The sequence below is a fragment of the Nannocystis sp. genome (genome assembly GCF_016714285.1).
GTDB lineage: Bacteria > Myxococcota_A > Polyangia > Nannocystales > Nannocystaceae > Nannocystis.
Window position 1 is genome coordinate 1 of the sequence record NZ_JADJNN010000001.1, and the last position, 57,671, is coordinate 57,671.

General features: G+C 70.6%; 45 protein-coding genes and 13 pseudogenes (1 of these 58 running past the window's edge). 18 read left to right on the forward strand and 40 right to left on the reverse strand.

The genetic code is table 11. The features are described 5' to 3' along the window. The 3 genes and pseudogenes from IPJ59_RS00005 to IPJ59_RS00015 form a co-directional block, all read right to left on the reverse strand. A pseudogene (locus IPJ59_RS00005) lies at positions 1-406 on the reverse strand (hypothetical protein); the annotation flags it as partial. A 207-nt stretch (positions 407-613) separates the two neighbouring features. Then, on the reverse strand, positions 614-928 hold the full coding sequence (locus IPJ59_RS00010; RefSeq protein ID WP_293269181.1) for a hypothetical protein: 315 nt from the start codon (positions 926-928) through the stop codon (positions 614-616). Continuing rightward, on the reverse strand, positions 925-1,830 hold the full coding sequence (locus tag IPJ59_RS00015) for a metallophosphoesterase family protein (RefSeq protein ID WP_293269182.1): 906 nt from the start codon (positions 1,828-1,830) through the stop codon (positions 925-927). The genes IPJ59_RS00010 and IPJ59_RS00015 overlap by 4 nt, the downstream gene beginning before the upstream one ends. A gap of 419 nt (positions 1,831-2,249) precedes the next feature. On the opposite strand from IPJ59_RS00015, the pseudogene IPJ59_RS37365 reads away from it, so the two are divergent. Next, positions 2,250-2,513: pseudogene (locus tag IPJ59_RS37365) on the forward strand (sigma 54-interacting transcriptional regulator); the annotation flags it as partial. Positions 2,514-2,544: 31 nt separating this feature from the next. Continuing rightward, positions 2,545-3,504 carry a sigma 54-interacting transcriptional regulator gene (locus IPJ59_RS00025; protein WP_293269184.1) on the forward strand — a complete coding sequence of 320 codons (960 nt, stop codon included), beginning with the start codon at positions 2,545-2,547 and terminating at the stop codon, positions 3,502-3,504. A gap of 8 nt (positions 3,505-3,512) precedes the next feature. Here the strand turns inward: IPJ59_RS00025 and IPJ59_RS00030 are convergent, their stop codons facing one another. Further along, a complete protein-coding gene (locus tag IPJ59_RS00030; RefSeq protein ID WP_366524529.1) occupies positions 3,513-3,851 on the reverse strand; it encodes a sigma factor-like helix-turn-helix DNA-binding protein in 339 nt (112 codons plus the stop codon). A 2-nt stretch (positions 3,852-3,853) separates the two neighbouring features. After that, positions 3,854-4,078, reverse strand: a pseudogene (locus tag IPJ59_RS37370) (hypothetical protein); the annotation flags it as partial. Between the two features lie 203 nt (positions 4,079-4,281). Here IPJ59_RS37370 and IPJ59_RS00040 point away from each other — a divergent pair. From IPJ59_RS00040 to IPJ59_RS00105, 16 genes and pseudogenes are all read left to right on the forward strand, one after another. Continuing rightward, positions 4,282-4,947: a serine/threonine-protein kinase gene (locus IPJ59_RS00040; protein ID WP_293269187.1), complete on the forward strand. Its 666-nt coding sequence runs from the start codon at positions 4,282-4,284 to the stop codon at positions 4,945-4,947. 79 nt (positions 4,948-5,026) lie between these two features. Next, positions 5,027-5,911, forward strand: coding sequence for a serine/threonine-protein kinase (locus IPJ59_RS00045; protein ID WP_293269188.1), 885 nt, complete (start codon positions 5,027-5,029; stop codon positions 5,909-5,911). Positions 5,912-6,287: 376 nt separating this feature from the next. Then, positions 6,288-6,683: pseudogene (locus tag IPJ59_RS00050) on the forward strand (tetratricopeptide repeat protein); the annotation flags it as partial. Between the two features lie 195 nt (positions 6,684-6,878). Next, entirely contained in the window at positions 6,879-7,733 is an 855-nt protein-coding gene (locus IPJ59_RS00055) for a hypothetical protein (RefSeq protein WP_293269189.1), read from the forward strand. Between the two features lie 415 nt (positions 7,734-8,148). Continuing rightward, complete coding sequence (locus IPJ59_RS00060; RefSeq protein ID WP_293269190.1) at positions 8,149-9,765, forward strand: CHAT domain-containing protein; 1,617 nt, start codon at positions 8,149-8,151, stop codon at positions 9,763-9,765. Continuing rightward, positions 9,762-11,531: an nSTAND1 domain-containing NTPase gene (locus tag IPJ59_RS00065; RefSeq protein ID WP_293269191.1), complete on the forward strand. Its 1,770-nt coding sequence runs from the start codon at positions 9,762-9,764 to the stop codon at positions 11,529-11,531. Before IPJ59_RS00060 ends, IPJ59_RS00065 begins: the two co-directional genes overlap by 4 nt. After that, a pseudogene (locus IPJ59_RS37375) lies at positions 11,528-11,770 on the forward strand (WD40 repeat domain-containing protein); the annotation flags it as partial. The gene IPJ59_RS00065 and the pseudogene IPJ59_RS37375, both read left to right, overlap by 4 nt. A 41-nt stretch (positions 11,771-11,811) precedes the next feature. Next, positions 11,812-11,928 (forward strand): annotated as a pseudogene (locus tag IPJ59_RS37380) (WD40 repeat domain-containing protein); the annotation flags it as partial. Between the two features lie 38 nt (positions 11,929-11,966). After that, a pseudogene (locus IPJ59_RS37385) lies at positions 11,967-12,317 on the forward strand (WD40 repeat domain-containing protein); the annotation flags it as partial. Positions 12,318-12,402: 85 nt separating this feature from the next. Then, positions 12,403-13,599, forward strand: a pseudogene (locus IPJ59_RS00075) (WD40 repeat domain-containing protein); the annotation flags it as partial. Between the two features lie 80 nt (positions 13,600-13,679). Beyond that, complete coding sequence (locus tag IPJ59_RS00080; protein WP_293269194.1) at positions 13,680-16,280, forward strand: hypothetical protein; 2,601 nt, start codon at positions 13,680-13,682, stop codon at positions 16,278-16,280. A gap of 31 nt (positions 16,281-16,311) precedes the next feature. Next, a complete protein-coding gene (locus tag IPJ59_RS00085) occupies positions 16,312-17,070 on the forward strand; it encodes a DUF2589 domain-containing protein (RefSeq protein WP_293269195.1) in 759 nt (252 codons plus the stop codon). Continuing rightward, the gene (locus IPJ59_RS00090) at positions 17,067-17,765 is read left to right on the forward strand and encodes a hypothetical protein (protein WP_293269196.1); all 699 of its coding nucleotides are present in this window, start codon (positions 17,067-17,069) and stop codon (positions 17,763-17,765) included. Before IPJ59_RS00085 ends, IPJ59_RS00090 begins: the two co-directional genes overlap by 4 nt. After that, entirely contained in the window at positions 17,759-18,001 is a 243-nt protein-coding gene (locus tag IPJ59_RS00095; protein ID WP_293269197.1) for a hypothetical protein, read from the forward strand. Before IPJ59_RS00090 ends, IPJ59_RS00095 begins: the two co-directional genes overlap by 7 nt. Before the next feature lie 4 nt (positions 18,002-18,005). Continuing rightward, positions 18,006-18,383 carry a hypothetical protein gene (locus IPJ59_RS00100; RefSeq protein WP_293269198.1) on the forward strand — a complete coding sequence of 126 codons (378 nt, stop codon included), beginning with the start codon at positions 18,006-18,008 and terminating at the stop codon, positions 18,381-18,383. Continuing rightward, a complete protein-coding gene (locus IPJ59_RS00105; protein WP_293269199.1) occupies positions 18,380-18,604 on the forward strand; it encodes a hypothetical protein in 225 nt (74 codons plus the stop codon). The genes IPJ59_RS00100 and IPJ59_RS00105 overlap by 4 nt, the downstream gene beginning before the upstream one ends. A 727-nt stretch (positions 18,605-19,331) precedes the next feature. Here IPJ59_RS00105 and IPJ59_RS37390 read toward each other — a convergent pair. The 35 genes and pseudogenes from IPJ59_RS37390 to IPJ59_RS00265 form a co-directional block, all read right to left on the reverse strand. Further along, the gene (locus tag IPJ59_RS37390) at positions 19,332-19,739 is read right to left on the reverse strand and encodes an SET domain-containing protein (protein ID WP_366524511.1); all 408 of its coding nucleotides are present in this window, start codon (positions 19,737-19,739) and stop codon (positions 19,332-19,334) included. Positions 19,740-20,436: 697 nt separating this feature from the next. Continuing rightward, on the reverse strand, positions 20,437-21,525 hold the full coding sequence (locus IPJ59_RS00115; RefSeq protein WP_366524530.1) for an RCC1 domain-containing protein: 1,089 nt from the start codon (positions 21,523-21,525) through the stop codon (positions 20,437-20,439). Then, a complete protein-coding gene (locus tag IPJ59_RS00120) occupies positions 21,450-23,147 on the reverse strand; it encodes a DUF4215 domain-containing protein (RefSeq protein ID WP_293269202.1) in 1,698 nt (565 codons plus the stop codon). The genes IPJ59_RS00115 and IPJ59_RS00120 overlap by 76 nt, the downstream gene beginning before the upstream one ends. Beyond that, positions 23,068-23,373 carry a hypothetical protein gene (locus IPJ59_RS00125; protein WP_293269203.1) on the reverse strand — a complete coding sequence of 102 codons (306 nt, stop codon included), beginning with the start codon at positions 23,371-23,373 and terminating at the stop codon, positions 23,068-23,070. The genes IPJ59_RS00120 and IPJ59_RS00125 overlap by 80 nt, the downstream gene beginning before the upstream one ends. Before the next feature lie 41 nt (positions 23,374-23,414). Next, the gene (locus IPJ59_RS00130) at positions 23,415-23,606 is read right to left on the reverse strand and encodes an RCC1 domain-containing protein (RefSeq protein WP_293269204.1); all 192 of its coding nucleotides are present in this window, start codon (positions 23,604-23,606) and stop codon (positions 23,415-23,417) included. Between the two features lie 55 nt (positions 23,607-23,661). After that, a pseudogene (locus IPJ59_RS37395) lies at positions 23,662-23,724 on the reverse strand (hypothetical protein); the annotation flags it as partial. A 148-nt stretch (positions 23,725-23,872) separates the two neighbouring features. Further along, positions 23,873-23,980: pseudogene (locus IPJ59_RS37400) on the reverse strand (hypothetical protein); the annotation flags it as partial. 44 nt (positions 23,981-24,024) lie between these two features. Beyond that, positions 24,025-26,427 (reverse strand): annotated as a pseudogene (locus IPJ59_RS00135) (RCC1 domain-containing protein); the annotation flags it as partial. Positions 26,428-26,812: 385 nt separating this feature from the next. Further along, positions 26,813-28,201: a tyrosine-type recombinase/integrase gene (locus tag IPJ59_RS00140; protein ID WP_293269206.1), complete on the reverse strand. Its 1,389-nt coding sequence runs from the start codon at positions 28,199-28,201 to the stop codon at positions 26,813-26,815. 537 nt (positions 28,202-28,738) lie between these two features. After that, positions 28,739-29,026, reverse strand: a complete 288-nt coding sequence (locus IPJ59_RS00145) for a hypothetical protein (RefSeq protein WP_293269207.1) — start codon at positions 29,024-29,026, stop codon at positions 28,739-28,741. Between the two features lie 148 nt (positions 29,027-29,174). Further along, positions 29,175-30,347 (reverse strand): nitrilase-related carbon-nitrogen hydrolase, encoded by a 1,173-nt coding sequence (locus IPJ59_RS00150; protein WP_293269208.1) that lies wholly within the window; start codon positions 30,345-30,347, stop codon positions 29,175-29,177. Further along, positions 30,344-30,610 (reverse strand): hypothetical protein, encoded by a 267-nt coding sequence (locus tag IPJ59_RS00155; protein ID WP_293269209.1) that lies wholly within the window; start codon positions 30,608-30,610, stop codon positions 30,344-30,346. The genes IPJ59_RS00150 and IPJ59_RS00155 overlap by 4 nt, the downstream gene beginning before the upstream one ends. A 16-nt stretch (positions 30,611-30,626) precedes the next feature. Then, on the reverse strand, positions 30,627-31,322 hold the full coding sequence (locus IPJ59_RS00160) for a hypothetical protein (RefSeq protein WP_293269210.1): 696 nt from the start codon (positions 31,320-31,322) through the stop codon (positions 30,627-30,629). Positions 31,323-32,963: 1,641 nt separating this feature from the next. Beyond that, positions 32,964-33,881 (reverse strand): hypothetical protein, encoded by a 918-nt coding sequence (locus tag IPJ59_RS00165; protein ID WP_293269211.1) that lies wholly within the window; start codon positions 33,879-33,881, stop codon positions 32,964-32,966. A gap of 309 nt (positions 33,882-34,190) precedes the next feature. Then, the gene (locus tag IPJ59_RS00170; RefSeq protein WP_293269212.1) at positions 34,191-35,441 is read right to left on the reverse strand and encodes a hypothetical protein; all 1,251 of its coding nucleotides are present in this window, start codon (positions 35,439-35,441) and stop codon (positions 34,191-34,193) included. Between the two features lie 162 nt (positions 35,442-35,603). Continuing rightward, positions 35,604-36,389 (reverse strand): hypothetical protein, encoded by a 786-nt coding sequence (locus IPJ59_RS00175; RefSeq protein ID WP_366524545.1) that lies wholly within the window; start codon positions 36,387-36,389, stop codon positions 35,604-35,606. A gap of 39 nt (positions 36,390-36,428) precedes the next feature. Continuing rightward, positions 36,429-36,730 (reverse strand): annotated as a pseudogene (locus IPJ59_RS37405) (eCIS core domain-containing protein); the annotation flags it as partial. A 419-nt stretch (positions 36,731-37,149) separates the two neighbouring features. Next, the gene (locus IPJ59_RS00180; RefSeq protein ID WP_293269213.1) at positions 37,150-37,311 is read right to left on the reverse strand and encodes an N-acetylmuramidase domain-containing protein; all 162 of its coding nucleotides are present in this window, start codon (positions 37,309-37,311) and stop codon (positions 37,150-37,152) included. Between the two features lie 79 nt (positions 37,312-37,390). Further along, positions 37,391-37,699: pseudogene (locus IPJ59_RS37410) on the reverse strand (N-acetylmuramidase domain-containing protein); the annotation flags it as partial. 64 nt (positions 37,700-37,763) lie between these two features. Then, entirely contained in the window at positions 37,764-40,970 is a 3,207-nt protein-coding gene (locus IPJ59_RS00190; protein WP_293269215.1) for a chromosomal replication initiator protein DnaA, read from the reverse strand. Positions 40,971-40,972: 2 nt separating this feature from the next. Continuing rightward, positions 40,973-42,487 carry a hypothetical protein gene (locus IPJ59_RS00195; RefSeq protein WP_293269216.1) on the reverse strand — a complete coding sequence of 505 codons (1,515 nt, stop codon included), beginning with the start codon at positions 42,485-42,487 and terminating at the stop codon, positions 40,973-40,975. Beyond that, the gene (locus IPJ59_RS00200; protein ID WP_293256659.1) at positions 42,480-44,426 is read right to left on the reverse strand and encodes an ATP-binding protein; all 1,947 of its coding nucleotides are present in this window, start codon (positions 44,424-44,426) and stop codon (positions 42,480-42,482) included. Before IPJ59_RS00200 ends, IPJ59_RS00195 begins: the two co-directional genes overlap by 8 nt. Further along, a complete protein-coding gene (locus IPJ59_RS00205) occupies positions 44,419-45,786 on the reverse strand; it encodes a hypothetical protein (RefSeq protein WP_293269217.1) in 1,368 nt (455 codons plus the stop codon). The genes IPJ59_RS00200 and IPJ59_RS00205 overlap by 8 nt, the downstream gene beginning before the upstream one ends. A gap of 6 nt (positions 45,787-45,792) precedes the next feature. After that, entirely contained in the window at positions 45,793-47,913 is a 2,121-nt protein-coding gene (locus IPJ59_RS00210; RefSeq protein ID WP_293269218.1) for a phage tail protein, read from the reverse strand. Between the two features lie 3 nt (positions 47,914-47,916). Next, the gene (locus IPJ59_RS00215) at positions 47,917-50,091 is read right to left on the reverse strand and encodes a putative baseplate assembly protein (RefSeq protein WP_293269219.1); all 2,175 of its coding nucleotides are present in this window, start codon (positions 50,089-50,091) and stop codon (positions 47,917-47,919) included. A gap of 6 nt (positions 50,092-50,097) precedes the next feature. After that, positions 50,098-50,487: a GPW/gp25 family protein gene (locus IPJ59_RS00220; protein ID WP_293256647.1), complete on the reverse strand. Its 390-nt coding sequence runs from the start codon at positions 50,485-50,487 to the stop codon at positions 50,098-50,100. Continuing rightward, the gene (locus tag IPJ59_RS00225; protein ID WP_293269220.1) at positions 50,484-51,419 is read right to left on the reverse strand and encodes a hypothetical protein; all 936 of its coding nucleotides are present in this window, start codon (positions 51,417-51,419) and stop codon (positions 50,484-50,486) included. The genes IPJ59_RS00220 and IPJ59_RS00225 overlap by 4 nt, the downstream gene beginning before the upstream one ends. Next, entirely contained in the window at positions 51,416-52,096 is a 681-nt protein-coding gene (locus tag IPJ59_RS00230) for a phage baseplate assembly protein V (protein WP_293269221.1), read from the reverse strand. Before IPJ59_RS00230 ends, IPJ59_RS00225 begins: the two co-directional genes overlap by 4 nt. Then, positions 52,093-53,166: a phage late control D family protein gene (locus IPJ59_RS00235; protein WP_293256638.1), complete on the reverse strand. Its 1,074-nt coding sequence runs from the start codon at positions 53,164-53,166 to the stop codon at positions 52,093-52,095. The genes IPJ59_RS00230 and IPJ59_RS00235 overlap by 4 nt, the downstream gene beginning before the upstream one ends. After that, entirely contained in the window at positions 53,159-53,335 is a 177-nt protein-coding gene (locus tag IPJ59_RS00240) for a hypothetical protein (protein WP_293256635.1), read from the reverse strand. Before IPJ59_RS00240 ends, IPJ59_RS00235 begins: the two co-directional genes overlap by 8 nt. Further along, positions 53,335-54,486: a CIS tube protein gene (locus IPJ59_RS00245; RefSeq protein WP_293269222.1), complete on the reverse strand. Its 1,152-nt coding sequence runs from the start codon at positions 54,484-54,486 to the stop codon at positions 53,335-53,337. The genes IPJ59_RS00240 and IPJ59_RS00245 overlap by 1 nt, the downstream gene beginning before the upstream one ends. 8 nt (positions 54,487-54,494) lie before the next feature. Then, positions 54,495-55,049 carry a phage tail protein gene (locus IPJ59_RS00250; RefSeq protein WP_293256630.1) on the reverse strand — a complete coding sequence of 185 codons (555 nt, stop codon included), beginning with the start codon at positions 55,047-55,049 and terminating at the stop codon, positions 54,495-54,497. A 2-nt stretch (positions 55,050-55,051) separates the two neighbouring features. Next, positions 55,052-57,019, reverse strand: a complete 1,968-nt coding sequence (locus IPJ59_RS00255) for a phage tail sheath family protein (protein WP_293269223.1) — start codon at positions 57,017-57,019, stop codon at positions 55,052-55,054. A 6-nt stretch (positions 57,020-57,025) separates the two neighbouring features. After that, on the reverse strand, positions 57,026-57,487 hold the full coding sequence (locus IPJ59_RS00260) for a phage tail protein (protein WP_293256624.1): 462 nt from the start codon (positions 57,485-57,487) through the stop codon (positions 57,026-57,028). 16 nt (positions 57,488-57,503) lie between these two features. After that, positions 57,504-57,671: the end of a phage tail sheath family protein gene (locus IPJ59_RS00265; RefSeq protein ID WP_293269224.1), read on the reverse strand. It continues 1,737 nt past the right edge of the window; 168 of the gene's 1,905 nt are visible here — the last part of the coding sequence; its start codon lies beyond the right edge, outside the window; its stop codon occupies positions 57,504-57,506.

Sequence of the window (57,671 nt, forward strand, 5' to 3'; positions counted from 1 at the left end):
CGTCGGCGGGCACGTCCTCGGCGCGCAGGACGTCGTGCTTCCAGCGCAGCGACGTGGCGACGTCCATCCCATCCGGGACGCGGAAGATCGCCGGGTCGGCGCCCTGCTGATCGCGCCGGTGCTCGATGAGTGCGCGGACCGCCGCGATCGCGGCGTCGCCGACCTCGCCCTCGGGTGCGATCACCGCCCAGCGCTGGGCCTGGAGGTCGTTCGGGTCGCGGTCGAGGGCCTCGAGGTGGAGCGAGTCCTTGCCGGGCGGGCCGCGCTCCGGCGCCGGCACGCCGAGCAGGGCCGACTCCGGCAGGCCGCTGGCGAGCACGGGGGCGCGTTCGTCCGCGTCACACAGCAGGAGGCCGAGGTCCGTGGGATCGGTGGTGGTCATCACGACGACGCGCACGGCACACACGCCGCACCCGGACCAGGACCGGGTGCGCCGCAGATCGTTAAGCCGCGGTGGTGCGCTCGTCGTCGGCTTCACCGGGAGGCCCCGACCGCGGCAGCTTCAAGCCGGCGCCGCATCGCGGGCCGCAGCGCCGCGACTTGGCGATGCGACGGCACCGGCGCCTCGTGCGTGAGCGAGGTTCCATGCAGTCAACGAAGGGCAGCGCCGTCATCAGGTCGCAGACACTGGCAGCCAGCACTCCCGTAGGCAGGCGAGGCCGTCCGCATGCCACTCGACGAGCGCGAGCCGGGCTCCTCCGCTCCGTCGCGGCTCGAGCAGCGCGGCGGTCCATCGCCGGTGCAGCGGCTCGCCCGGGGCCCCGCCGATCCGCACGGCGCGCTGCCAGGTCGCTAGCGTGGCCCGCCAGACCGCGTCCCCGCTGCCCCGCGCCGGCGGATCGACCAGCCAGGTCCACGTGCCGATGTCGACCGCGGTCAGTGCAGCCTCGCTGCGCCAGCCGACGGCGCGCGAGTGGCCGACGATCACCGCGCTGGCCTGGAAGCGTCGGCCAGGCGACGCGCGGCGGCCCACTCGGCGCCGGCGAGGCGGCGCGGGCCCTCGTCCGTCAGGGCGCCGCGGTCGAGCACGTGGCGGAGCAGCCTGACGCGGGCCTGCTCGAGGATCTCGCAGTCCTCGGGGCTCATGCTGGTGACGATCGTGGGATCGAGGGCGCTGGCCAGGACCTCTCGCTCGCGCGCCGACAGGCCCGCCCGGTCGAACACCAGCGACCGCCGCAAGAGGTCGTCGAGGTCCGATTCAGGCGCATGCCCGTCGACGAGGCGAAACACGAGCTTCGCGGCGGTCGGGTTGACCGCGAGCGCGGCGACCACGGCGTCCGTGTAGCGCGGCCGGAGCAGGTCCGCGTAGCCGACGCCGTACTGTCGGCGGAGCGGGTTGAGGAGGCGGATAGCGAGCTGGCGGGTCGCCGCGTCGTCGCGGTTCTGGACATCGTGGGTGACGATCACCCGCACGCCGCCGATCGAGAGCAGGGTCGGGCCGCGACCCGCGGCGAAGCTGATCTGCGTCGCGTTCGCGTCGCTCCGGGAGATCGCACGCACGAGGACCGCCTGCACGTCGCGGTCGGCGAGCGCGAGGTCGTGCTCGCCGCGACGGAAGACCAGCGCGCCGCCTCGCTCGAGGACGCGGCCGAGGGCTGTGAGCAGGGCGCCGTTCGTCGGGTCCTCCGTGAACATGTGCATCACCTGTTCGTGGCTGGCCCCGAGCGGCGCGTCGTGGGCGAGGAAGTCGAAGGTGTCGCCGTTGAGCACGACGCGGGTCGGCAGCGCGGCCACGTCCGCGAGCAGCGCCTCGAAGGCGCGCGCCCCCGAGAAGATGTTCGGACACGCACCGCAACCGAGGTGCATGTCACCGATGACGAGAGTGCGCATGCTGTCCTGCAAGCAAGACCCCGCAGTCCCGTCTCCGTGAAAGTCGTATCCTCGAGTGACACGTGCGCCGGCCATGGCGCCACGTGCCGCGATGAAGCCCCGGATAGTCTTCCCGGACACCACACAGCCGCCGCCCGCGTCCGGCATCGCCGCGTCGCGTCCGCCGCTGCCGGCCTTGACGATCGCCGCGCACCCGCTGCTGCGCCGGGTCGGCGAGCACTGCAGGCTCGTCGACCTCACGGAGGGTCTGTCGGTCGACCTCTCGCGGCTCGGGCCCGACTTTCGCACCTGCGACGGCCGACTCGTCGGCCCGATCGACGAGCCTCATGTCAGCCGCACGCCGCTCCGCCTGGTCCCACACGGCGGCGGCGAGGTCATGCTCGTGCCGCCGGACAGGAAGGGCGCGCCCGTGTTCGTCGATGGCGCCCCGCTGCGTGCCCCGCACGCCTGCGGGCAGGAGGCGCTGCGCCGCGGCGTCGTCATCGAGCTGTCCGGGGCGCGTCGTCGTCCTGCTCCACACCGCCGCGGCCATCGACGAGACGCTGCCGAAGTACGGCCTCGTCGGCGAGAGCGCCGCGATCCACAAGGTCCGCGTCGAGATCCTGCGGGCCGCTGCGCTGGCGAGCGCTGTGCTGATCCGCGGCGAGTCCGGCACCGGTAAGGAACTGGTCGCCCGGGCGATCCATGCCGCCTCTCCGCGGGCGGCCCGGCCGTATGTCGCGCTCAACATGGCGGCGCTCAACCCCATACCGCGGTCGCCGAGCTGTTCGGGCACGCCCGCGGGGCGTTCACGGTGCGGTCCAGGAGCGCGAGGGCTACTTCCGCGAGGCCGACGGCGGCACGCTCTTCCTCGACGAGATCGGCGAGGCGCCGATCGAGGTCCAGGTCATGCTGCTGCGGGCGCTCGAGACCGGCGAGGTCCAGCCGGTCGGCGGTCGACCGGGCCGGCGGGTCGACGTCCGGCTGCTCGCGGCCACCGACGCCAACCTCGAGAGGGCCGTCCTGCAGGGCGACTTCCGCGTGTCGCTGCTCCACCGACTCGGCGCCTACGAGCTCCGCGTGCCGCCGCTGCGCGAGCGTCGCGACGACATCCCTCGCCTGTTGGTCCACTTCCTCGAGCACGAGTTGCACCGCGCGGGCCAGGCGTCTCGCCTCGTCGAGCTCGGCGCCGACACCTCGGTGTGGCTGCCGACGCGGTTGATGGCGGCGCTGCTGCACCACGACTGGCCCGGCAACGTGCGCCAGCTCAGCAACACGGCGCGGCGCATGGTCGGGATGCTGCTCACCGGCCAGCCACTGAGCGAGCTCGCGGCGCAATTGAGTACGGATGACGGGCCCGTGGCGAGTGCGGCGTCAGCAGCTGTCTCGGAGCAATCCCAGGGTCGAGCCAGCCACCCGGCGAACGACCTCTCGGAAGACGCCTTGCTTGCGGCGATGGAGGCGCACGGCTGGCAGATCAGCGCGACCGCCCGCGCCCTCGGCGTGTCGCGCAAGGTGCTCTACGCCCGCATCGCCCAGAGCGAGCACGTCCACAAGGCGCGGGACCTGGCCCCCGAGGCGCTGGCCGCCGCGCTCGCGCGTGAGGGCGGCGACCTCGGCAGGGTCGCGGGCGCGTTGCAGGTGTCGGTGCGGGCGCTGCAGCTGCGTCTCCGCGAGCTCAAGCTGAGGCCGTGACGTCGACCTCAGGTGAAGCGGCTCAGCCGCGATCGCAGGTGACGGCGGGCTTGCTGGATCCGCTGACGCGCGTTGACCGGCGAGATCTTGAACTGCTGGCAGACGTCCGGGTACGGCACCTCGTCGATGATCCGCATGCAGAAGACCGAGTGCAGCCACGCGGGCAGGCTGGCCACGGCATCGTCGAGAGCGCCGCGGAGCTCGTGGCTGTATACCGCCCGGTCGGGGCCCGTGGCGGGCAGGCGAGCGTGGGCTCGTCCTCCTCGTCCCCACCCGGAAACGCGGTGAGCCGATCCTGCGCCTCGCGGATGTCGGCGCACAGGTTCTGCAGCAGCCGCAGCATCCACGGGCGGAAGCTCTCGATCTTGCCCGGGTGGCGGCGGTGGTAGTCGAGCGCGCGCAGCGTGCCGCGGCTGATCGCGTCCTCGGCGTCGTGGCGGTTCCCGCCGAGCCAGCGCGCGCACATCTTGAAGAACAGATCGCGGTGGACGAAGAAACCGCGCCAGAACGCAGCATCACCGTCCGTACCTGACGTCGCGAGAGGATTCACGGAAGCAGGGCAGCCATCAGACATCACAGCTGCCCCTGAGCAATCGCCGTACCAGACGGCGGATCGCAGGCGCAGGGCCTGGCGCTCCGTCAGACTACTCGGCCGCGGCGCGGCCACGAACCGCGTCGTCACGCCGCCGGACTGCTCCGGAGACTGTGCCGTGCCCGCCGGTACTGTTCCCTTCGTGACACCGGGACAGGTGACGAGTAATCTGCCACCATGACGCGATGGCCGAACTCGCGGTGGGTCACGCTGAGACCGTGGAGGTCCCGGATCTGGCGTCTTGCCCCACCCTCGTGCCCGCGGCGCCGAACATCGCCGCCGCGCCGGACGCCCCCGCGGGTGAGCTCCTCGGCGGCGGCGCGACCCGCCTCGGCCACTACGCGCTGCTGCACGAGCTCGGCCGCGGCGGGATGAGCGTGGTGTACGCGGCGTACGACGAGAAGCTCGACCGCAAGGTCGCCATCAAGGTGCTGCACGCCCGCGGCGATCCGTGGGCCCAGCGCCGACTGCTGCGCGAGGCCCAGGCGCTCGCGCAGCTGTCACACTCGAACGTGGTCCAGATCTACGAGATCGGCGACCTCGACGGGCAGGCGTTCCTCGCCATGGAATTCATCGACGGGATCACGCTGCGACGCTGGTGCAGCGAGCAGCCGCGCTCGCGCGCCGAGCTCCTCGCGGTGTTCACCGCGGCGGGTCGCGGGCTGGCCGCTGCGCACGTCAAGGGTCTGATTCACCGCGACTTCAAGCCCGACAACGTGATGATCCACCGCGACGGGCGGGTGCTCGTCACTGACTTCGGCCTGGTCCGCGGCGCCGGGCCGAACGAGTCGCTTCGCATCTCGGCGTCCTCCGGGGTCCTGCAGATGGCCTCACCCAGATCGGCGCGGTGATGGGCACCCCGGGCCACATGCCCCCGAGCAGTTCGCGGGGCGAGAGACCGACGCGCGTAGCGACCAGTTCAGCTTCTGCGTGTCGCTGTGGGAGGCGCTTCACGCCGAGCGCCCGTTCATCGGCCGGGACTCGGCCGCGGTCGAGGCCGCGATCCTCGCCGGCAGGTTCACCGTCTCGGTGCGCCGCGAGGTCCCGACCTGGCTGCGCCTCGTCCTCGTCCGCGGCCTCGCGTGCGAGCCGTGCGACCGCTGGCCGACGATGACCGCGCTGCTGGCCGCCCTCGCCCGCGATCCGGCCCCGAGGCGACGCACCGCGCTGGTGGTCGGGGGCGGCGTCCTGATCGCGCTGGCGGTCGGCGGCGGCGTCCTGCTCGAACGCGGCCGTGTGCACGACGCGGCGGTCGCCGGCTGCGAGGCCACCGGCGCGGCGATCGAGGCCGACTGGGACGACGGCGTCGCCGCCACGCTCGAGCGTCGCTTCCTCGCCACCGGCCGCAGCCACGCCGCGGCCGACTGGTCGCACACCCGCCCGTGGATGGACGGCTACGCCCGCGAGTGGTCGGCGCTCGCGCTTCGCGTGTGCATGGAGGCTCGCGTCGAAGGCAGCCGCGACGCGGCCGTCTACACGTCGATCGCCGCGTGCCTCGACGAGGGCCGGGCCGTGTTCGCCGGCCTGCTCGACGCTTGGAACTTGGTCGACGAGCGGACCCTGCCGATGGCGTCGACGGCCGCCGCCGGGCTGCCGCGGCCTTCGCTGTGCCTCGACGACGTGGTGCTCGCCCGCCAGGCGCGCGTGCCAGCGGAGCTGCGCGCCCGGGTCGCCGACGTGCAGCTGCGCCTCGGCGGGGTCGTCTCGCGGCGCCTCGCGGGCGCGCCGAGGAGGCGCGCTGGCCCAGGCGCTGGCGCTGCTGGTGGATGCGCAGGCGATCGGGTGGCTGCCGACGATCGCACAGGTTCGCCTTGAGATCGGTTTCCGGACAGGCCGAGCGCGGCGACTACGCGCTGGCCCGCGCGACGCTCGAGCAGTCGTACATCGACGCGACAACCGCCGGCGACGAGCTCGGGATGCTGGGCGCGGCCGCCAAGCTGAGCCACCTGTTCGGCCAGGCGCTCGGCCGACCCGAGGAGGGCCACGTCTGGGGCAGGATCGGCGTCGCCCTGATCACCCGCCTCGACATGCACGGGACGGTGCGCGAGGCCTCGCTGCTCAACTCGATCGGGTCCATCCACCTCAAGCAGGCCGCCTACCCGCAGGCCCTCGACCACTACCGCCGCGCGCTCGCCATCTATGAGCCCGCGCTCGGCGAGGACGACCCCCACGATCGCCGACCACGCTCAACAACATCGCCACCGTGCTGCGCAACCAGGGCGATCACGCGGCGGCGCTGGAGCCGTACCAGCGGGCGCTGCTCATCCGCGAGGCCGCGCAGGGGCCCGAGCACCCGGCGCTCGGGTACCACCTGCACGGGCTCGGACTGTCACACCTCGCGCTCGGGGACCTCGCCGCCGCGCGCGTCGAGCTCGAGCGGGCCGTCGCGCTGCGCGAGCGGACCGGCGAACCCGCCAAGCTGGCGGGCAGCCAGTTCGGGCTGGCGAAGGTGCTGTGGGCCGACGGCGAGCGCGCCCGGGCGCTCGAGCTTGCCATGGTCGCCCGCGACAGATTTCGCGGCGCCGGGCCCGGCAGCGCGAACGACCTCGCGCGGGTCGAGGCGTGGCTGCAGCAGCACGCTCCCTGACCGCGACGTCCGGCTCGGCAAGGCGGCTCCGTCCAGTCCGCAGCGCCGCCGTGGATGACGATCTCGACAACGGCCGGGCGCTCCCGAACGTGATCGCCACGGTCTGACTTAACGCAGCGGCGCTCCGGGGGTCCAGTCCACAGAGGCGCCGTGAGACACACTGCCATCGGATCGAAGCGGCGCGGAGGAGGAGCGATGCTCCTCGCGCTGCTCCTCGGGGTCGCCCGGCCAACGGCGGCCAGCCCCGCGACCGACATGGACGCCGCGAGCGTGACCCTCGCCGAGGCCGAGCGCCGGCTCGCCGACGGCGACACGGACGGAGCGATCGCCCGCTTCGAGGCCGCGCTCGCGCAGATCCCCGTGGACCCCGGCTATGCACCCGCGCGCGCCGAGGTGCTGCTCACCATCGTCGACGCCCACGAGGCGGGCTTCGCCCGCGACGGCGACCTCGAGCGCCTGCGCCGCGCCAAGGGCCTGCTCGACCGCTACCTCGGGCCGCTCGAGCTGCTCGACGAGCAGGGCCGGGCCGCCGCCGAGGAGCGGCGGGTCCTCGTGATCAACGCGATCATCACCGTCGAGGAGAAGATGCGGGCCGAGGATGCGGCCCGGGCCGCCACAGCCCGGCGCGAGCGCGCCGCCAGAGCGCGCCGCCAGAGCCGGGCGTTCACCACCTCCGGCGCGGTGCTGACGGGCTTCGGCGTCGCCGGGGTCGCGCTCATGGGCGCAGGGCTCGGGCTCGGGCGGGCCGCCGACGGCGGGATCGCGGCGCTCAAGGCGAACAAGCTGGCGGAGGGCGACGACTGGAGCCTCCCGTGCCTCGACGATGCATGCCGCGAGTCCAGGCGAGGCGAGCTGGACCCGCTGCTCGCTCGGGGTAACGCGGGCAACGCTCTGGTGATCGCCGGTGCGGTGACCGGCGGGACGATGCTGGTGACCGGCGCGGTCCTGCTGGCGCTCGGCCGCAAGAAGCAGCGAGAGGCGAGGCAAGTGGAGCTGGTGCCGACCGCGTCGCGGACCGGCTTCGGCCTGACGCTCCTGGGCCGGTTCTAGCGAGGAATTGTGAACGACATGCTGTGGATGGAACTCGAGATACGCACGCAAGGCGACGCGGTCCGCGTGTCGGCCCGCGGCTGCCGCGGCGAGCGGGCCCGCGAGCAGGAGCTCGGCGGCGGGTTCACAGCGGCGAAGCTGATGTCGTTTCGCGTCAACGTCGGCAACGCGATCGCCCGCGTCCAGTCGCTCGAGGATGAGGCGCTCGCGCAGGCGCAGGGCCTGCACGAGGCGCTGTTCGCCGGCGAGATCCGCGACCTCTACGTCCGCCTCGCCGGGGTCGCGGCCGACCAGAAGCAGCGCCTGCTCGTGCGCCTGATGATCGAGGACGCGAACCTGCAGGCGGTCCCGTGGGAGGCGATGTGCCGCCCGCAGTCGAGCCACGGCTTCCTCGCCGGCGCCGCCGACGTTCTGCTTGCCCGCGGCGTCAACTCGGTCGACCCGTGGCAGCCACGCGAGCTGCGGCGCTCGCTCGTCGTCCTGCCGGTCCTGGCGATCCCCGACCGCGCGGCCCTCGAGGGCCTCGGAGGCGGTGCTCGCGGAGCACGTCGCGTCGGGCGCAGTCACGCTGCTGGCGGCGATCGCCGGCGACGCGGCGCGCAACCCGGTGCTGTTCGAGCGCCTGCGATCGGGGCCGAGCCCGCACGTGCTGCATTTCCTCGGCCATGGCGGCTTCGACGCCCAGCGCAACCCGGTCATCCGCCTCGCCGACGACGCCGACGGCGAGAAGACCTTGCTGCCGATCGAGGTGTTCGCCGAGGAGCTGCGCGCGTGCTTCGACACCCTGCGGATCGTGTACCTGCAGGCATGTTCGGGCGCGCGGCCCGGGGTGTTCGCCAGCGCGGCCGAGCTGCTCGCGCGCTCGGGCGTCGACGCGGTCGTGGCTCACCTGTGGCCTGTCCGCGCCGAGGTCGCCCGCGCCGCGGCCCAGGACTTCTACACCCACCTGATCGGCGCGCGCGTCGGCGGCGGCGACGTCGGCGCGAGCATGCAGGCGTCGCGGCGCACGCTGCTGGCGAGCAGCGCCGACGGCTTCTCGCCGGTGTTGTATCTGCGCGGCCCGGACGCGCGGCTCTTCGACCTCGAGGAGCGCCGCCTGAAGCCGCCGAAGGTCAGCGCCCGCGGCTCGCGGGCGACGGGGGAGCTGCCCGCGGCCCTGCGCACGCTGCTGCAGGGGCCGTTCTCGCTGATCCTCGGAGAGGCCTGGGACGACGAGGCCACGGTCGAGATCCGCGCGCGGCTGCGCGAGGCCCTGCTCGAGGCGCTCAAGATCAACGAGCCGGCCGAGGCCCACACGCCGCTGTTCTCGCTGGCCCAGCGCTACGCGCTGCAGGGCGGGCGGCTGAAGCTCGACCGCCTGTTTCAGAAGATCCTGCTCGCGGTCCACAGCCGCCACGACGCCCCGGCGATCATCGACGCCCTCGCCCCGCACCTGCGGCCCGGCGTGCACACGACGCTGCTGTGGCTGCCCTTGCTCGAGCACGCGATCGCCCGCCACCACCCAGGCAAACCGCTCTACGTGATCCAGCCCGGACCGCCGGGACACGAGGACCGCCGCCTGATCATGGTGCGGACCACGGGCAGCGACGACTGGGAGGAGGTCGAGTCGCTGCCGCGCCTCAAGCTCGAGGAGGCCTTCGTGGTCCTGCGGCTGTACGGCGGCTACTCGCCGGAGTCGCAGCCGATGCTGATGAGCCCCCAGCTGACCGAGGACGACCACATCCAGGGTCTGTTCGAGCTGCGCTACATCGTGCCACCCGAGTGGGAGAACATGATCATGGGCTGGCTGCGCACGCGGCCGGTGCTGTGCGTCGGCGTGTCGGCGCTCGACTGGCGCCACCGCATGCTGCTGCGCTGGCTCTTCGACCAGCGGCCGCCGCCGGTCGGCAGTCTCGCCGTGCTGGCGGACGGCCAGAGCGAGGACGAGATCTGGGAGAAGCGCGGCGCAGGCCTGCCGGGGACCGGGCACTTCGCCGTCGTCCACGAGCCGGCCGAGGCGCTGGTCGCGGCGCTGCGAGGAGACCGGCCATGAGCGACGAGACCGGCGCGAGCATCAACCCGTTCCCGGGCCCGCAGCCGTACCGCACGAGCGACCGGGCCCGCTTCTACGGCCGCGAGGCGGTCGGCCATGAGCTCGCCAGCACGATCCTGGCCCACCGCTGCGTCGCCCTGTTCGGACCGTCGGGCGCGGGCAAGTCGTCGGTCATGCAGGCCGCGGTGATCCCCGAGCTCGACGAGAACTACGACTTTCGCCACGTGGCGATCGACGGCTGGCCCGCCGACGAGGACCCGGTCGCGTGGCTGCTGTACACCCTGCACGCGCAGCTCAAGCTGGCCGCGCCGGACCCCTCGCTCGGCCTCTACGAGTCGGTCGAGTGGACGGTGCGCCAGGCGTTTCGCCGCTCGGATCGGCCGATCCTGATCTACCTCGATCAGATCGAGCAGCTGCTGCTGCCGCACCGCGATACCGCCAGCGTCGAGGCCTTCCTCGACTGGCTCGACCGCTTCGCCGAGCGGCCGCTGCGCGGGCTGCACCTGGTGCTGGCGATGCGCGAGGACTACCTCGGCCGCTTCCGCGATCGCGCCCGCGGCCGCCATCGCCTGCTCGAGAACGGCTTTCGCCTCGGGCCGCTGACGGTCGGCGAGATCGTCGGCGCCGTCTGCCACGCCGCCGCCGACGGAGTCCCGCCGCAGGTCTGGTCCGGCGCGGCGATGCGGACGCTCATGCTGCAGGTGCGGGTGCCCGGGCAGAGCGAGAGCGACGACGCCGAGGTCCAGACCGCCTTCGCCCAGATCGTCTGCCGCGCGCTGTTCGTCGAGCGCGCCGGCCAGGACGCGGCCACCCGCGTCGACCTGCCGGTGCAGGCCGAGCCGATCCTGTTCGGTTACCTCGAGAACACGCTCGCCGCCCTCGGCCCGCTCCGCGGCCCCGCCGAGCGCCTGCTCGAGGACCACCTGATCGCCGCCGACGGCACGCGCACGCTGCTGACCGAGGAGGCCGCGCGCGCCTCGGGCCTCGTCTCGAGCGCCGAGCTCGACACGATCCTCACCAACCTCGAGCGCGCCGCGATTCTTCGCGCCGAGCAGCACCGCGGGACCCGCTACTTCGAGCTCGGCCACGACTGGCTGGCGAAGAAGGTCCATGACCGCAAGCAGGAGCGGCTCGCCCGCGTGGCCGAGCTGACCCGGGAGCGCGAGCGTGCGGCCCAGCAGCGGGCCGCCCAGGAGCAGCTGCTGGCCGCGCAGGCCGAGACCCGGCGCGCCCGGAAGGTCGTCGCGGTCGTCGCAGCCTTCGGCGTCCTGGCGGCGGGGCTCGGGGTGTTCGCGTGGACGCAGCAGCAGGTCGCGCGCAGCGAGGCCGAGCGGGCCCTGCAGGCCGAGGGCGAGGCGCGCCAGGCCGAGGACGCCGCGCGTGCCGAACGCGACCGGGCCAACGACGCGAGCCGCGAGGCGATCGCCGCCAAACAGCGCGCCGAGGAATCGCTGGCCGCCGAGCAGGCCGCCAAGGCCGCCGCCGACGCCGCCGCGCAGGAGGCCCTCGAGCAGAAGACGATCGCCGAGACGCAGCGACGCGCCGCCGTCGCCGCCGAGGAAAAGCCACCGCCGCGCTCGTCGGCCAGCGCCGGGCCACCCGCGACGCCGAGCACCAGCGCAGCAACGCCGAGAAGAACATGCGCCGCGCCGAGGACGAGGCGCGTCGGGCCCGCGACGCCAACCACCTCGCCGTCGCCCTCTCGGTCCTGGCCAGCGACCCGACCGCCGCGCTCGCGCTGCTGCTCGAGGTCGAGGACCCGGTGAACACCCGCGGCTGGACCCCGGCCACGGTCGAGGCGCTGCAGCGTCCGGCCAGCCAGGCGGTCGTCCGTGGCCACGATGGTTACGTCGTCGGGGCCGCGTTCAGCCCGGACGGCTCGCTGGTCGCCACCGCCTCGCACGACCACAGCGCCCGCCTGACGCGCATCGACGGCGCCGCGCCGCCGACGGTGCTCACCGGCCACGCCGACGAGGTCACCGGCGTGGTGTTTAGCCCGGACGGCACCCGCGTCGCCACTTCCTCGACCGACGGCACGGTGCGCGTGTGGTCGACGAGCGGCGCCGGGACGCCGCGCACGCTCGGCAGGGCCCCGGGCCGGTCGTCGCGCTCGCGTTCAGCCCCGACGGCAAGCGGATCGCCAGCGCCGCGCAGGACGGCAGCGCCCGGGTGTTCGCCGTCCGACGGCGCGACCGCCGCGGGTGCTCGCGGGTCACCAGGCGGCCGCGCGGTCGATCGCCTTCAGCCCAGACGGCGCCCGGGTCGTCACCGCCTCGGACGACGGCACCGCCCGCGTCTGGGCGCTCGCACAGGCCGATCCGCCGCCCCTGCTCCTCCGTGGCCACGACGGCACGGTCTACACCGCCGCGTTCAGCGCCGACGGCGAGCGGGTCGTCACCGCCGGCGACGACCGCACGGCCCGCGTGTACCGCGTCACCGGCCCCGCGCAGCCCGGCAGCGAGCTCGTGCTGCGCGGCCACACCGACGCGGTCTACGCCGCCGAGTTCTCGCCGACCGGCGACCGCGTGGTCACGGCCTCGCGCGACCGCACCGCCCGCGTCTGGACCCTCACCCCCGGCACCGAGGCCAAGTTCAAGGTCCTGCGCGGCCACACCGACAAGATCTACGTCGCCCGCTTGGAGCCCCGGCGGCAAGCTCGTGGCGACCGTCTCACGCGATGGCACTGCCCGGCTGTGGCCCGCGGGCGGCGCAGGGACCCCGCGGGTCCTCCGCGGCCACACCGCGCCGGTCGTCGACGTCCAGTTCTCACGCGACGGCCGGCGCATCGTCACCGCCGCCGAGGATGGCACGGCCCGCGTGTGGGACACGGAGGACGCGCACGGAGAGCTCGTCCTCCGCGGTCACACCGGCGCGGTCCGCAGCGCCCGCTTCGCCGCCGACGGCCGTCGCATCATCACCGCCTCGAGCGACCGCAGCGCGCGCGTCTGGGACCTCGGCAGGCGGCCAGGCGCGCCCCGTCGTCGCCCTCAGGACCACGGCGACGAGGTCCTACTCGCCGCGCCCACCGGCGACGGCCAGCGCATCATCACCGGCGCCCGCGACGGCAAGCCCGGACCTGGCGCCTCGAGCCCGCGCTCGAAAGACCCTCGATCTGCGCCTCACCGGCCGGCCGGAGTTCGTCGCCGTCGCCGCCGCCGCGCGCTGACCACCGCCACCGACGACCGCCGTCCTGCTCGCCCTCGACGGCGGCGCCCGCGTCCGCTGCGCGGCCACACCGGAAAGGTCCTCCACGGCGCGCTCAGCCCGGACGGCGCCCGCGTCGTCACCGTCGCGGACGATCGCACCGCTCGGACCTGGAAGGCCGACGGCAAGGCCGTGGCGGTGCTTCGCGGCCACGAGGGCTCGCTGTACTTCGCGGCCTTCAGCGCCGACGGCAGCCAGATCGTGACCGCCTCCTGGGACCGCACCGCCAGGGTCTGGAGCGCCGACGGCCGGGCGCTCGCGGTGCTCGCCGGCCACGCCAAGATCGTGCGCTCGGCCGAGTTCAGCGCCGACGGCCAGCGCGTCATCACCGGCTCCGACGACGGCACCGCCAAGATCTGGCGCAGCGACGGCACCGGCGACGTCGTGACGCTCTACGGCCACGAGGGCCCGGTCCTCCACGCCTCGTTCGCCCCGGACGGCCGCCGCGTCGTCACCGCCTCGAACGACCGCACAGTGCGCGTGTGGGCGGCCGACTTCGACAACCCCGCCCTGCTGCGCACGAACATCACGGAGACCACGACCGTGTGCCTGGTCCCGGAGCAGCGCGCCGCCCTGCTCGTGGACGCCGAGTCGCGGCACCGCGAGTGCGAGACGCAGTTCGGCCGGTGAACGACTACCTGACCGCATCGGCGCGGTCCCCTGATTAACGCGGACGGACTTCGCCGGGGTCGTGCGCCGGTCATGAGCCCGTGACGCACCACGCCCCCGACTTGAACCTCCTCATGGTCCACGCCGACGATCACGCCCCCGTGCTCGCCGACGGCCTGCCCGACGCCGCCGCGCCCCACCGCCGCGACGACGACACCCCCGCCGCCGAGGCGGGCCACTTCTGGGACGAGGGCGGCGACCCGAACGACCTCGCAGCCCAGCGCTGGGGCGTCATCGCCCCGCAGGGCCCCGAGGGCGACCGCCTGCTCGCCCTGGTCCGTCCGCTCATCGACCACCGCCAGGCCCAGCAGGGCGACGCCGTCAAGATCTACCGCGTCCCCGCGGGCATGTCGCTGGACGCCGCGCTGCGCTGGAAGAAGCGGGAGTTCGACGCCGGCGCCGACCTCAACATCGAGGTCCCGCGCTACCAGCTGATCCTCGGCGACCTCGATCAGGTCTCGCTCGAGGTCCAGCAGATCCAGGCCAGCGACGGCTACGTCGGCCGCCTCGCGCTCGCCAGCGACGACGACTACGCGGCCTACGTCGACAAGCTGCTGCGCTGGGAGCGGATGTCCGAAGGGACAGGCAAGCCCGACTCGCTGTTCTTCACCGTCCACGACGGGACCGCCGCGACCGCCGTCGGTCACCGCGCGCTCGTCGGCCCGGGCGTCGAGGTCGTGCGCCGGCGCCAGGCCAGCGGCCAGTACCCGGCGCGCGAGATCGTCGAGTTCGGCGACCGCATGACGCCCTCGCCCGACGAGCTGCTCGCGCGGGTCGGCGGCGGCGACCCGAGCGTGTTGTTCACCCTGAGTCACGGCGAGGGCGCCCCGCGTGGCGGCTGGAAGTCGCACGACGAGCAGCGCCGCCGCCAGGGCGCGATGAGCTTCGGCCACGAGGGCAAGCTGACCGGCGACGACCTCCGCACCCGCCCGTTCCTGCCCGGCGGCGTGTGGTTCATGCTCGCGTGCTACGGCGCCGGCACTCCGAACACCAGCGCCTACAAACACTGGCTCGCCCAGCTCGCCGCCGCCGGACAGTTCCGCGGTCGGCCCGAGGCCGTCCTCGCCGGGCTGCCGGGGCCGCACGACCGGCCATTCGTCGCCGCGCTGCCGCAGGCGGTGCTCGCCAACCCGGACGGCCCGCTCGCCTTCATGGGCCACATCGACCTCGCCTGGACCTACGGCTTCCAGGAGCTCGACGACGGCGCCACCAACCGCCCCGCCCGCTACATGGCGATCACCCGCTCGCTGCTCAAGCGCGACCGCGCCGGCGTGTCGATGCGCGAGCTGCTTCGCTTCTGCGATCAGACCAACCTCGAGCTGACCAGCCTCCACGACCAGGAGGCGCGGCCCGATCTGCGCGCCAGCCCAGCCAGCGCTCGACCGCCCGCATGGGCCACCTGTGGATGCTGCGTCAGGACCTCGCCGCCTACGTGCTGCTCGGCGACCCCGCCGTCCGTCTGCCGCACGGCCCCGGCGACGCGGCCCACACCGCCGCGCCGCGCAGTCGGTCGTCGCGCGTCGGGGCGCACGCAGCGAGCGCGCCCCCGCACACGCGACGACCTCGACCGCGACCTGCGACCACCGCGACCACCGCGACCTCGACCCCGGCACCGCGACCACCGCGACCTGCGACCTTGCGACCGCGACCCCGCGACCACCGCGCGCCCGCGCGACCACCGACCTGCGCGGACTCGTTCGCCGCATCGCCGGCCGACCGCAGCCGCGCTCGAGCCGAGGCGGTCCTTCAGGCGCTCGTCGCTGGCCTGTCGATCGAGGCCGCCGCCGCCCGCGTCGGTATCTCCCGCGCCGAGCTCGAGCGCCTCGCCGCCCATTACCGCAAGACCGGCCGCGCGGCCTCGGACCGCGGCAGAGGCACCCATGGGCACCCACGACCTCTACGACAGCACCCTGCGCGGCGCGCTCGGCTGCCGCGCGGTCTGGCCGCCGGTGCTCACCGCGGTCCAGCTCGGCGACTACGGCATCGTCGACGGCGGCGTGTTCCGCCGACTCGGCAACGTCGCCGACTTCGGGCTCGCGTTTCGCTACCGAGCGTGGTCTGCCGTCGCGGCTCGATCTCTCCTCCGCGGACGTCCGGCTCACGCGCTTCGCCAGCGGCGTCAGGTCCCCGCCGTCCCCGGGCCTCGGCGACGTCTCGGCCCGCGTGCGATCGAGTTCGGTCGCGGCGACGGCTTCGTCCTCAAGTGCGCCCGGGTCGAGCTCGACGGATCGCCGACCTCGGCGGACTCCCTGGCGCGCCGGCTGCTCGCCGCCCGCGCCCCCGACGGCCAGCGCTGGCGGCCGTTCGCGTGGCGCATCGTGTGGCAGCGCTTCAGTGGGCACGGCGTCTTCTTCTTCGCTGCGCGCAGCGCCGGCTCGCACGTCGAGCTCGACGGCAGCGCCGAGCTCCTGCACGGGATCGACGCGGCCGCCGGCTCGGCCGGGCTGTCCAGGCACCGCGCCGCCGGGCTCGGCCTCGGGATCGTCGGCGACTCGGGCCCGATCGGCCTCGGCCTCGCGCGGGTCAAGCTGATCGGCGGCGTGAAGTTCTTCTCGGACGACCCGGACGGCACCAAAGACGAGGAGTTCGTCGAGCGACTGCCCGCCGGCGCGGACGACGTCCCGGACGCGGACGAACCGTGAATGCACACAGTTGAAATCTCGGAGGTGATCAATGTCAGTCGATGGACGTGAGATCTCGAGCCTCGATTTTGCCAGCTTGATCGGCGCGCCGTTGAACGCGATCGTCGAGGCCCAGGCGAAGTCGGCGATCGCCACCGCGAATTTCATCCGCGAGGTCGCCTTCGACAAGGAGGGCCGCGCCGTGATCAGCGAGTTTCGCTACAACCGCGTCGGCGAGGACGGGCGGGCGCAGGAGGTCAGCCTCTGCGTCCCCTTCATCACCATGCTGCCGATCCCCTACGTGGCGATCGAGCACGCGGAGATCGAGTTCAACGCCAAGATCACGTCGACGCGCGAGAGCTCCTCGTCGTCGAGCTTCGGCGGCGAGCTGGGGGCCGGGATCGATGGCGCGTGGTTCAAGGGCGCCAGCGTCTCGACCAAGATGTCGTACCAGAAGCAGTCCAGCAGCCAGGAGAAGGAGCAGCGCTCGTTCGATATGCGTGTCCTGGTCCGCCTGCGCAGCGCCGAGATGCCGCCCGGCACCGAGCGCCTGCTCAGCGCGCTCGAGAGCTCCGTCGAGGAGCGCCGCGGCGGCGTCCGGGCGCTCACCGGCACGATCTCCCGCATCGGCGACGACCGATCGTCGTTCAACGTGTCCAACCTGTCCGGCGTCACCGCCCAGTGGAAGATGACGATCGCCGGCGCGACCTACACGGTCACGCGGGTCGAGCGCGACACGGGCCGCGTCACGATCGACGCCCCGCTCGACCTCACGATCGCCGACGGCGACGCCTTCGAGGCCCGACCGTGACCCGCGAGGAGGACCGCGAGGACGGCGACGACCTCGGCCGTGCCCGCCTCAGCGACGTCCTCGGCGCCCTGGTCGCTGGCGTCGCGCACGCCCGCGGCATCGCCGACTCCGAGGTGATGAGCATCGCCCGCCGCTACCGCCGCCACGAGTACCTGCGCGGCCTCAGCGTCCCGCGGCTGCGCATCAGCAAGGTCGTCGTCGAATTGCCGGTCCTCCTCGACGGCGTGGTCCCCAGCCAGAAGGCCCGGCCCGCGGGGCCCGAGACGATCGCCCTCGCCGTGCGCTCGCCCTCGCTCGCGGCCGTCGACGACCTCGCCCGTTACGCCGAGGCCCACCGCCACAAGATGAAGCCCGCGGTGCTCGAGCAGTCGACCGCCCTGATCGAGGAGTTGCGCCGCAAGGACGGCCAGGACCGCCTCGATGAGGCGATCCGCCAGCTCCTGCGCAGCCTCGAGCGCGAGCTCGAGAAGTCCGCCCCCGGCCGCGTGGCGCTGTCCGACGTGGTCGTCCGCGACGAGCTCGGCAACGCGGTCGAGCGGCTGATGCGCGACCACCTCGCCCAACTGCTCGCCGAGCGGGCCAGACGCACGCGCGGCCGACGAGCGCCGGCCCGATGGCCTTCGCCGAGGACCTCGACGCGCCGTCGAAGTGGACCTCCGCGCAGCAGGCCGAGGCGATCACCGAGGCGATGCTGACCGACGCGATCACCGAGCTCGTCGAGTCGGTGCGCGCCGCCGCCGAGGAGGCGGCGATCCTGCAGGGGGCCCAGCCCGCCGACTTCTTCGTGCGCGTCGACTCCGAGGCGATCAAGACCGCCGGCAGCCCCGGCGCCGTCACCCGCATCTGCCTGACATTGACCGAGGAGGGCCTCGAGTGGAGCGAGGACAGCGGCGCGGACGGCAAGCCGCGCTGGCGCCTCACGCCCGAGTGAGATCATGCTGCTCGCCACCCGCATCGAGGGCATCGGCGAGCGCCTGCGTGGCCTCGGCAGCGTGGTCGACCGCTACGAGCGCGGCGACCCAGAATTCCCCGAGGCCGCGATCGCCTGGCTCCGCGGCTGCGAGCAGCTCCTGCTCGGGCTGCGCGTCCACGAGGGCGCCGAGATCGCGGCCCTGCGCGGGGCGATCGCCCGGGCCGGTGATCGCCCCGCGGCCGACGACGGAGAGCACACGTCGCGCCGCACCGCGGTCCGTCGCGCCCGCGCCGTCGCGGCCGCCGATGCGCTCGAGCGGGCCAACGCGGTCCTTCAGCAGACCGCCGCGGACGCCGAGGCCGGCTCCGTCACTTCGAAACCAAGCTCACCGAGGCGATGACCGCCGCGGTGCTGGTCGGCCTCGTCGAGCCGCCGACGGACGAGCCGCGCGAGCGCTGGCTCGGACGGCTGTGGCACCGCCTCGCAACCCACCAGGCGACCCGCCCGACCGCGGTCTACCTCGCCGCCGCGCTCCACGCCCCGGACCGAATGTACCTGCTCGACCGTGTGCTCGCCCGCCTTGCCGAGCCCGAACTCGGCGTGCTCGCGCCGGGCGGCTGACCGCGGCGCGGCCCGTCGCGCGCGCACCGGTCACCGCGGTCGCAGGCGCGCTAGCTTTTGGGCCGACCCAGGCGTGGGCGTGGGCGAGGCGTTCAGGTCGGCGGCGCCAGGCTGCGAACCAGCCGGGCTTGGACCGGCCGGGGGGTGCCGCCCGAGCTAGACCAGCCGGTGGCGGGGCGCCGCCCGGCCTTGGACCAGCCGGTGGCGGGGTGCCGCCCGAGCTTGGACCAAGATTCGGGCTAGGCCGACCAGGCGTGGGCGAGGGCGAGGTGTTCGGGTCGGCGGCGCCAGGCTGCGAACCAGCCGGGCTTGGACCGGCCGGTGGCGGGGTGCCGCCCGAGCTTGGACCAGCCGGCGGCGCGGTGCCGCCCGGGCGCGACTGAGAACCTGTTTTGTCTGTTGCCATGATTGTACTCCTCCATCGGTCTACGAGTGTTCGTTGGGCGCGTCCTCGCGTCATGGCGATTCATGCGCCGCGGCGACAGGACCGACTCAACCGTAGGTTGTGAATGGACTCATTTGGTCTCGATGAAGAAAGTCGCATGACCGACACCGAGCAACGTGGCGATCCTCGAGGGGGCCCAGCCCGCCGACTTCTTCGTGCGCGTCGACTCCGAGGCGATCAAGACCGCCGGCAGCCCCGGCGCCGTCACCGGCGGATAGTCGCGCGCGTGCAGCGTGCCTGCCCGGGGCGGTCGGACTCGTGATCAACGCGCAGTGCGGCGCCTCAGGGGCGGATCCGGTAGCGGTCAACCCGGCGCACACAGTTGGGTGCGCCGCAGTAGCAGTCGAATGACCAGCGTTCGTCCCAAAAATAGCACTCGGGCGCGCGCCGCCACTCCGCGATCGTGAGGGCGTCGTAACTGAACGTGAGCTGCTCGCCCGTTGCGACGGGGCGCAGCGTTCGGAGCGTGAAGGTGGTGTCCAGGGCACAGTTGGGTGCACAGGAATGGTTGATGAAGCGCGCGCTGGAACGCGGGATCATCCACCCATCGTCTCTCACCTGAATCACGTAGCACACCTCCGCAAGCGGAACCTCGCTCCATGGGACGACCGGGCCCTCGAAACGACCGACTACCGTACCCGCCGCCAGATCTGCCGTTGCTAAGACCCCGCGGCTGTGATCGGGCAGCAAGGCGACGCGGCTAGGGAATAAGGACGGGAGGTCATGATCTCGCCTCGTGCGGACCGCATTCGTGGTGGACCGGCGGTCGAATGGCTACGGCGACGGCGCGAAGAGCAGCTCCCCGAGCGCGGCGGACGCTCGGGTCCAGCACGCACATCCTGGCGTGGATCCCCGGATACAGGCTGTAGGGCAGCTCCGAGCCCGGGACGAGCAGATCTCGGTCTGCCTCGACGGGTGAGGACAAAGGGAGAGGCGGACCCTTTCGCATCAGCGCGACACCCAGAGTCGAGGTGAAGCCCCGCAACGGCTGCGTCAGCAGGGAGAATGGCCCGAAGGCACCCGTAGAGCTCGACGATCAAGTTTCCACCCAAACCACCGATCACGCCATCCACCATATACGCGGAGCCTCCAGAGAACTGTGCCACGATTGTGCCACATCGTCGAGGAAGAGTCGTCGGCCATCATGTGGTCCTCGCGGGGCGGCATCGCCCCGATACGGCGCGGAGCGGCGCGTCGGCGTCGTCGTGCGGTTAAGCTCGCAGTCAAAAAAGTTCCAGGCGGGAATTCAGGCGGTAGGCCGAGTACCAGCGGGGCGATGGTCGACGGACGCGGGCCGTTTGGTGAAGCTGGAGCGCGACTCGGAGCGCCGCAGTACGGCAGATAACGACACACAAGCGCGGAGCGGTGCACTGCCAGTACATCGAACTCACGGGTTCGCGTAGAGGATCGCGTCCTGGGGCGGCATCTCGCCCGGCGCGTCGCCGATGTCGGCGGTGAATCCCGTGCCGTGCTGGCCGAGGCCCCCGGTCCCCCAGCAGCGCACGGCGCCGCCGTCGACCAGCACGCAGGTGCGAAAGTTGCCGAGGACGAGCTCCCGGACCTCGGCGCCCGTGGCGATGAGGGGCGCGGTCTCTCCGGGCGCGTCGCCAACATAGCCCTCGTTGCCGTTGCCCAGCGCCCCGTCGATCCCGTTGCCCCAACAGCGCACCGTGCCGCCTGCGATCAGGACACACGCGTGAAGGCCACCGAGGACGACCTTGAGCACGGTCTCCTGCGGCTGGAGCACCTTCAGGTCACCTGCGGAGGCCGGGGTCTCATTGTCGCCGATATCCTTGGTGTTCTGGTAACCGAGTTGCCCATATTCGTTATTGCCCCAACAGCGCACTTTGCCGCTCGCCAGGAGGGCGCAGGTGGAGTACCTGCCCGCGGCGACCTGGACCGCAGTCCCGCCGATGTCCACGGGCGGGACGCTGCTCGGGACCTCGTCGTCCCCGAGGTCCGCGGTGCTGACGATGCCGAGCCGCCCGTATTGGTTGTATCCCCAGCACCGCACAGACCCGCCCAGGAGGAGTGCACAGGCGTGCCACCCGCCGACCGAGATCTGGAGCGCCTTGGCGCCAAGGGACACGTCGCCGGCGCTGGCGACGGTCTCATTATCGCCGAGATATGCGTAGCCCGGGTGTCCGGTCTGGCCGTGATGGTTCTGGCCCCAACAGCGCACCCCGCCGGTGGCCATCAGGGCGCAGGAGAAGTCGTGACCGCTCTGCACGTCCACCGCGATCCCGCCGAGGGTGGCCGGGGGTGTCGGTAGTTCGCCGGGAATGTCGCCGAGGTTGTTCTGGCTCGTCGTCCCGAGCCCGAGCTGATAATAGAATGAGTTGCCCCAGCAGCGCACATTGCCGTTGTCGAAGAGGGCACAGGTGTGATTCACACCGGGGCTCACCCGGGTGACCATCTCGCCAGGCGCGCCCGCCAGGATATCGACGAGCGGGAGATCGATCGGCTCATCGCCCAGGTTGGCCTCGTTGCCGTAGCCGAGCTTGCCATAGTAGCCGTCGCCCCAGCAGCGGGCCGCCCCGCGCGGACGACACAGCTGTGGTCGGCGTTCGGGGCACCCGCGCCCAGCGCGACCGCCCCCAACCTACAATTGTTGGCGCAGCCGTCGTTGTTGTTTGCGTTCTGATCGTCGCAGCCCTCCTTGGTCGCGTCGACGAAGCCGTCGCCGCAGACGTTCGGCACACAGGTGCTCAGGCAGGGATCCGCGTCGCTGAGATTGCCATCATCACAGACCTCCTGTCCGGCCCACAGGTGCCCGTCGCCGCAGGTCGCGGCCTTGCAATTCGAGATGCACCCGTCGGTCTCCACGAAGTTGCCGTCGTCGCACGCCTCCACGCCGGCGCGGACCTTGCCGTCGCCGCAGACCGCCAGGGTGCAGTCCGAGAGGCAGGCGTCGGTGTCGATGTCGTCACCGTCGTCGCACTCCTCGTGCTTTTGCCAGGTCACGCCGTCGCCGCATGTGGCATCTTTGCAAGAGACGCAATCGTCGGTGTTCTCGCCGTTCTTGTCGTCGCACTCCTCGACGCCGACCTCGATCGCCCCGTCGCCGCACTTCGCGGGCTTGCAGGTGGGCAGGCAGGCGTCGCTGTCGTCCGCGTTGCCGTCATCGCAGGTCTCGACGCCGGTCTGGACCGCCCCGTCCCCGCACTTGGCCGGCTTGCACTGCACGCAGGCGTCAGTGTTGTCCGCGTTGCCGTCGTCACAATCTTCGACCTGGGCCCACAGCTGGCCGTCGCCGCAATTGGCCTTTACGCAGGTCGCCAGGCAGTCGTCGGTGTCGTCGTCGTTGCCGTCGTCGCAGGCCTCGAGCTCCTGCTTGAGCCCGTCGCCGCAGCTCGGGAGCCCGCAGATGTTGGTACACGCGTCGGCGTCGACCTTATTGCCGTCGTCGCAGGCCTCCTTGTTGGCGTCCACGAAGCCGTCGCCGCAACTCGGGAGCTCGCAGGCGCCCACGCAGGCGTCGTGGTTGTCGGCGTTGCCGTCGTCGCAGGCCTCACCCTCGTGAACGATGCCGTCGCCGCATGTTGCGTTCAGGCAAGTTTGAAGGCACGCATCGGTGTCGTCAGCGTCGCCGTCGTCGCACTCCTCGGGCGCCTGAACGTTGCCGTCGCCGCAGCTCGGGAACCGGCAGGCGCTGGTGCATTCATCGTCCTCGATGTCGTTGGCGTCGTCGCAGGCCTCGCCTGGGCCGACGTGACCGTCGCCGCACTCCTGAGCCTTGCAATCGATGCACGTGTCGCCGTCCTCCTTGTTGGCGTCGTCGCACTCCTCGGAGCCCCACACGACGCCGTCGCCGCACGCCGCGTCGAGGCAGGTATTGAGGCAGGTGTCATCGTCGATGGCGTTGCCGTCGTCGCACTCCTCGGGCGCCTGGACCTCGCCGTCCCCGCAGCTCGGGTACGCACAAGCGTTGGTGCAGGCGTCGTCGTCGGACTTGTTGCCGTCGTCGCAGGCCTCGCCCGGACCGACGAAGCCGTCGCCGCACAGGGCCTGCTCGCAGTTAGGGGAGGTAGCGGCACTCGATCGCGGAGCACTCCCCAGACTGCATCCCGCGGTCGCTCTTGATGTTGTCGGGGCCAAGGTCGCACTCCTCGATCTCGTCGACGATCCCGTCGCCACAGCGCGCGTTGTATCCACAGACGTTATGCACACACCGGAGCGTTTGCCCGAGGACGTCGGCCCGCGGGTTGCAGTCGTCGTCGCTCCGGCACGGCTGGTCGACCAGGCCGTCGCCGGTGAAGCAGGTCGTCGCGGTCAGCGCGAGCAGCAGCAGCGCGAACCGTGGGCCTCGATTGCGGACGTTCATGGGTGCACTGCTCCTTGCTTCCGTCCGCGGTCTCGGTGCGCTCACGGGTTCGCGTAGAGGATCGCGTCCTCGGGCGGCATCTCGCCGGGGCCGTCGCCGATGGATGCGGTGTGATTGACGCCGAGCTGGCCGGACAGGTTCCTCCCCCAACAACGCACCGCGCCGCCGTCCAGCAGCGCGCAGGTGGAGAACTGGGTGAGCACGAGGTCGAGGACCGGACCGCCGACGTTCACGAGCGCCGGGGTGACGTTCGATCCCGATCGAACTCGTGCTGCCGTACCCGAGCTGCCCAGAGTTCCCATTGCCCCAGCAGCGCACATGATTGCCCGCGAGCAATGCGCAGGTATGGATGTGGCGAGACCACCTTGATGACCGTGTCGCCGGGTTGCAGCATCTTCACGTCACCCGCGGAGGCCGGGGTCTCATTGTCGCCGATGTCGTTGGTGTTCTTGTAGCCCAGCTGCCCATAGGTCCCAGAGCCCCAGCAGCGCAGCTTCCCGGTGTCGAGCAACGCGCACGTGGAATCGCCCCCCGCGTCCACCTGCACCGCGGCGCCGCCGATGTCCACGGGCGGCATGGACGCCGGCGTCTCGTCGTCGCCGACCATGTCAACCCCTGGATAGCCGATCTGCCCCTCATCATTCCTCCCCAGCACCGGACCGCACCGCCGACCAGCAGCGCGCAGGTGTGATAGGTACCGGCGGCGATCTGGCTCACGGGCCCGCCGACAGCGATGTCTCCCATGCTGGCCGGGGTCTTCCCCCCGGGTTGACCCGGCTGGCCGAGGATACCAAAAGGGTTCTGCCCCCAACAACGGACCGCGCCGTTGACGAGACGCGCACAGACGTGTACGTAGCCGGCGTCGATGTCCGCGACGGCCCCACCGACGAGGGCGGTGGGCGTCGGCAGCTCGCCGGGATCGTCGCCGTAGTTCTTGTTCAGGCCGCCGAACCCCAGAAAGCCGGTGGTGTTCGAACCCCAGCAGCGGACCGCCTGGGTGTCGAGCAGCGTGCAGGTGAAGCTCTGCGCGCCGACCACCTTGGTGATCAGGCCGGGGCCGGAGTCGATGTCGGACGCCGGTAGCTCATTGGCCTCGTCGCCGAGGCTCGCGGCATTTCCGTAGCCCAGCTGGCCCGCCACATTCTCGCCCCAGCAGCGAACAGCGCCGCTCCGGACTGCGCACATATGCAGGGCGTCCCCGCCCGATCCGATCGACACGGCCCCCAGCTTACAATTGTTGGCGCAGCCGTCGTTGTTGTCGGCGTTCTGATCGTCGCAGCCCTCCGAGGTCGCGTCGATGAAGCCGTCGCCGCAGACGTTGAGCACACAGGTGCTCAGGCAGGGATCCGCGTCGCTGACATTGCCATCATCACAGTCCTCCTGTCCGGCCCAGAGGTGCCCGTCGCCGCAGGTCGCGGCCTGGCAATTCGAGATGCACCCGTCGGTCTCCACGTCGTTGCCGTCGTCGCACTCCTCCACGCCGGCGCGGACAAAGCCATCGCCGCAAGAGGCCTCCTCGCAGCTGTTCAGGCACCCGTCGGTCTGCTGCAGGTTGCCGTCATCGCACGCCTCGTGGCCCTGCCAGGTCACGCCGTCGCCGCAGGTAGCGTCCTGGCAAGCCACGCAATCGTCGGTATTCTCGCCGTTCTTGTCGTCGCACTCCTCGACCCCGACCTCGATCGCCCCGTCGCCGCATTTCGCGGGCTTGCAGGTGGGCAGGCAGGCGTCGCTGTCGTCCGCGTTGCCGTCATCGCAGGTCTCGACGCCGGTCTGGACCGCCCCGTCCCCGCACTTGGCCGGCTTGCACTGGACGCAGGCGTCGGCGTTGTCCTGGTTGCCGTCGTCGCAATCCTCGAGCTGCGCCCACACCTGGCCATCACCGCATTCCGCCTTCACACAGGTGTTCAGGCAGTCGTCGGTGTTGTCGACATTCAGGTCGTCGCACTCCTCCTGCTCCTGCTTGATCCCGTCGCCGCAGCTCTGGAGCGCGCAGACGTTCGTGCACGCGTCCGCATCGACCTTGTTGCCGTCGTCGCACGCCTCACCCGCGTGGACGAAGCCGTCGCCGCACGTCCACGCCGCGCACTTGTTCGTGCAATCGTCGAGGTCGTCGGTGTTGCCGTCGTCGCAGGCCTCGCCCTCGTGGAGGATCCCGTCGCCGCACTTCGCCTTCAGGCAGGTCTGCAGGCACCCGTCGGCGTCGTCCAGGTTGCCGTCGTCGCATTCCTCGAGGCCCTGCTTGACCCCGTCTCCGCAGCCCGGGAACCGGCACGCGCTGGTGCATTCGTCGTCCTCGATGTCGTTCGCGTCGTCGCAGGCCTCGGCCGGACCGATGTAGCCGTCGCCGCACGCCTTCTTGATGCAACCCGCGACGCAGTTATCGGTGTTGTCCGCGTTGGCGTCGTCGCACGCCTCGCCGATGTTCACCACACCATCTCCGCAGCGGGCGCTCGTGCAGGTGTTGAGGCACAGGTCGGTGTCGTCCTGGTTGCCGTCGTCGCACTCCTCCGGCGCCTGGACCTCGCCGTCCCCGCAGCTGGGGAGCGCGCAATCGTTGGTGCAGGCGTCGTCGTCGGACTTGTTGGCGTCATCGCAGGCCTCGCCCGGGCCGACGAAGCCGTCGCCGCACAGGGCCTGCTCGCAGTTGCTCGGGCAGTCGTCGGTCTCGATGGCATTGGCGTCGTCGCACTCCTCGGGCGCCTGGACCTCGCCATCGCCGCAGTAGGGCAGATAACGACACGCGAGCGCGGAGCACTCGCCGGGCTGCGCCCCGCGGTCGCTCTCGAGGTTGTCAGGGCCGAGGTCGCACTCCTCAAGTTCGTCGACGATGCCGTCGCCGCAGCGCGCGCTGTAGCCACAGACGTTGTGCACACATTGCAGCGTTTTTCCCAGAAGGTCGGTCGCGGGGTTGCAGTCGGCGTCGCTCCGGCACGGCTGGTCGACCAGCCCGTCGCCCGTGAAGCAGGTCGTCGCGCTCATCGCGAGCAGCAAGACCGTGAGCCGGGCTCGTCCGATCGCGCCGAGAATGAGGCCGTATCGAGTGTTCCTGGTCATGCTTACGTGTCCGGTAGCGACAGCGAAGTGCCTCTGCCGGCGGACCGCGGGCCGAGGGCCGGATACGCGGGGCGCACCCGTATCTGAGACAGGACCGGGCTCGCCCCGGATCGTTAACAAGAATTGTTCGCCGCGGTTCCGCGCGTCACGGCGGCGGCACCGCCCTCATTCAGGACCCAGCGCTTTCGCCAGGGCCGCAACGCGTGCTGTTCCCGTACTTCACCCGCCGGGGCCTTGAGCTCGAGGGCGACGGCGGCCTGCGGTGGGCATGCGTTCGTGGCACCGACGACACGCCGTGCGCCGCTTGGCCACGCCGCGACGCCGTAGTGCGCCGACATCTCAGCGTAGGTGGGGTGCCGCGCTCGTGACTGTCGAGCGGAATGTCCTACTTTCGCGGCGTGTCCTCGGCGGCGCGGACGATCTTCTTGCTCGCTCGGTTGACCGCGTCGCGCAGGACCGTGTCGGCGATATGGGCGTAGCGCTGGGTCGTTGTGTAGTTGCGGTGGCCGAGCATCTTGCCGACGATCTCGAGCGGGACGCCGTCCATGATCGCGTCGCTGGCGACGGAGTGGCGGAGGTCGTGCAGGCGCATGTCGCCGAGGTCGGCGAGCCTGCGGACGACCAGCCAGGTGCCGCCCAGGCTGTGCAGCTTGCGATGATTGCGGGAGCAGACGACGAGGCCCTGGCGCGGGTTGCTCTTGGCCGCGGCGATCGTGCGCAGCAGGTCCATGACCTCGTCCGAGACGACCACGTCGCGCTTGCCGGTCTTGGAGTCGGGGAGGCGCAGCATGCTGCGCTGCCAGTCGACCTGCGGCCAGGTGAGGTTGCGGATCTCGTCCTTGCGCATGCCGGTGAGGGCGAGCAGGCGGATCGCCCAGACGGCCTCCTGACCGAGGTAGCCGGTGCGTCCGCGGCGGACGGTGGCGGCGTGGCGGAGCACTTGATCGAGGCGCTCGCGCTCGTCGGCGGAGAGGTAGCGCTCGACCGAATTTTCGCGGAAGCGGCTGACGTTCTTCACCGGGTTTCGCCGCGTGGTCAGGCCCCAGTGATCGGCCTTCGAGTACATGCAGCAGAGCACGCAGCGGACGTGGTTGGCGGCGCAGGGGGTGTCGCGCAGGCTGTTGTGCAGGCGCTGGATCTCGGTGGTCGTGATCTCGTCGAGCGGGCGGTCGCCGAGCGCTGGCAAGATGATGCGACGCAGGGTCGACTGATAGCGGCCAGCCGGGACCGGCTTGAGGTAGGGCTTGATGTGGTCCTCGATGAAGCGCTCGGCGAACTCGCGGAGGGTGAGGGAGGCCAGCGCTTGGGGCTGCGAGGCGACGGGCGGCAGGCCCGTGGCGGGCGCGCGGACGGGCTCGACGGAGAGCGGGGCAGGGCGGTCGGCGGCGGGTGGCAGGGCGCGCTGGCGAGGCGCTGGGGCGCGCTCGGGTGCGGGCGAGGGGGCGCGTTGCCGAGGCGAGGGGGCGCGTTCGGGGGCTCGGCTGGGCGCGCTGACGGGCGGCGGCGGGGCCAGTGGCGGGTCGAGCTCGGCCGCCTTGCCGCGGTAGGCGAGGATCGTGAGCGCTTCTCTGCGCGCCTCATCGACGCCGAAGCCCGGGGCCAGGAGTCCGAGGCGGTCGCGGCGGTCCTTGCCGTCAGGGCCCCGGTAGCGGACGAAGAACACCTTCTTGCCCGTGGGCAGCACCCGGACGAGGAAGCCGGGCAAGGCGTCGCAGCCGATCTCGTACCTCTGGGAACGCGGTTTGGCCTCGCGGATACGTGCAGCAGTGAGCATCGAGCCTCCCTCCAGACCCTCCGAAATTGAACCAAAAACGAACCAGCTCAAGGGCGAAAATCGGGCTGTCCGAAAAGACACATTATCGCGTATAGGAGCGCGCAGCGCTATTCTATGCAGCTAGTCTGACCTTCTCGAGGTCGGCGCTGTTGAAGTCACCGTTGTCGGTGCTGTTGCCGACGTAGAGCACGCGGGTCCGAAGCCTACCCCCAAGACAGAACGAGAAACGCTGCTTTGAGCCTCCTAGCCCCCGTCAGGGGGCATTTTCATTTTTACAGATTGCTCGCGGGATTACGCCCGAGTACGCGGGAGTTGGCACGGGTACTGGCACGGATGCGTCACGGATTTCGGCCGCGAAGTGCCAACGGGGTTGGCAAATTTGCGGCTGCCAGGCGAATTTTTCAGGGTCCCGGCACCAGCGTCACCGACTTCGTCGGCGAGGCCACCGTCGGGACCTGAAAGGTGTGCGTCGGCGATAACAGCAGCGGCGTGCACGGCGCCCGGGTTGGGCGCGTCGGGAGCGAGCTCCACCGACGGTCACTCGGGCGTCCCGATCTTCTCCCAGTCCGCAGGCACGAGCACCGGTTGGCCCCCGGGCAGCGTCGCGTCGACCAATGTGGGGACCCAACGGCGAAGCCTGGGACGGAGGGCCTCGGCCTCGGCGAGTTCACGAAGATCGGGGCGACCCACAAAGAGATTTACCGGGCCGCCCGTCCCGATCGCGGACGCCCGATCGTCGGGGTCAATCGCCTCGAAGAACGCGTCGTCGCAGTGGAACCCGCCGCCGTCGACGACCGAGGGCGACGCCACCATGAGCGCCTCCAAGGGCCCGGCGAACGCCCGCAAGATCGACGTGGTGGCCCCGAAGCAGGTATCGAGGACCACCAGCTCCGGGCGGAAGCAGGCCGCTGCTGCGGCGATCCGTCGGGAGACCTGCCGAGCATGTGATCGGGATCCGCGTGACCGGCGACGATCACGGTCCGTGCCGGACGGACCTCCGCGCAGGCGAGCGACTCGATGTCGTGATACTCGCATCGTCCCGGCGGCAGTCGGGGCGGAGATCAGGGGTGGCCGCGCTGAACAGCACCGCCACGTCCGGGCGGCGGGCCGGGATCCGATCGTCGGCGCCGCTCGACGCGGTCCAGGTGAGGACGCCGCTCGGGGCGTCGGGGTCGCTCTCGGCGAGCACCTGGCCGTCCGGGGCCACGATCGCGGCCTGGCCCTCGAGCGAGGCGTAGACCCCCGGGAGCCCCGACTCGATCGCGCGCAGACGAAGGTGCGCGAGCACCTGCCAGCGCGGCTGCGCGAGGTGGGCCTGGTACCGATCACTGGCCATCACGGCCAGGAAGTCGCCGCCGGCGGCGAGACCCTCGCGAGCCAGGCGAGGGGTGAGGAGTTCGCCGCAGATCAGCGGGATCACGGCGCGCCCGGCGACCGGCAACACGGGCGCGGCTCGACCTTCCACGAATCGGTCGATCCCGAGGCCGAGGAACCGGCGCTCGAACACCGGGAAGAGGATCTGCTTCGCGCGAGCTCCGGTGATCGAGCCGTCGGGGGCCACCGCGACCGCCATGTTCTGGCTGCCGTAACGCGGTGGGGTCGTCACACCGATCAGGTGGGCCGCGGCGCCGCTCCCGAGTCTCGACCCGAAGCGGGCCCCGTCGACCGCCCCCTCGCTGATGACCGGCTGGGCGGCGAAGCTCGCCTCGGGCCAGACGACGAGCTCGAGATCGCCGTCGACCTCGTCCACCGCGGGGACCTCGAGCGGCGCACGAAGATGGACGACACCGACGCCCGCGAGCGCCGATGGGTCGCCTCGTGGCGGCGGTGGAACGATGGCGAGCGCGACGAGGACCAGCGCGGCCGGGCCGAACCATGCCCGGCGACGGTGCGCCAGCGCCTCGCCGGCACTCGCCGCCACGAACAGACAGGCGAGCGCCGTCGGCAGGCTGCCGAATCGCGCGACCGCACCCATGATTGGGGACACATCGACCTGCGTGAACAGCCACTCGGAGGAGATGCTGGTCCACGCGACCTGCACGTGGGCGCCGATCACCCACGCGACAGGTAGCCAGAATCGGACCCACCCGCGGGCATGGAACGCGACCACGCCAGCGGCGATGACGATGAGCATCGGCAGGGTCACGACTGCGAGGAAGCCGAACGCGACCTTGAGCTGGAGCGAGGACGCGTCGGCACCATCGCCTCGGCCATCGAGAAGCTCCAGGCGAACCACAGCCCGCGGGTGAGGCCGACGCAGAGTGCGAGCCCGAGGAGCGCCCGGATCAGCGTCGTCGGCAGGGCGAGGCCGAATGCCATAAGCGCGAACCCGATCCAGGCGAGGGGCCACGCCGCGGGCGAGAGGCCGGCGCCGCCGAGGACCAGGCCGCCGACCACGAGTGCGATCAACGCCGGCACGGGACCCTTAATTGCATACTTCCGCTGGGCATTTCCACCAGTCGTCGGTCTGCCTCATCTGATCGCAGGCGATGCAGTCACAGGCGTCCTCGAACAGGGTGCACACGGCCGGCAACGGCGGTCCCTCCCAGTTCGGCCCGGACCCCATGCAGGCCTCGCTCGCGCAGGTCGGGGACGTGCGCGCCGCCAGGGACGGCCTTGTCGCATACCTGTGCGCCAGCAGCACGCTGTGCGACGACGCCCCGCTGTAGACGGGTGAGCGTTTCAACAGGGCGACCACGGCCTTGCCGTTCGCGGCCGGCACCCCATTCACGGCGTAGCTGTGGTCGGGATTCCGGACGATCGAGACGCTGCCACCGGCGCGCGCGAAGGTGACGCGATGGACCCTGGGATCGTAGGTGAAGGTCATGGTCTCACCGCCGGCGTCGTGGTCGGTGATGACGGCTTTCTGCCGGCCGCCGCGGGCCACCGGCTCGTCCTCCACCACGCCGGAGAGGTTATGGATCCCGCGGCCTTTGACCGACACGACCGCCTTCTCGGATGCCCGGAGGTTGCCGTTCGCCAGCCGGGAGACGCGGCTGGGGGTCGTGCTGGTGGCCTGAATCTCCAGCCCGAGCTCGCTGACGCGCAGCTTGCGGGACGCGGCGGCCGGCGCCGACTCGGCGCGGTCCACGAGGACCCCGAGGGACAGCAGCGAGGCCAAGCCGATTGCGGGCAGGAGACGATGAGACCTCGGGATTTCAGGCCGAGGCGAACGAACAACTGCGGGAGCGGTGGATGAGTGGCTCATGCTCTTGGTGCCGCGGCGCCGACGGATCCATCACCCCATCGCAGAAAAATCGCGGCGCGCTCACGCCCCGACGAGGGTCACGCCGGCGCCCGCACCAGCCGGCGGGCTGCTCGTCGCGGCGGGCCAGCTTGCTGTCCTTCAGGACAGCTCGCAGGTCGGCACGACGGCGATGGTACTGCCGTCGGGGGGCTCGTCGGGGCCACCCGCGATCACCGATCGAAGAGACTGGACTGCACCTCGATGCGGTCGGCGAAGTCCCCGAGTATGCTGTTGAGAAAATCGGCACAGCCGGGGAAAATGGACAACATAAGGCCGCACCCAGCGCGGGCCGATGCCACCCGCGTAACCGCCGAGTCCACAGGCCTTGACCTTTGCCCGAGTGCTTGGTCCACTGGCAGGCATGGAGACGGCGCACATGGCTCGCCCCGCCCCGAAGGGGCTGCAGACGGTAGCGCGTCCTGCGAGCGCCACCGCGTGCAAAAATCCCGTCTGGTCGAGCCTGGCCCTGACGGGTGCAGTGCCCCCGCAACTCCGCGCATCCGACGAAACCGCCATTACCGATCCTGATCCGGGGAAGGACGCCGAGCACAAGGCTGCTGGCTCAATCGACAACACGGTGGTCAATGGGTGCGCCTTCCTTGCCCAGAAGTGCTGGAGTCCTGGTGAAGAGTTGACGTTGTCTCAGGCACATGAAGCTTGTGGGAAGGCCGATAGTCACCCCCCCTGTACAGGCCTGACACCGAAGGCCGACGGTCCTCTGCGTGGCGCCCTCGCGTACAACCTCGCGGCCGTGGCTCGACAGATCTCCATTTCCGCATCGATTCTCCCCGAAAACGCGCCCGTAAATGCCCAAGTAAGGAGCTTTACAGACAATGACTATTGGAAGGATTATCCAAACGCGTTGATTATCGTGCCAGGATTTACGCCGCTTCAGACTGCGGTCGCGGTGCAAATGCACCCTAACGAGAAGACCCGACTTGAAAGGGCCAAGAGAGACTGGGATCGTGGGCTGGCGCCGTTCATTTTCGTGAGTGGCGGTGCGGTTTACCCCAAGGGGACCCCGTGTTATGAAGGGGTTGAAATGAAGGCAGAACTCATCCAAATGGGAGTTCCTTCTGACCGAGTCATTGTTGACATCGCGGCACAGCACTCTACGTCCAACATACGTAATGCCGGTCGGTACATGCTGGACCTGCTGCCGGCTAATCTGACAGCACTCATTGCTACAAGTGGAGCACAAGTATTCTACTTCAAACACCCCTGGATTTCCACTTTTCACCACCGATCAAAGAAGGAGTTGGGGAACCGGGTGGGGAAGCTCAGAGGGATACCGTTCACCAAGCACACACGTTACGTCCCCTCAGCCGGTGTCAAGGAGGCTGGCGAGGATCCCCTGGACTTTTTGAGGAATGCCTGCAGCAGTGGACGACGGCGGCGAGCTGTGTCTCACGGCATGTTGGCAGTTAGGGGGGCGACGTGGCGGGCTGCCAGGATGGAGCGGCCGCTTTCAGGCCGAGGTCGTCACGACGCGGCAGGCCGAACGGATACGTCGAGTCAGTCCTCCGGATCGGCCCACCAAGGCGAGCGTTTAGCATCGAATACTTCCGGAAATTGGCTGATGTACCGCCGCTTAATCGCCTCGAAGCCTTCTAAGTACTTGGCTTTTTGCGCGCTGAGACGTGCGAATCGAGGAGTGTCGAGGAGGCGTGTATAATCGGCGATGACGGCATCCACCACGCGCAGTGGAGTGTCAAATTCCAGTAGAGCAAGCCACCCCTTGCCATAAGTAATACCCGATTGATGGAGTTCCTCGTCTATCCAGATTGTCGGCGAGTTGCCGGGCTTGAATCCGAGTTCATGTGCAATCCAATCGATCTTGATGACTGATTGCGGGAGAATGTGTTCAGAATTGAGTCCTGCTTGAACCATGAAGCCGCTACTCACGGAATGGCTCCAACTCACCTTTGCCTCAAGCTCTGCGCGGAGTTTAAGGTCGATACTCGCAGGTCGCCGATGTACTTTGGACGCGACGGGGTGCTTGGAGCGTTTGGTGGAACCGCTTCTCTTGGGGACAGTCGCCGACGCACTCAATGTGGTATTTTCGATGAGGGAAGGCGGGGTCGGCGCCTCTCCTCCCAAAGGCTTCCAAACAACGGGCAATTGGAGATCGTCGATTCCCGCGCGCGCGACGTGGCTCTCGCCATTCAGATGCAGATCCGTGTCCTCAGGATTGGCTTTCAGGAGGACCGCCGGGTCGGGCCCGGGGACCATCGATGGTTCCAGTCCATTGGATAGCCTTACGAGTGGTCTAGACGGTATGGAACTGATTTCGGGCGCAGGATCAGCAATCGCCGTCGTCGTCGATGGGTTGGGTGCATAGCCGGTTGCTGGTGTGTAGTCGATGCGATCGGCAAGGTCGTCTAGAGCGGCGTCTAGCGTCTTGATGGCTTGGGGGTTCTCGAGTGCCGCCAATTGTGCCTCGAAGAGTTCGCGTTCATATTTCTCACGCCACAGTCTGTCCTGGCCGGCCTCGGTCTGCGATAGAATACGGCGGCGGAGCCCTCGACTTTGCCGAAGAAGGCGCGCTCGACGTCGTTCATCCTCTCACGGGCACTTGCCGCAATTGGGACGATGCGATCACGGAATTGCTGAATCTTTACGAGCATCCTTGTGATCGCGTCGGGCACCATCGCGGCGGCGCGCTCGCGGACGGTGGCGATGCGCTTGCCGAGGGAGACACCCAACGGCTTCAGGGTGTCGTCCATCCCCTTCAGAAGGGCATCAATAAAGGCCTCCAGGCTGGTTGCCAGGTGTCGCGTTCGACGAGAAACCTACGGACACCGTCGAACAGGTCATCCACCCCATGCGCTGCGGGGAGGAGGCGAAGGAGCAGGTCGAGGGGGAACTTCTCCAAGCCATGGAGCACGACCTCGCAACCCCTTTCATGATGCTACCGATCTCGGGCACGAAACCGATGCCGGTCAGCACGAGGCTCACCCAGTGCTCCCACTCGCCGACACGAAACTGCCAGACGAGATGGTAGAGCGCGGCCACGAGATCCTCGATGTCGCCCGCCGTATCGAAGCCGGGAATCAACGTGATGGCGGTCCGAATGACGATAGCGGCTAGGGTCGGATCCTCGCTAAAGTCGCCCGCAATGACATCGACCATCGTTTCGACCGCGTAGAAATTCCGCTCGTATTCGATATCGCGGGTGATACCGTTGTAGATTCGAATCTCCTCAATCCCGCGGACGTCGGCCAGGATCCGTATGGTATTGTTCAGGAATAGCATTGCCTTGAAGAGCGCGTAATCTCGCTGCCTAACCTCTTCGAATAACGCGACGATGCCGCTCGAGTCGAGCTTCTCGGTGTCAATGAGCCAGTTGGAGAGGAGTTCGGCGTTGAGGTTCGCGGTCTGTGAATCGATGTTCGGCGCACCGGAACGGTGCACACGATCACGGAGAGCGTCGATGCGTCGCTCGAGAGTCGCCTCGGTGGCAAGCCGCTCGCGCTCGGGACGTTCAGCCTCGTACCGCTGCTGCCGCTCCGCACTCTCAATCGGGGAGAGGCGTTGGTCCTCCTCTTGGCCATGCCGCACGTATTTGTGCTGTAGCAGGTCGGTCGATCGCCTCTCCGCGTCCTGACGTGTCATTTCCAGGAGCGCGACAGCCTCGGCCAAGTTTGTTTCGGGCCGCTGCTCGGCTAGAGCTTGAACGCGTCGTATCAGGGGCTGCATCTTGCTTGCGAATGCCTGCATCGAATCGACGAGCAAATAGATCGAGCGCGGATCGGCGTGGCCGTTCAGGATACGCTGGATTCGTGCATTGTAGTCTTCGCGTTGTACATTAAGGTAGTAAACGTCGGCGTCGTAAATTCCGCGACGGACGAGGCCGATCGTCGGCGAGTAGTTCCAGGCGTGCGTAGACCTCTTTCTTGAGGATCTCGTCAAGGGCCTGGAGTTCACCTGCGAGTACCGGGTTCTTACGTTCCAGGGTAGCAAAGTCGACTTTGGGTGGAGTCGGTTGTTCATGCAGCGCGAGGGCGTTCCAGGAGGAGCCTGGCGTGGCGGCCTGGCGGCTCGTCTGAGCTGCAGGGCGACCCAGACTCGCCTGTCGGTCCGGAGCGGGAGCGGTTCTTGTCCCCATGAGATCGCTTTCAGGTCGTCATGCCCCGGGGTCAAGGTGGAGGACGCTCATCTGGCCGTCTCGTTGCTCGCGTTGCCAGATTTTACTTGATCTTGATGTTCAGTAAATAGTTCGAGCGGCAGAGTCGCATGGCCAATCATCCAGTAATCCGCAGCGCCGAAGGATTTTGCCTCCACTGCTGCGGCGTGAACGCAGTTGGTGGGACGTCCCGGTGGAGGGTCGTCTCCCACGCCCAAATTCGCGTGATTGAAATCGGCCGGATGAAAATCGTAGGGATCTATGAACCAGACATCAATTGTGCCTGTAGTGCGGTTGACCTTGAAGTCGACTCGATCGATTCCTCCGAATGCGTATTGAAAATCATCGTCTTGGTAGCTGTATTGTTGGAAAAATAGGTTTCCCTCGTCACCCTGAAACTCCATTGCAGCGGCGATCAAGCCTCTCACATGCGCATTGCGGGTCAAGAGATCATCCAGGTTTTTATGCTCGAAGATGGGAATTCCTCTGCCCGAAACATAGTGCTGCAAGTGCTCTCTCGCCAACGGCTTATCGCGCATCTCATATTTAAATGCATAGTTTAGCACTTCCAAAGGTTTGGATACCGCGCAGACGCATTCAACGGCGCCCCGGCCGGGGCCTGGTATGGAGTATGGACTCGTTCGGTCAAATGTCGGTTCGCGCCAGCACGCGGCTTTCGCGTGCTGTTGAACGGTCCCCCAGTTGTTTTGCGGAGGATGATTGTGCGGCGGGCGACCAGGTACGTACGGGCCTGGCGGCGCGGCCGGATTGGGAAAGCGTTGTATCACTGGCCGGTTGTTGTTCTGCTGAACCACGTGCGTCAATTCATGTGCGATGAGTCTCCTCCCCGCGGGGCTTCCCGTCTGGTACATACCCGCGCCGAATACATGTTCTTGCCCGCCGTGTACGCATGAGCTCCCAGAGCGTTCGTGCTCTCTGCAGCCCTGGCGTCCGAATGGACCCTCACCGCACTGAAGTCGTGGCCCATTCGTGCCTCCATGAACGCGCGTACCCCCGCGTCCAGTGGTGAGCCTGGGGAGTCCAACACCTCGCTCACGATTTTTGGGGCGGCGAAGCCTCCTCCCAGTATGTCCGTGGCTCGCTGAGTATCGCCCATTCTCATGTGTTCATGGGCCTGCGGCGGGCCGTTCGACATCACTGCGTCGGCCACGCGATCAGCCGCGCGTTCGTGCACGTCGTCCGTAGCACCGACTGGGAGTCCGCTTCTTGTCGGCGCTTCGCTGTACTACCTTCGGGGGGGTGTGCGGTGCGCTCTGCGCCAATTCATGCCACGAGTTACATGAACGCGCTCTCGGCGACGCTGATTGTTCTGAGAACGTATCCTCGCTCCGAGTGGTGGAACAGTTTGCCTTCGCGCGCATTCATTCTCACTTTCGCCGCGTGGGCGACGACGGGGCGGTCCGGACATGGCCTGCTGGCCGTTGTTGCTTGCCTCCGCTTTCGTCGGGAGTCGGGATCAGTTCGGTCGATTGAGCTGCCACTGGGGTGGCGGTTGACTCAATCGTTGTCGCGCTGAGCATGCGGGTGATGATATGAGGCCGACCCACCGATCCGTCAGTCCTGCGTGACGCGCGCGTAGGCATCCGCTGCCGCCTTGAGCTTCTGGGCGTAGTCGGCGGCCTTGCCGGAGCCGTTGTAGCCCGTGGCGAACTTGACGTAGTCCTTGGCCTTGAGGCCGGCCAGGCAGGTGGGGTTGCGCTTGATGAAGGAGAACATGCCGTCGAGCTGGGGGACGGATGGCCTGGTTCATCCGGTCGAACATTTCGTGGACGGAGGTGAAGCCGGCGTTCTTGAAATTAAAGCCCATGACCTGGCCCGTGCCGTAGGATGCGGACAGGAGCGCGGGTTGGTCGGCGAGGCTTCGGGCGTGGGCGAGGATTTGCCACTCCTGGTCTTGGCTTTGGTGGCAGGCCTCCCAGGCGTGATCCTCGTCTGGACGCCACGTGTGGCCTTGCCAGCGCTTTGTTGCGTCGTACCGGAAATGCTCGCTGAAGGTTTCTTTGTTGGCCTTGCCCCACTGGTCGTAGAAGACGTGATTCTCGAAGCGGATGATGACGCGGCCGTCAGCGGCGAAGCCCTGGCCCTGGGACTCAACTTTGAGCACCGCAGCCAGGGACGCGGCGTCGGTCCCCGGAGGGTGTCGGCCATCTGCTCGAGATAGGCACCCTTCAGATTGTAGATCCCGGCCATTGGTTCTGGCGAGGCCGGTGAGCTTGTCGAGAGGGATGGGGTCCTCGGGCTGGAGCGCAGGGTCGAACCCTTGCCGCTGCCGAGGTTCGCTCGGTCGGTCCAGCCGAGCGATGCCTCCGGTGCCGGCCCGCTTGACCTTGACGTAGGTCTTCTTCTTGACGATCTGCTCCTCGAGGATCTCGACGAGGGTGCCCAGGGGAATGATCTTTCCGATCGACTTCAGCTCGGGTGGGGCGGTGAGGAGGGTGGCCGCGGAGCTGCGGATGGCGCTGGTGGTTGCCCTCGTGGGGGGCTGGCGACCGACCAGAATGATGATGCCGTCGATGCCCTGTAGTGAATCGTTGGGTGGCGGTTGCGAGAGGACGTGGACCGGGAGGGCGGGGGCCCCGGGGGGGCGTGGCTCGAGGGTGTCGCTCACGTCGCGGGTCTGGGCGGTGATGCGGGACTCGCCGTCCTGGGAGCTTCGGGTGCTGTAGATCAGGGCCGCGGCGGGGACGAAGGCGGCGGGGATCTGTTGCCAGGCGGTCTTGAGTGGGGGGACGTCGTGCTCGAGCATATGGTCGGAGTCGACGCGGAAGCTCGCTGTGCCGATCTCCCGGAAGCGGGTCGAGGGCTGAAGTCTGCCGCTGGTGATGGCGCCAGGGAGGTTGAGGGGTGGCCGTGGCCGAGGGGCGAGGTCGTCGAGGACGGCGGCGTAGATCCGGTAGGTGCGGACCGCGGGCGGCAGGGGCGGGGGTGCTGGGTGGGTTTGGGGGCGGGGTGATGCACTGTTTGGTGCGGCGGCGGTGGAACTGGACCCAGTCGCGGGTGGCGACCAGCTCGGTGTGGGCGCGGGGCGGGGGGAACAGGAGGGCGAGAGCTTCGGGTTTGAATTTCTTGTCGTCGTGGGCTTGTGCGAGGGCGTCGACGACCGCGATGGCGGTGGTGTGTTGCGGGCTGGTGGGTTCGAGGACGGCGGGTTCGTGGTCGAAGCGGGCGTGGACTTCGGTGACGAGCTGGCGCGGGCTCATAGGGGCGGTGGAGGTGGCGACGAGGGTGGCGGTGACCTGGTGGGGTGCGCCGGGGGACCACTGCAGCGTGAGCTCGACGGTGATGGTGGGGTCGCCGATCCGCTCGAGGGTGATCTCGGCGGCGAGGAGGCCGGACGGGGCGGGCTTCCAGGCCAGCTCGAGCGGCTGGATGACGGCGGGGGCATCGTTGACGGCGTAGGTGAGCTCGGCGCTGATGCGCGGGCCGGCGGTGAGGATGTGGAGGGTGCCGTCGATATCGAGGTCGAACAGGTGCGGGGCGCCGGGGGAGCGGGCGACGACCAGGCGGGCGTGCACGGGGATCCGGTCGCCGGGGGCGGCGTCTGCGGGGTGGGCGTCGATCGTCGCGGACAGGAAGCCGCGCAGGTGAGTGGGCGGGGGCGTGTGGGCAAGCGTGTGGCCGGGGGCGGCCATCTTCGGGTCGAGGCTGGCGACTTCGGGTGTGTTGTGGTCGGGGCTGTGTTCGTCGGCGGGGATGGTGTCGGGCTTGGTCGTGGGTTTGAGTTTGTGAACGGGGTCGGGGGTGAGCTGGCCGGCGAGGTGGAGGGCCGCGCCACCGCCAGGGAGGCGCTCGGTTCGGCCGGCGCCGTGGGCGGTCGCGGCGGTGTGGGTCTGCGGGAGCAAGATGGCGTGGGCGGGGCCCTTGGTGGGGTTTGGACGGGTGTCTTGGCGGGACTTGGCGGTGAACTCGACACCGATGTGGCGGGTCGTGGGGACGAGCTGGCCGTCGGGGACGAGGATGTCGACCTCGGGTTTGGCTTTGGGGTCGTCGAGGCCGGCGAGCAGCGAGATGCGGTCCATGTGCTGGGCCTCCTCGAGCGCGTGGGCGACGAAGTCAGGGCGGACGATGCAGAAGCGGAGGTCGAGGCCGTCGCCGAGCCAGCGGCGGACTTGCAGCTCGACGTCGCGGCCGGGCTGGACGGGGAGGTAGCCGGCGGCGGGAAGCTCGACGATGCCGCCGTGGATGAGGATATGGTCGAGGGGTTCGAGGGCGTCGCGTTGGTTGTCAGCGGCGACGTCGAGTTGGAGGCGCTCGAGGCGGGCGAGGGCGTCCTGGAGGTCGGGTTGGTCGTCGGGTTGGCCGTGGATGAGGCGTTCGCTGATGGCGGCGTAGCTGTTGAACAGCTTGCGGAGTTCGTCGGAGGTGCGGCGGAGGGTCGCGCGGGTGTGGGCGCACGGGTCGGCGGGGGTGCGTTTCGGGTCCTCGGCGAGGAGGTCGCGGAGGTGACACTGGAACTGCAGCACCTCGGCGAGGAAGCCGCTCCACGGGCGCATGGCCATGCGGGCGGCCCAGTACTGGCGGGGTGGCGGATCGATGCGTTCGCGGCGGGGGATCCACGGGTCGAGGAACAGGGTCGTGCCGGCCGCGCGGGCGAGCACGGCGATCGGGACGTCTGTGCCGCCGACAAGTTTGGAGCCGAGGCACCAGGTCTCGGCACGCAGGCCGGGGCCGCTGATCAGCGAGGAGACGCGGCGTCGGTCGTCGGCGAAGTAGGCGGCGGCGATCTGCGAGCGCAGGTGGAGTCGGGTGATGGCGATGGCGCTGGCGGTCGGGAGCGGCGTCTTGAGGGCGAGGGGAACGGCGCGGAGCAGCACGCCCTCTACGAGGTAGGGGCGGTCCGTACTGCTGACGCAGGCGCTCTCGCAGGGATTGCCGAACACGTCCTCGCTGCCGCAGGCGGTCTCGGCATGGCTGAGTGTGATGAGCCACAGCTCGACGTGCTCGACGGTGACGCCGGGCGGCTGAACGCGCACGGGCTCGCAGTGGGTGAAGCGGCCGCTCTTTGCTTTGGGAGGCGTGGGATCAGGGTCCCCGCGGGCGGCGTCGAGGAGTGTGGCGATCGAGATCGCGGCGGCGTCGGGGAGCAAGAGGAGGCGGCCGTCGGGATCGATGGCGAGGCCGTGGCCGAGGTTGAGGCGGTCGCCGGTGAGGTGGCAGTCGAAGCCGTGGACGACACCGGCGCCACCGGCCTGGTTGCTGAGCATGAGCCAGCTGCGCAGGGCGGACTGCTCGTGGGTGAGGTCGGCGGCGCGGAGGCGCTTGCCATCGAAGTAATGCAGGCGCGTAAGTGGGGTGTCGCTGGCGATGAGCGCGAGGCCGCCGCGGGTGATCGAGACCGTGTAGGGGTCCTGCTTCGAGGTGGTGCGGGTGGCCATGGCTACGCGCCTTCCTGGGTGAATGTCTGCGTGAAGTCGTCGAGAGGTCGGAGGTCGGCATCCAGCAGCGGGGTGGGGCCGCCATGGATCACGAGGCGCACGAGCGCCGGGACCGGGCTGGTGGTGATGCTGAGCGTCACCTGGGTGTGGTTGCTCGACACGGCGAGCCCGAAGTTGAGGCTGCGCCAGCCGGTGTTTGGGTCGAAGGCGGTCAGCGAGAAGGCAGCGGGGGTGACGCTGGCAGGGGCGAGCGGACGGTCGGCGACGATGGTGAGGATCAGGCCGCTGGAGCTGGGCTTTAGCGTGGCGCTGACGATGGATGGCGGGACGGCAGGGTCGCGTGTGCCCGGGAGGCGGGGGGTCGGATCCTGCGGGAGGAGTTTGCCGGTGGCGTCTCGCAACGGGCCCGGATCGACGTTGTCGTTCAAGGCCGGATCGACCTCGCTGGTGATGCGCTCGTCGTCCTCGTCCTCGGGGCCAGGTTCGGGGACCTTGGGGGGTTCGGGGACCTCCGGTGGCTCGGGGATCGTCGAGGTGACGGGGGTCGACGTCGGCGCGGGGGCGCCATCGCAGCATGGGCCGCACAGGAGCTCCTGGATCGTGCGCGTGGCGATGTGCGTGCTGCGGATGGTGGGATCGACGGTCGCGGTGTCGACCTGCCAGGTGCCGTCCGCGAGCGGGACGAGGCGGAGGTCGTGGATGTTGGCGAGGACCAGCGGGGCGGGCGGTCGCGCGGGGGTCCAGACCTGTAGTTCATCGTCGCTGGTCGCGGCGGGGCGGAGGTCGATGGCGTCGAGGGCGGCGAAGCGGCGCAGCGCGACGAGCGTCGCGGCTGGTTGCTGGTCGTGGGGGAGCGCGAGGATGCTTGCGCGGGCGGTGAGGACTTCCTGGTCGGCGGGCAGGATGATGCCGAGCGGGTCGAGCTGCGCCGCGTCGATGCAGAAGAGCAGGCGGAGGCGGTGGTACGGCGGGGCAGGCGGAGGCGGAGCGAGGCCGGGGACCAGGCGTAGCTCGACGGTCTCGACGAGGCGCGAGGGGGCTGTCCCGGCGCCGGCGTTGCACGGTTCGGCGAGGGCCGGGACCTCACGCGCGGGGCAGACCTTGAACAGGGCGACGACGTGGGCGTGGAGGGTGACGGCGCCGAGGGGGTCGATGGTGGCGCCGAGGTCGTCGCGCGACTTGTGTTCGTCGTACCAGGCGGCGAGGTCGAGGCAGGCGGGGACATCGAGGTGGAGCTCGCGGCCGACGGCGTCGAGGGCGAGGCCGGGGTCGACGCGGAGCTCGCGGCCGCTGCGGGAAACACCGAAGCCCCAGACGACGCCCTCGCGGTGGAGCCAGGCGTTGTGTAGCCAGCCCTTGCCGCGGTGGTAGGCGCCGATGGCCTCGAAGTCCTCGACGCCGAGGAGCATGCCGTAGTGGACATGGAGGGCGCGGAACGGGTCCGTCGGAGGGACCGCGGCGCCGTCGGAGCGGCCGTCCTGGCCGGCGCATGTTGTGAAGTCGAGGGGGTCAGCCACGGTGAGGTGCTCCTTGCGAGTGCGGGGGGGCGTGCGAGGTGGGGAAGGCCTTGCCGATCTTCTCGTACTCGCGGCGGAGCGCGCGGACGAGGTGGGCGCGGGAGATCGGGGCGTCGTCGGCGGCGGCGAAGTAGGCGGCGGCGAGGGCCGCGTTGCGGATGACGCCGCCGACGACGGGGTAGAGGCTGGCGAGCTCGGTCCAGGCGACGTCGGCGGCGACGGGCGCGTCGGCGGGGATGTGACAGCGCCACAAGGCGGCCCGCTCGTCGCGCCCGGGGGCCTCGAAGCCGACGATGAAGTCCATGCGGCGGATGAACGCGGCGTCGATGTTCTGGCGCAGGTTGCTGGTGAGGATCGCCAGGCCCTCGTAGCGCTCGAGGCGACTCAGCAGGTAGGCGGTCTCGAGGTTGGCGTAGCGGTCGTGGGCGTCGGCGACTTCGGTGCGCTTGCCGAACAGGGCGTCGGCCTCGTCGAAGAGCAGGACGGCACGGGAGCGCTCGGCGGCGTCGAAGGCCTCGGAGAGGTTCTTCTCGGTCTCGCCGATCCACTTGGAGACGACGCGCGAGACGTCGACGATGAAGAGGTCGGTGGCGAGGGCGTGGGCGAGGACCTCGGCGGAGAGGGTCTTGCCGGTGCCGGGCGGGCCGCAGAACAGCATGCGGACGCCGCGGGCGCCGGCGCGGCCGGCGAGGAAGCCCCAGTCGTCGAGCACGCGTGGTTGCAGGCGCACGCGGTCGACGGCGTCGCGGAGCGCGTGCAGGTGGTCCGCGGGGAGTACGAGGTCACGCCAGGTCGCGGACGGCTGGACGACCTTGATGCCGGCGCCGCCACACGACCAGCCGCGGGCGCGGACGCTGGCGGCGACGGTGGCGAGGTCGAGGTTGGGCAGGCTGGCGACGAGGGCGTGGGCCTCGGCGGGCTCGAGCGGGAAGCGGGCGGCGAGGAGGTCGGCGCTGGCGGCGAGGGAGGGCGCGGCGTGGGTCCACATGCGGCGCAGGGCGGCGGCGGGCAGGCGAGTGCAGGCGAGCGGGAGGACGGTCCGTCGCGCGCCGGTCACGGGCGTGTCGGGCCGGCCGGCGAGGACGATGGCGCCGGGGTGACGCAGGACGGGCAGGGCGGGGCGGTTGGGGCCGTCGAGGGTGAGCGTGAAGGTTGGAACGCAGGCGCGCAGCAGGGCGTGGACGCAGGCGAGGGGGGCGAGTGAGGCTGTCTTTTCGGACAGGTCGATGCGGCGCGGGTGGCGGGCCGCGGCGTGGACGAGGGCGAGGGCGCGGGCGATGGCGACGGCGGGGTCGTCGGCGTGGACGAGCACGAGGACGGGGGCGTCGGCGCGGATGGCAGTGCAGGCGGCGGCGACGTCCGGGCTGGCGAGCCACTCCTCGAGGCCGGCGGTGACGATCGGGTCGTCGCTCCGCGCGAGCTCGCGGGGCCAGGCGTCGATGCCGTGGAGCGCGGGCCACAGGGCCTCGCCGAGTCGGAGGTCACGGGTCGGGAACGGGCCGGTGCCTGCGACCTCGACGAGCGCGTGGTCGATCGTTGGTGAGCCCCATAGCCGGCGCAGGAGGTCGGGGCGCTCGTTGGGATCCGGGGTGAGCAGCTGGGCGGCCAGGGCGACGGTCGGGTAGGGGTCGCTGCGCGGGTGCAGCTGGGCGAACAGGCTGGCGAAGCCCTCGTGCTCCTCGGCGAGGCCGGCGAGGACGAGGATGTCGATGTCCCGCGAGTCGAGGCCGAGGCGGGCGACCAGGCGGGCGAGCTCGGGGTTTGGTGCGGGTGGGAGGGCACGTTGCTCGGCGGCGATGCGGGCCAGGAATTCGTTCGCAGGGGTGCCGAGAGCGGCGCCAGCGAGGCGGTCGGCGAGGCGATTCGCTAGCACGGCGATGCGGGCCGCGAGGGTGTCGCCGTCCGGGTTCGGTCGCGGGGTGGCGGCGTGGTCAGGCATAGATGAACTTGAGGACCACGCCGAGCCAGGGGACGAAGTCGGGATCGAGGTCGAGACCGGCGCGGCGCAGGCCGGTGTCGACGCGGCGGAGCGACAGGTGGACGGCGAACCAGCCGGGGTCGGCGACGATGCGGGCCGGGCGACGACAGACCCAGTCGAGGAGCACCGAGGCAGGTTGCAGTGGTTCGCCGAGGCGGACGTGGAGCGCTGCCGTGACCCGGCAGGCGAGTTCGTCGAGGCGGTCGGTCTCGGAGCTGGTCGCTGGGGGTTCGTCGCGCGAGGGGGGGGGCGCGTCGGGCGGGAGGCCGGCGAACGCGAGGACTGCGGGGTCGCTGTCGTTGGCGGGAGTCAGCGCGAGGGCGAGGCGATGGAGGACCCAACGCGGGCTGCGGTGGGCGAAGGTCGGATCGGCGGCTAGATCGGTCGGGAGCGCGAGGGCGGCGAGGATGTGGACGAGGAACAGGAGACCGCCGAGCTCGGTGGCGCCGGACGGACGGTCGACGCTGGCAACGGGCGCAGAGGAGTCGAGTGTCAGGGGGGGACACGCCGCGCGGGCCGTGAGGCGACGGACGAGGGCGTCGACGTGATTGGCGAGGCGCTGTGAAGTGGTCGGGCCGGCGGCGAGGGTGGCGAGGAATGCGGCGGCCTGGTGGGCTCCGGGTGGGAGGGCGAGGGCGAGGAGGGCGCGGGTGAGGAAGTTGTCGTCTGCGACGTTGGGGGAGGAGATGTCCGAAGGGACATGTCGGTCAGTGGGCGTGGTGAGTAGGGCGGTCGGGTCGAGGCCGTGACGATGGGCTGCGGCGTGGGCGAGGCTGTGCCAGTGCGCGGGGGTCCAGGGGGCGACGAGGGAAGCGAGGCGGCCTCGCTGGGCGAGGTCGACGAGGATCGGGACGATCGCGGAGGGTGTTTGCGTGAGGGCACGGACCAGAAGATCGGCGCGGGCGGATGGGCTGGTGTGGGCGAGGTCGCCGAAGCCGAGCTGGCGGTAGGCCCAGGCGCGGGTGAGGTCGGCGGCGGCGAGGTCGGTGGCGAAGGCGACGAGGGCGTGGTGCGGGGACGTGAACACGGCGACGTCGGCCGCGCCGCGGTCGACGGCGGTGGCGATCGCGTGCGAGAGGTCGAGGCTCCACGCGAGCACGAGGGCGTCGTCGGAGGCGCGGAGCTCGAGGGTGGCGTGGCTGGCCACCGAGCGGACGCAGACGGTCGCGTCGAGCGGGACCCCGGCGCGCTCGAGCGCGGGCTCGAGGGCCTCGTCGAGGACGCGGCGGAGCAGGCGGCCCAGGCGGGGCGCGGCCCGGGGATCGCCGCGGGGGACGATGTAGCGGGCCGAGAGCGCGTGGATGTGGGTGGACGCGGTCATGCGGGTTCAGGCGACGCGAGTGTCGACGCCGAGGCGGCTGGCGCCGGGGATGGTCGCGGGGCCCGGGCTGCCGACGACGACGCCGCGGCCGAGGACCGAGGCGCCGACCTGCAGCGGGGTGAAGCTGGCGGAGTTGCCGACGGTGCTTGTGAGGCCAGCGTGGAGGCCGATGCCGACGCGCATGCCGGCGGCGAGGGTGCAGAGGTCGAAGGTGGTGTGCGCGGGGCGGTGGTCGGCGAGGATGTGGCGGACGATGGTCTCCTGTTCGGCGCTGAGGTGGCCGGGGACGAGGACGGTGAAGCGGTGGGCGTGGTCGCCGAAGCGATCGCGGTCGTCGCTGCCGCCGACGCGCAGACCGGCGCCGACGACCGCGGTGGCGTGGCCGGGGATGAGCTCGACGTGGCCGCGGAGGCGGAATTGCTCGAGCAAGATCGGTGGGCGTCCGAGGTAGAGCTCGAGGAAGCGGGTGAGGCCGGGGACGGTGCCGCGATAGCGGAACAGCCAGGTCGCCTCCGCGAGTACGGCGCGCCGCGTAGCGGCCGGCCAGCGATCGTCGAGGACGAGGCCGACGAAGCCGGCGAGCCACGGGAGCCACTCGTCGGGAGCGCCGGCGGGGTCGAGCAGGGCGCGGCGGTGGAGCGCGCGGAGCTCGAGGTCGTGGAGGAAGCCGTCGGCGAGGGCCAGGTAGCGGCCGAGGAAGGCGGCGTTTTCGGGCTCGCGCGAGAACACGGCGGGCAGGCGATCGAGCAGGGTGTGGGCGCTGTGCTCGACGCGGACGCTGCGGATCCGCGGGGTGAAGCGAGCGTCGCCGGTGAGCGCGAGGAACAGCCAGAGGTAACGTCCGGGCGCCGCGAGGACGGGGGCCTCGTAGGTGGCGAAGCCGTGGGGGGCGGGCTCGGACCAGGCGACTTCGCGGCCGCCAGCGCGGCGGTACAGGGGGTGGTACGCGGCGTCGTCGGCGGGGACGAGCGAGGCGGGCGGCATCGGCGGCGACAGGTCGGGGCGCAGGAGCGGGAGCTCGAGGTTGTTGGCCGGAGGCGTGCGTGGGATCGCCAGGTCGTCGGGAGGCTCGTCGGCGGTCACACAACACACGCGCACGGTGGTGCCGGGGGGGATGCAGGCGTCGACGAAGATCCGACCCCAGTGGGCCTGGTAGGCACCGGCATCGAGGCGGAAGCTGGTGACGCGGCCGCTGCGGGCGTAGCGGACACGGGCGGGGATGGCCTCGCGGACGCCGTGCTCGGTCCAGAAGGCGATCGCGCCAGCGGGGGTGCGGACGATGCCGCGGCCGTCGTAGCCGCGGGCCCGCATGGCGGGCAGGGGTTCGAGGCCGTGAGGGCGAAGGGCGTGGCGCGAGAAGTCGGCTCCGGGAGCGCGGGCGACCACCAGGACGTCATCGGCGGTGATCTCGAGGTCGGTGGCGCCGGGGATCGCCAGGGTCTGGTAGGCGAGCGCGAGCGAGGCGACGGCGGCGAGCGGGGTGCCGGCGTCGGTGAGGAGGTGGAGCGCACCGCTGCGGTCCTGCGCGATGCGAGCCGGGGCGCCGCTCACGTGTACAGGGAGGACCAGGGGGAACGGGCCGGTGCGCGCGGTCAGGCGGATCAGATGGGGCGCACGGTCGAGGACGGCGAAGACGTCGCGGCCGTCGCAGGCGAGGTCGAGGGGGCGGGCCGGGGCGACGCTGATGCTGCGGAGCAGGCGGCGTTCGACGAGGTCGACCACGAGGATCCGCGCCTTGCCATGCTCCGCGACGAACAGGCGGTTGTCGTCGTCGATGGCGAGCCCGCGGGGGGACGCGAGGGCCGGTATGGGGGTGGTGACCGAGCTGAAGTCGCCGGGCTGCGGCGGGGCTGGCGGGGCGAACAGGTCGACGACGGCGGAGGACTGCCCGGTGGGAGCCGAGCGTTCGATGCGGCCGGCCTCGGGCAGGCTGCGGTGGAGTCGGCACTGCGCGTCGAAGGCGAGGCCCGCAGCGAGCGGGGCGGGTGTGCTGGAGGTCGCGGGTTCGGCTTGCGACCACGCGAGCTCGACGGCGCCGGTGCCTGGCTGTAGCGTGGTGCCGTCGTGGGCGGCGCGGCGCCACTGGTCCTCGGTGTGGAGGAGGGCGAAGGGGCGCGAGAGGTCCATCGCTCAGCACTCCTCGCGGACAATGGGGACTGGGACGATGGGGCCGGTCGGTGCGGCGGGCTCGAGGGTCGCGCCGGGCTCGCGCGCGGGACCCTGGACGACCGTGATCTCGACGAGCTCGGGGACCTCGTCGAGGGCGAGCTTGACGGTGCCGGGGCTCCACCCCTTCGTGTCGTCCCAGCCGGCGACGGCGAGTGACTCGAGGTACTCGACGCCCTCGACCTGCAAGGCGGCGGCCTCGAGCTCGGGTCCGTGGACGCGACGGCCGAGTGGCCAACCCTGTCCGCCCGGGCCGTACGGAGGCAGCGGCGCGAGGTACTGGCGCAGGGCGAGCTCGACCCAGCGGCGCACGGTCTCGATGCCATGGCCGGGCTGGACCTGGAGTCCGACAGCCACGGCGATCCGGCGGTAGGTCGGCGGGATGACGTAGAGTTCGGTGGTGACGAGGCGGCGGCGGTCGAGGTGGGCACACACGGCGCGGAGGGTGGCGCGGTCGGGGGTCGGGGCGTTCGGGTGCTTGCGATCCTCGCGTGGCCAGACGACGACGCTGACGACGCCCGGAGTCTCGCTGCGTCGGGTTTTCGGATAGAAGCGGGGGAGACACTCGGCGCGGCCGATGTCGGCGCCGGGGGTCATGCGCGCGAGCTCGGCGAAGTCACCGGCGGTGACGGCCCGGTCGCGGCGACGCAGCTCGCCGGGGATGCGCTCGAGGGCCTCGGCGATCGACTCGCCCGCGGCGCCGCCGCTGGCGGGGAACGGGTTACGGACCTTGACGCCGGGTACGCCGACGAGCCGCGAGAGGGCGCCGGCGGCGACGTTGCCGTCGATGCCGCCCCCGTACCGGTAGACGCGGGCCCGGATCCGCTGGCCGATCTGCGGGGTCAGGCCATGAATGCCGTCGCCAAAGCGGACCTCGCCGGCCTCGGCGTCGAGCGTGTAGTGGCGGTCGCCCTCGACGCTATGGTGGAAGCCGTCGACCTCCTGCCAGGGGCGCCATCCGCCGTCCTCCTCGACCTCGAGGGTGAGGCTGCCTGAAAGGACAGGTTTGTGGACGAGCGCCGCGCGCTGGCGCGGCTGGCCGGTGCCGGTTCCGAGGTACTCGGCGCGGGCGGGACGCTGTTGGACGACCTCGGCGGCGTTGAGGCCGATGAAGGCGACCTTGCCGAGCTCGGTGCCGTCGGGGCGGAAGGCGCGGAGCCACAGCACAACGCGCGCGGCGGTCTCGTCGTCGAGGGCGGGCGGGAACTGGCCGGTGCCGGCGAGGTCGGGGTCGTCGAGGGCAAAGGTGCCGAGCTGGTCGAGGTCCTTGGGGAGCGCAAGGCGGACGACACCAGCCTGGGTGAGTCCGCGGGTCGTGTCGGCGAGCACGCGGAGGCTGCGGTAGGTGGGCTGGCGGTCGGCGTCGAGCTTGCTAGCGATCTGCCACTCGACGGCTGGTCCGCCGCTGCTGGTCGCGGTGCCGGGGCAGGGGTCGACGGCGGCGCCGATCGGTACCTCGGGGTCGGGGATGAAGCCGATGTTGGCGACGAGTGGGGCTTCGCTGTGGCTGACGAGGGCGGTTCGCACCGCGTCCGGCGTGGCCTTTCCGGCAGCCAGGCATGCGAGCCACAGCGTGCTATCGACTGCGGTTGCGAAGTCGACGGGTGGGCCGGAGCCGTCGGAGACGACGGCATTTTGATAGCAAGCGGGCGTCGTGCCCGGGGCGAGCGCGGGCATCGCATCGAGAGTCCGCCGGTAGAACTCGACGACCTCGGCGTCGTCCTGGGGGCCAGGCGGGTCGCTCTTGGCCTTGGCGACGGCGCGGGCCTCGAGCGGGAGGGCGCGGACCTCGGTGGCGACCGTGAAAGCGACAGCACCCGCGCGCAGCTCGCTGTCGTCGGGGACCAGTGGGGCCGCGAGCGTGTCGGTGGTGACGACGACGATGGCGCGGGCCGGCTGGGCCGGGCGCAGCGGGATCTGAAGCAACTGTAGGAACTCGAGGCGCGCCGTCTCGGGGATCTGGTTGAAGCGGTAGAGGAGGTTCTCGCCGAGGAATGCGAACAGCTCGAGCAGAGCGATGCCGGGATCCGAAGGGTTATGATCGGTCCACTCTGGCGCGTAGACCTTGATCCGCCCGATGAGCTCGTCCCGGATCTGGGGGTAGGAGCGGTTGTCGAGGATCGGTCGTGGCAGCGGCATGACGGCTTATTCCAGGTAGAACGGGTAGACGAGGTTGCCGGGGCTGCCGTCGCGGACGTGCGTGTAGAGGATCTCGACGAGCACGAGCGAGGGGTCGTCACCGGGCTCGACGCGCACACGGCTCACGGTGATCCGGGGCTCCCACTGCGCGAGCGCCCGCTCGATGTCGTGGGCAATCAGGGCGCGGGTCGCAGAGGCATTCGGCTGCATCAAGTAGCGCCGCAGGCCGCACCCGTAGTCGGGTCGCATGATGCGTTCGCCGGGCTCGGTCTCGAGGAGCAGGAGGATCGACTGGCGGACCTTCTCGGCGCCGTCCTGATAGGCGAGCAGGCGCGTCCGCGGGTCCGGGACGATCGGGAAGCTCCAACCTTTGCCGAGGAAGGCGCGTGTGGTCATGGCGACGGGGGCTCCACGGGATCGCGGTAGACGAGGGGTGGGGAGAGGTCGCTGCCGATGTTGGCGTTGCTCGTGATCGTCGTCATCGCGGCGTCGTCGAGGTTCGGTCTTTTCGGGGCGAGCGACCCGAGTTGCTCCTTGAGCCAGGGCTGCAGCAGGAAGAGGCGCGCGGCGGCCCTGGCCATCGCCGGATCGTGACGGACGCCTTGGACGTCGAGGGGAGCGGCGATGCGGAATGGTTCGCTGGGGCGGCTCCACACCAGCTCGCCGTGGCAGTCGGGGGTGGTGCTGCGGCGCGGGCAGCCGTCGCGGTGGCGGCGGACGAAGCAGCGGATCTCGAGGGCGGTCGTGGTGTCGAAGCGAGGGGTGCCCGCCGCGGTCGTGGCGGCGCTGCCGGTGGGGACCGCGGCGAAGAAGATCGTGCGGCCGTGAGCCGAGTGATGGTTGTTGCCAGGCGGCGGGACCAGCGGGAACAGGTGATGGATCTGTTCGTCGCAGCGGGTGTCGGGCGCCGCGTCGACCTCGATCCAGGCGCCGGTATTGGGGTGCTCGTGGTTTGGGATCCAGCCCACGGCCCGCGTACCTGTGGCCCGCGTACCGGTCCGCGCGAGCTGGTGCTTGCGGATCACAAAGCCGGCCTCGCATACCTGGTCGCGGGCGACGCCCGGGAAGCCGGGCGCGTCGCAGTGGAGCTCGCAGGCGACGATGTAGAAGCGGCGGTGGCTGGCCAGGAACAACTTGCGAGTGGAGTTGGCGTGGTCGTCAGGCCGGTCGGCGAGGGAGCGCTGCGGCTCGCGGAGGAACTCGTCGACGAAGCCCGGCGAGGCGAAGGCGTGCAGCGCCGGGGCGCTGAGGCGGCCCGACGCGGCTACGCCCGGGTGTTGCCAGCGGTACCACGGCCCGGTGAGGATCCAGGGGTGGCGCGCGCTCATAGCAGGTTACCCACGCCCGGGGTGTAGGTCGGCGCGACCACCCCGACGCTGGCGATGAGGTTGGTGCAGGTGACGATGCCGTCGAAGCTGGTGGCGGCGGCGTGGACTTTGACCGTGGGGGCGGTGATGTCGACGCTGGTGTTTGCGGTGATCTCGAGCGCTCCGGCGAGGGTGAGGCGGATCGTGACGCCGTTCTGGTGGGCGAGCGTGACCTCCTGGCTGCCCTCGTCGAGGACCAGGCGGTGGCCGCCCGAGGTCGTCAGGGTGACCTTGGCCGCGCCGGCCGTGTCGTCGAACTCGAGCCGGCTGCCGCTGCGCGTACGGAGCACACGCAGGTTGTTGGCGGCATCGGCGGAGATCGGCGGCTTCTCTTTGCCATTCCAGCAGGCGCCGACGATGTAGGGCCGGCGTGGGTCGCCCGCCTCGAAGCCGACGACGACCTGGGTGTCGACCTCGGGGAGCACGCAGAGGCCCTGGTTGTCGTCGGCGTAGGGGGTCAGCAGGGTCGCCCACGCTCGCATCGCCTTGCCCGCGTCGCCGAAGCCAGGGAACTGGACCTGGACCCGGCCGCGGCCGTGTGGGTCGACGAGGTCGGTGACGAGGGCGGGGTACAGGCCGAAGTATCGGTGTTGACCACCGTCGGGCGGGAGGGCCTGGCTCAGGACGTCGTCGCTCATGCGCCCTCCTCGAGCGTCGGTCGCTCGGCGCTGAACTCGGTGCGGAAGCCGCGGGCGAGGTCGTGGGTGTGGCGGACCCGGGTGACGTGGTAACCGCCGCCGGAGAAGGGCCGGCCGACGCGCTCGAGGGTGAGGCGGGTGCCGACGATCATGTCGGGGGTGCCGGTGGTGAGGCCGTGGACCTGCACGAAGCGTCGGGCGCGGCGCTGCATCTCGGCGCGTGCGACAGCGGCGGCCTCGGTGGTGGTGAGGGGGACCTCGCGGGCGCGCTGGGAGACGCGCTCGCCGAAGGCCTGGCGGAGGATCGCGGGGCCGGTTCGGCCGTGGCTGACCTCGCCGCGGATCACTGCGTCGTCGGCCTCCTCATCGATGGCGACGCGGGCGTCGCTGTCGAAGCCGCTGACGCGGACGGCGGTGCGCTGGTGGGCGAGGTCGGCGCGGGCGTGGAGGTCGAGCAGGGCGCCGCCGCGGACGAGTGTTAGCTCGGTAGCGCTGCGGCGGTCACGGGCCTTGAATTGGAGGGTGCCGGCGTCGTCGAGCCACAGCTCGGCGCGGACCAGGCGGGCCCGCTCGCGCAGGAAGGCGAGGTCGCTTTGGTTCCACTGCTGGACGACCTCGTGGGTCGTGTCCTCGATGTCGACCTCGACGGCGAGCTGGTGGGCGCTGGCGACCTCGCGGACGATGTCCGCGTCGGTCATGGCGTCGTAGCTGCGGGTTCGCCGGGTCATGCGCAGGTCCATCAGGCGGTCCTCGGCGTAGACGGCGACCTCGGGGGCCTCGGCCTCGTCGAAGGTCGCCTCGAGGGCGCTGATCGTGCCGCGGAAGACGGTGCGGGCGCTGCTCGTGGGACCGACCGAGACGATGATGTCGAGGCCGAAGTCGAGGAGGGTCCCGTCGAGGTAGGCGGGCTCGTCGTTCGGGCCCACGGCGATGAAGCGGGCGCACAGTGTCTTGAGGCCGTCGGTCGCCTCCTCGATCTCGAGGCGGATGAGATCGCGGCCGAGCTCCTCGCGCACGATGCCGCGGGTGCGCAGCACCGGGCGCACGGCGTGGAACAGACCATCAGTCATCGAGGCCCTCCGCGCGGGTGCGTTCGCTTCGCCAGCGATCGTCGCGTCGCTGCTTGCGGGCGCGGTCGGCCTGCGTCCAGCGCGGGTCGCGGGTCGCGGGATCGGTGGGGGTCTCGGCCCCGCCGCGGGCTTCGATCTCGGTGTGGAGCTCGTCGATGTGTACTGGCATCAGCGGCGCTCCTGGCAGCGACACGCGCAGGCGCAGCGGCAGGTGGGAGCGCCGGAGGGCGCGGCGGATGGGGTGGGCGAATGCTGCTCCCACGGCGGACGGGTCGGATCTCGGCGGGTGTCCGGGCGGTCGCGCAGGTCGTCGCGGAAGCGGTCGCGCAGCGGCACGCCGCGGCCAAAGCTGGTCGCACGTGGGTCGGGTGACGCCGGCTGGACAGCGAGCGCGGCTGGGCGAGCACCGCGGATCCGCAGCGGCGTGCGATCGACGGTCGCGGGCGCAACGACGGCGGAGGGGGCGGCGAAGGCCGCCCGGGCCGCCTTCACGGCGGCTGTCTGCTGGGCCTCGGCGGCGGTGGCCAGGGCCGCGTCGACGCCCCCAGCGGCCGCCAGCGCGAGGCCACCGAGGGCTCCCTGAAGGCCGAGCGAGGCGGCGAGCGTGGCGTCGAGCCCGGCGCTGACGCCGGCCCGGACACCGATGCCGGGGGAGACACTGAGGTCGGCACGGAAGCCGATCGGGGCGCCTGCCGCGAGGGTCAGGTTCTCGCCAAGCGGAGCGTCGAGTCCACGCCAGGCAGCCGCGTCGAGACCGACGCGGGCGGCGAACTCGGGCGGCGTCTCGCCGGCGAGCGCCTGGACGACGCGGTTGGCGTGCTTGTCGACCGTGGTAGCCCCGGTTGCGGCAGCATTGTCGCCGCCAGGTGCCGGCGCGACCGGAGGATTGGTTGGCTCCCGGGCCCACTTTGGGTCCTGCTCGCGGAGGCTCAGCTTGGCCTTCGCGCGCAGGGGGACGCCGCTCGCGGCGAAAAGGTCGAAGTCGAGGCTGAGCTGATCGACCTTGCCGACGATGATGAATTCGCCCCAGGTGAAGCGCAGCCTGGGCGGGGCCTCCTTGTCCTTCGTGGGCAGGAGGTAGCGCTCGACGATCACTGTCTTGTCGCGGACGGAGGTGCCCTCGTCGGCGGTGTCGAACACGAGCTCGAGGGTGAGCTCGGCGGCGGACTGGCCGACGTACTGACTGGCTTGCAGGCCCTTGGAGCGGGGGCTGTCGGTGTTGTTGGTGAGGGAGAGGGCCAGCGAGGTCGGGTTGAACTGGACCTCGATCTTATTCGAGATCAGGTCCTTGTCGTCGACCGTCTCGAGGAAGGCTTTCACGAGCCCGCTCATTGCTTGCCTCCCACGTTCAATGCGGGCAGGACGAGGGCGAGGCCCTCGTGGGCGATGTGCAGCTCCTCGAGCGCGATCTCTCCGGTCTTGGCGTTGAGCTCGGGACCCTTGATCCGCGCCGGCAGGCCGCGCGAGAAGGTCCAGGTGGCGACGGGTGAGAGCTGGGCGTTGAGGACCTCGATGGTGCCGTCGTAGCGGCGGACCCGTGCGCCGGACACGACGTCCTGCAGCCAGCGCCACAGCTCGACGTTGAGGCCCGTTCCCGTGCCCAGGAACATCCCGCGCTTGAGCACGATGTTCGAGTACTTGGCGCGGCCGACCCGACGGACGACGCCGTCGTTGCGGCCGCCCTCGAGGTACTCCTGCACGTCGACCTCGACCTCGAGGCCGCTGCACTCCTGGAAGGCGCCCTCACCGTCGCCCATGATCAGCGACTCGCCGGCCGCGGGAGCGAGCGTGGCTGCAGTGCCGGCGTTGTTGGCCTCGACGGTGAGGCTGCGGCGCAGCCCGACCCGGAAGCGGAACGCGGCGATGAACTGGAGGTCCGCCATGGTCAGGTCTCCACCGCCAACGTGCCGTCGTCCGATCGCACGAGGCGAAGGACGATGAACTCGAGTGGCTCCGTCGGCGCCACGCCGATCTCGATGATCATGCGCCCGCCGTCCACGTCGACACGGGTGTTGAGGCGTGGATCGCAGCGGACGAAGAATCCCTCGGACTCGTCCGCGCCGCGGAAGGCCCCTGCACGGTACAGCTGGCGCAGGTAGGCGCGCAGCCCGGTGACGATGTCGCCGCGCAGTTGCGGGGTGTTCGGCTCAAACACGGCCCACTGCGTCTGGATCTCGAGGGTGCGTCGCAGCAGGCTCATCAGGCGGCGCACCGACAGCTGGCGGTAGGCGCGGTCGTCGGCGAGGGTGCGGGCGGCGCTGAGGCGCACGCCGCCCCGCTCGCGCAAGTGGACGTTGATGCCGACGCTGTGCAGCTCGGCGTGGGCGTCGGCCGCGACGAGCTCGGCGACGTCGATCACTCCGACGGCGTGGACACCGGCAGGACCATGCGAGATGCCGAACACGCGCTCCTGGCGGGCGAGGACCCCGGCGGCGACGGCCGAGGGATTGATCGAGATCCGGCGATCGCGGCCGTCGTCGTCCGGGGCGACGTACAACCATGGGTGGTAGGCCGCGACGCGCGACGAATGAAAGTTGGTCCGCCAGCGGAGGATCTGGCGCAGGGTGAGACGTGGGGGGACGTCAAGGAGCAGGACGAGGTCACCGAGTCGTTCGACGGCCGCGACCGCTGCGGTCTGGAGCGCGACGATCTCGGCGAGGTCGACGGTCGGGTCGAGGTGCAGCTTGTCGAGGCCGGTCGTCGGCGCGGCGGCCTCGGTCGGTGGCGGTGGCGGTGGCTCGCAGGCGACAAAGCGCGGGCTGCCGCGCGGGGCGGGATCGCGGACGGATTCGTCCGAGGGCAGCGGTTCGGGCACGTAGAGGTCGGGGACGATGACCGTCGCCAGATCGTCGATGTATGCCAGGGCAGCGATGCCATCGCCGCGCTCCGGGTCACCGGGCAGCCATGCGTCGTCGAAGAAATCGCCGGTTGTGATCTCCGTGTAACGGTCGGCGCCGCCGGAGAATTGCGGGACATCGGCGTCGACCGGCGGCAGCACCGGTGCGAGCGGCAGGCGGCGGAGATCGAGGGGCTCGATCAGGCCGGCCGACAGCGCCTCGCCGGGATAGACCAGGGTCGACGCGTCGCGCAGCACGGACGCGGCCCAGCGGGGGTGGTCCGCCGCGAGGCCGAGCTCTGTATGGCGCTCGCGGTTGCCGTCGCCGTCGACGATCTCGATCACGCCAGTGACGAGCTCGGCGCTCGTCGGTGTCAGCGGGATCGTGCGGTCGAGGGTCACGGACACACGGGAGTCCGGGTCGCGGCGAACGCTGGTGATGCAGGCCAGCACCACCTGATCGGTGGCGCCGAGGCGCAGCAGGGCGCCGATCTCGAGCGGCTCGCGATCCGCGAAGGAGAGCCCCGTGGGGGTCACGAGGCATGGTCCGAGCGGCGCGACGGCGAAGCCAAATCCCGCGCGCAGGGTGTTTCCCCAGCGGCCCTCGTTGCGTGCCAGCAGGGCGACCGGGGCGGTGGTGGTCCCGGCTATCGCGCCGGAAGCGACGGCGAGGCCGGGCTCGCCGCCGTCGTCATGGACGATGCGGACGACATACGCGCGGCGTCCACCCTGGGCGAAGAATGTGTGGATCGCGTAGGGCAGACGTCCGGGCCCGTCAAAGCCGCCATAGAGTCGGCGGTATTCGGCGATGCTCTCGACGGCGACGGCGATGGAGCGCCGGAACGGGGGTGCTTCTGTGGGGCGCGTCCCGGGTGCGCGGGGGACCCGGGCCGGCCCACGGGGGGCGATCCCGACGAATGCGCAGACATCCATCCGCACCGCGGCGAAGCTCGGCTTCACGGCGGTGACGGCCCCGTAGAGGCCGGGGGCGGCGGGCGATGTCCAGGGCGTCGGCATCGTCGGCTACTCGAAGAGGATGCCCTCGTGGACGAGGCTGAGCTCCTCCATCGCCACCTCGCCGCCGCCCTTTGCGGCCAGGGTTGGGCCGGTCCACTTCTTGGGCTGGGCGTTGGTCAGCACCCACACGGCGACCGGTTGTCGGGCCTCGTCGAGCAGCGTGATCGTCACCGGACGGCGCTCGTGCCTGCCCTCGCGGGCCGCCTTGAACCACGCGAACAGGTCGGTCGATCCGACGAGCCCGCGCTTGAGCACGACGTCATCCTGCTTGTAGGTGTTTCCGACCTTGCGGGATGTCGCGGGCTTCTCGTTGCCGTTGCGGTACTCGGCGTAGTTGATCTCGCTGCCGAGACCGCTGACGTCGGAGAAGCCGCCGATCACGGTGCCCTCCGAGCCGTCGCCAGTGGCGCCGCCGAGGCTGACGATGAAGTTGAAGGCGGAGTAGGGGTTCTCGCGGTAAATTGCCATTGGACAGTCTCCCGGGTCACAGCTTGGCGTCGGCGGTCCATTGACCGATACGGAGAATGACGAACTCGGCGGGCGTCACTGGAGCGACGCCGACGAAGCAGATGAGTCGGCCGTTGTCGAGGTCGTTCTGGGTCATCGTGGTGCGGTCGCAAGTGACGAAGAATGCCTCCTTCTCGGTATCGCC

What these genes read in the sequence shown, in the direction of transcription:
- IPJ59_RS00210 (WP_293269218.1), bottom strand. Translation starts at nt 47,913, where the DNA reads ATGGACCTCTCGCGCCCCTTCGCCCTCCTCCACACCGAGGACCAGTGG.
- IPJ59_RS00230 (WP_293269221.1), bottom strand. Translation starts at nt 52,096, where the DNA reads ATGAGCGACGACGTCCTGAGCCAGGCCCTCCCGCCCGACGGTGGTCAA.
- IPJ59_RS00200 (WP_293256659.1), bottom strand. Translation starts at nt 44,426, where the DNA reads ATGCCTGACCACGCCGCCACCCCGCGACCGAACCCGGACGGCGACACC.
- IPJ59_RS00255 (WP_293269223.1), bottom strand. Translation starts at nt 57,019, where the DNA reads ATGCCGACGCCCTGGACATCGCCCGCCGCCCCCGGCCTCTACGGGGCC.
- IPJ59_RS00055 (WP_293269189.1), top strand. Translation starts at nt 6,879, where the DNA reads ATGCTCCTCGCGCTGCTCCTCGGGGTCGCCCGGCCAACGGCGGCCAGC.
- IPJ59_RS00260 (WP_293256624.1), bottom strand. Translation starts at nt 57,487, where the DNA reads ATGGCAATTTACCGCGAGAACCCCTACTCCGCCTTCAACTTCATCGTC.
- IPJ59_RS00040 (WP_293269187.1), top strand. Translation starts at nt 4,282, where the DNA reads ATGGCCGAACTCGCGGTGGGTCACGCTGAGACCGTGGAGGTCCCGGAT.
- IPJ59_RS00235 (WP_293256638.1), bottom strand. Translation starts at nt 53,166, where the DNA reads ATGACTGATGGTCTGTTCCACGCCGTGCGCCCGGTGCTGCGCACCCGC.
- IPJ59_RS00170 (WP_293269212.1), bottom strand. Translation starts at nt 35,441, where the DNA reads ATGAACAACCGACTCCACCCAAAGTCGACTTTGCTACCCTGGAACGTA.
- IPJ59_RS00240 (WP_293256635.1), bottom strand. Translation starts at nt 53,335, where the DNA reads ATGCCAGTACACATCGACGAGCTCCACACCGAGATCGAAGCCCGCGGC.
- IPJ59_RS00095 (WP_293269197.1), top strand. Translation starts at nt 17,759, where the DNA reads ATGCTGACCGACGCGATCACCGAGCTCGTCGAGTCGGTGCGCGCCGCC.
- IPJ59_RS00065 (WP_293269191.1), top strand. Translation starts at nt 9,762, where the DNA reads ATGAGCGACGAGACCGGCGCGAGCATCAACCCGTTCCCGGGCCCGCAG.
- IPJ59_RS00105 (WP_293269199.1), top strand. Translation starts at nt 18,380, where the DNA reads ATGACCGCCGCGGTGCTGGTCGGCCTCGTCGAGCCGCCGACGGACGAG.
- IPJ59_RS00100 (WP_293269198.1), top strand. Translation starts at nt 18,006, where the DNA reads ATGCTGCTCGCCACCCGCATCGAGGGCATCGGCGAGCGCCTGCGTGGC.
- IPJ59_RS00015 (WP_293269182.1), bottom strand. Translation starts at nt 1,830, where the DNA reads ATGCGCACTCTCGTCATCGGTGACATGCACCTCGGTTGCGGTGCGTGT.
- IPJ59_RS00225 (WP_293269220.1), bottom strand. Translation starts at nt 51,419, where the DNA reads ATGAGCGCGCGCCACCCCTGGATCCTCACCGGGCCGTGGTACCGCTGG.
- IPJ59_RS00215 (WP_293269219.1), bottom strand. Translation starts at nt 50,091, where the DNA reads ATGCCGCTGCCACGACCGATCCTCGACAACCGCTCCTACCCCCAGATC.
- IPJ59_RS00250 (WP_293256630.1), bottom strand. Translation starts at nt 55,049, where the DNA reads ATGGCGGACCTCCAGTTCATCGCCGCGTTCCGCTTCCGGGTCGGGCTG.
- IPJ59_RS00220 (WP_293256647.1), bottom strand. Translation starts at nt 50,487, where the DNA reads ATGACCACACGCGCCTTCCTCGGCAAAGGTTGGAGCTTCCCGATCGTC.
- IPJ59_RS00125 (WP_293269203.1), bottom strand. Translation starts at nt 23,373, where the DNA reads ATGAACGTCCGCAATCGAGGCCCACGGTTCGCGCTGCTGCTGCTCGCG.
- IPJ59_RS00140 (WP_293269206.1), bottom strand. Translation starts at nt 28,201, where the DNA reads ATGCTCACTGCTGCACGTATCCGCGAGGCCAAACCGCGTTCCCAGAGG.
- IPJ59_RS00180 (WP_293269213.1), bottom strand. Translation starts at nt 37,311, where the DNA reads ATGTTCTCCTTCATCAAGCGCAACCCCACCTGCCTGGCCGGCCTCAAG.
- IPJ59_RS00205 (WP_293269217.1), bottom strand. Translation starts at nt 45,786, where the DNA reads ATGACCGCGTCCACCCACATCCACGCGCTCTCGGCCCGCTACATCGTC.
- IPJ59_RS00025 (WP_293269184.1), top strand. Translation starts at nt 2,545, where the DNA reads ATGTCGCGCTCAACATGGCGGCGCTCAACCCCATACCGCGGTCGCCGA.
- IPJ59_RS00085 (WP_293269195.1), top strand. Translation starts at nt 16,312, where the DNA reads ATGTCAGTCGATGGACGTGAGATCTCGAGCCTCGATTTTGCCAGCTTG.
- IPJ59_RS00190 (WP_293269215.1), bottom strand. Translation starts at nt 40,970, where the DNA reads ATGGCCACCCGCACCACCTCGAAGCAGGACCCCTACACGGTCTCGATC.